The following is a 57671-nucleotide window of genomic DNA, read 5'->3' as shown; positions in this document are numbered from 1 at the left end:
CGCCAACGCCAGTTTTAACAGCAAGGTGGAGTTTGAATGCAAGGCCGATATTTTAATGATGGGCGATGAGGTCATTTGGTGCGAGAAATCCATTTGGTACAGGAAATCCATTTGGGGCGCATGAAAAAACCACCCGGCCGGGTGGCTTCTCGTCTGGCACGCGTGACACGGCATCGTGTTCGGCGGCCTTGGCTGATCCGGTGTGAACTCACCGGTCACGTGGCGGGTTACATGCCCATAATTTTGCCATGTAGCCAGTCTTTCAGCTCTGCTCGGTTGAGTTTCATCGAATTCATGGAGTGGTCGTCAATCGGCGCGCCTCTGAGCTCCAGTTTTCGAATTTCTCTGTCTAGTGAATTGTAGTTCGACGCATTTGCTGCAAATGCCTCATCGCTCGCGGTTAGCTGACTGATGGTATCCAAGTGCTCTGGATATTCGTTCGCTAAAGAGTGATTTTCGCCTAGCATAGAAACCTCGTGAGTTAATGGGTGACACAAACGCACTGCTCACTTTTTAAGCAGTGCTATCCCTAACTCTAGCACGCTCTACTCATGACTCAAGTTCATCAATCAAACTGTTCGCGCATCTGCGATCTTGCCCCAATGATCAAAAGAAAAAAGCCATCGAAGGGAACTTCGATGGCGACTTGTATTCAATGACTGAGTAAAAATGGCAGCGAAATGTAAAGAAAATGCCTAGAAAGCCGGTTCAATAGTGCCTTTGAAGGTTTCATCCAAGAAATCGCGAATCGGCTGTGATTGATAGATTTGCACAAATTTCTTGTACGCTTCGTTGTCTTTGTCTTTCTCACGCGTTGCAATCACCATCACCGCCAGCGGCGCTTGCTTCGACTCAAGGTAAATGCCCTGTTTTTTCGGATCCAGACCCGCAGACATCACATAGTTCATGGTGATCGCCGCAGCGTCGACGTCATCCAGTGTGCGTGGCAGTTGCGCCGCATCCACTTCGATAAACTGGAAGTGTTTTGGGTTGTCGACGATGTCGTTCAATGACGCTTTGAAACCCACGCCATCGCGCAGTTTGATTAAGTTTGCATCAGCAAACAGCAACAAGCCGCGGCCGCCGTTGGTGGGATCGTTTGGAATCGCGATGCGCGCGCCGTCTGGCAGATCTTCAATCGCGTGGTATTTGTTTGAGTACACACCCATACGCATCAGAATCGATTCACCAATCGACACCAAATGCGAATCGTGGCTGCTGTTGTAGTTGGTCAAAAACGGTTGATGTTGGTAGCTGTTGATATCGATGCTGCCATCTTCCAATGCCGCGTTCGGCGTAATGTAGTCGGAAAACTCCACCACTTTGACCTTTAAGCCTTGCTTCGCTGCTTCTTTGGCAACCGCTTCCACCACTTGGGCATGCGGACCAACTGTGGCACCGACTTTGATCTCCGCTTGATCCTGTTGACCACACGCGGTTAACCCGGCAAACAGGGTTGCCACCAATGCCCACTGACCGACTTTCTTCAATCCTTTCATTTTCTTCTCCGTGTTCTGTGCGAGCGTTTACGTCAACAGACGTTTAGCCATCTAAACTGCTATACTACTCTCGCAAAATTTTTGTGCAACTCAATTTTTTACGCCTTAGACCATGCGAGCGATGACACGCAATGGCGACCACTCGTCCACAACAGTGTCTCTTGCGTGCCCACAACGATGACGGTGAGCACAGCACCAGCCGATGAATTTGTGAACCCATCAAGTGGCATCTAGAAAAAACCGCCCAACGTGGTTTTGATTCGGCCTTTTTTTCAAGTTAATTTCCCCCAGCACGCGATTTAATGCTTTCAGACGAATCCCTTTATTTCAGTTTTTATTTCATTAGATGAGGCAGTGATGACTGTATTTAAACTCGCATTTCCCAAAATCAATTTATCCGGTGTGGGCGCGATTGAAGCGCTCGTTGAGCGTTTACAACAAACCCATGACAACGCGCCCGGCCTGCTGATTTGCGACCCGACCATGGTTGAGTTGGGCTTTGCCAAGAAGCTGACTGATTCCAACTTAAACCTCACCCTGTTCAGCCAAGTTCGTCCCAACCCAGATACCCACACCGTCGCCAGCGCACTGGACGCATTTGAACAGTGCGGCGCGCAATACATCATTGGTTTTGGCGGCGGCAGCGCGATTGACACCGCCAAAGCAATTCGCATTTTATCGGCCAACCCAACCCCAATTTCGGCCTACAACGGCATCGAAAAAGTGGCCCAACTTGGCGCGCCGCTCTACGCCATCAACACCACCGCAGGCACAGCAGCCGAAGTCACCAGCAACGCAGTGATTACCGACACCGCCACGCACGTCAAACACGTCATCATTTCCGACAAAATCATTCCCGATGTGTCGGTGAACGATCCAAGCGTGATGCTGGGCATTCCGAGTGCCGTCACCGCGGCGACTGGCATTGATGCGCTCACGCACGCGATTGAATCTTACGTTTCCGTGGGCGCGCATACGCTCACCGATTACATCTCTCTGGAATCGATTAAATTGATCGCGCAGCATCTGCCCAGCGCGGTGGATGATGGCAGCAACCTTGAAGCGCGCGAGATGATGGCGTACGGCCAATTTGTCGCGGGGCTGTCGTTCAACAGCGCGGGCTTGGGCATGGTGCACGCGATGGCGCACCCTGCTGGCGCGCAAAAAGATCTGCCGCACGGCGTGTGCAACGCTATTTTGCTGCCGATTGTGTGTGAATTTAACCGCCCGGCGCGTGTGGAAAAGTTTGCCAATATCGCTCGCGCAATGGGCGTCGATACGTCTGCCATGAGTGAGGAAGAAGCAAGCTTCGCCGCGATTGACGCCATCAAAGCGCTCAATCAACGTGTTGGGATTCCCGCTGGTTTTGGCGAATTGGGCATCACAGAAACCGACACACTGGCGTGGGTCAACGATGCCATGGCCGACCCATGCGCAGGCGGCAACCCTATCGCGATGACCAAAGAGCAAGTCATCGAACTGTACGCTCAATCGGTGTAACCACCACACAAATCCGAAGCACAACCAAAGCTGAAAGGACACTTTCAGCTTTTTTTGTTTACCAAACGCCTCTGTTCCCACCTTCCCCATGTCGTCAAATTACAATACGCCAACGCTTCGACATGATATGGTGAGTCGTATTCATTGACCTGAGTGGACTTCATCGTCGACTCAGCGCATCAAATTCAGCCGTGTTCAACGGCACAGGTAGAAACATCCATCGTAAGGAAGCGTATGAAAACACTACTCATCGTCAATGTCGGTCAGGCGCCGCAAGCTCAATTGGAAAAGTTCGGGGATTTTGAAGAGTGGGCGCTGCGCGCAATTCGTTCGCAGGGCGTCGAGCAGCACGACATTCACATCGAATTCCATGACGGCGTGCAGCACGCACTGCCAAATTTCGACACCTTAGCGGGTGTCATCATCATGGGTTCGCTGGCGATGGCTTCCGAGAAAAAGCCGTGGATGCTGCGGTTATCCGACGAAATTGTTCAATTGGTTGAGCGCCAAATTCCCCTGCTGGGTATCTGCTTTGGCCATCAGTTGATTGCGCAAGCGCTCGGTGGCGTTGTCGGTTATCACCCGCAAGGCTTGGAAATCGGCACCGTGCAGATCGCCAAAGAACCTGCGGCGAACGACGATGCGATTTTCGCGCATTTGCCTGAGCAATTTGGCGCGCAAGCGGTTCATTACCAATCGGTGCTGACGCTGCCAGAGAGCGCCGTTCATCTCGCGCGCAGCGATTTTGAACCGCATCATGCGTACCGTGTCGGCCCTGCGTGTTGGGGCGTGCAGTTCCACCCGGAATTCACACCCGAGATCATGCAGATGTCGCTGGATGGTCTGAAACACGAGTTTGAAGACGACTACCCAGCGAAAAGCGCTCAGGTCGCCGAAACCAAGCAAGCCAAACAGGTCCTGCTACAATTTGCCCGCGTCTGCTGTCAGGCGCAGTAAGTTAACTTCCACGCGCATGCTCACTTCCGCGCGCAGTCTCACTTCCGCGCACACCGTCACGCACTCCTCTGCGCACGATCCGCGCGTTAAGGCGCGGCATGCACAGCACGCTTTGGGTCAGCGTCATGCGCTGGCCCTTGTTTTTGCAACGCTTCCACCCGCTCAAGCAGGTAACGTTTAAAACTGGCGCAACGCTCTGGCATCGGGTGCCGTGGCCGATAGTAAAGAAAGATGTCAAAGCTCGCGCAGCGATACTGCGGCATCACATGATGCAATTCGCCGCTGCGTAAACACGGTTCCACCAGCGAATGTGGCAGATAAGCAATGCCCGCACTTTGCTGCGCAAGATGGAGCAGCATTTCGCTGTTGTCGCACTCCAGCGCATCACGAATGGTGACGATCTCCGGCTGCTCGTCGCGCTCAAAACACCAGCGATTGCCGCCCAACAAAGTGCGTGCATACAAGCAGCGATGCGCTTTCAGTGCCTGCGGCGTGGTCGGTATGCCCGCTTCGGCCAGATAGCGTTCCGAGGCGCACAAATACAACGGCTCACTGAGCAGGCGTTTGCGGATCAGCAGCGAATCTTCCACCGGTTCACCGTCATACGTGGCGAGGGCGCGAAAGGCAAAATCGATGGTGAGCGGGTCAAACTCCCCCGCTTCAATAAAGATTTTGAAATGCACTTTTGGATGCAGCGCCATGTATTCGGCCACGATTTTGGTCAGATACTGGCGTGCAAACAGCGGCGTTGACGAGAGGCGGATTTCGCCCTGCTGCTGCTCGCTGAGGTTTTGCACCGCTTCGCACAACGTATCGATCTCGCCAATCATCGGCGCAAAGCGTTCGTACAACAGTTGCCCCGCTTGGGTCGCGGCCAGCTGGCGCGTGCTGCGTTTGATGAGTTCAACCGACAACGTCTCTTCCAGCTCTTTGACCCAGCGGCTGCCTGCGGCGGCGGAAATGCCCTGTCGTTGCGCGGCGGCTTTGAACGATCCGGTTTGCATCACCACGCAAAAGAACAGGATCTTATCCAGAATCGGCTGGCGACTGGAAAGCAGTGGCCCCGCCATCAGTTCACCAAGCCTTTTTCCAGCGCCAGTTTCACCAGCGCGGCGGTCGATGACGCGCCGAGTTTCTTTTTGATGCGCAAGCGATGCGTTTCCACCGTGCGCACACTGATGTGCAACGTATCGGCGATGTCTTTGTTGCCACAACCGCTGACGATGGCTTTCAGCACATCCGATTCGCGTTTCGACAGCGTTTCATCGCGCTCGGCGGGCTTTTCGTTGAACTGCGCCAGCAGCTTATCCGACGCCTGCGGGCAGAGGTACGAGCGCCCCTGCGCGACCTGATTGATCGCGAGCACCAGTTCATCCGAACTGACATCTTTGAGCACGTACCCTTTCGCGCCCGCTTTCACGGCGCGAATCACGTAATCTTTGCTGTCGTGCATCGACAGCATGATCACCGAGGTACTGAGATTCGACTGCTGAATACGCTCCAAGACCTCCAAACCGTTCATGCGCGGCATGTTGATATCAAGCAGCAGCACATCCGGCTTGAGCTTGCGCGTCATGTCCAGTGCGTCGTCTCCCGTGCCGACACAGGCCAGAATGCTGAGGTTATCTTCCCGTTCCAGACGCGATTTCAGACCATCCTGCATTAAGCGGTGATCATCGGCCAATACTAGCTTTATCATACAAACTCCATGTCTAAACTGACGCGAATTTCGGTGCCTTCACCCACCTCACTCGACACCGAAAACTGGCCTCCAATGGCCTGTACCCGTTCCTTCATATTTTGCAGCCCCATGTGATCCTGCGGCGCTGTTTTCTGTTTCAATCGCTCTTTGGTGATGCCTTTGCCATCGTCGCTGATGGTGAGGATCAGCAGACGCCCTTCGCGCTGCATCACCACATCCACGCCACTGGCATCGGCATGTTTTTCCACGTTATGCAGCGACTCCTGCACCACGCGATACAAGGTGGTTTCCACTTCGGCCACCATCTCGACGCCGTCGATATCGTGTTCAAACACCAGTTCCAAATCGGTGCGGCGGCGCAGATCATTGAGATACGCTTCAATGCCCGCCACCAACCCCAAATCGTCCAGCTGCGGTGGGCGCAAATCACGCGAGATACGCCGCAGCTCGACAATCGCGTGCTCCATCACCGCTTTGCTCGCTTCCAGCTCGGTTTGCTTACGCTGCTCATCCTGCTCGCGCTGCACGTTATCAATCCGGTATTTGGCGGCCACCAACAACTGGTTCACGCCATCGTGCAATTCTCGCGACACGCGCTGGCGCTCATTTTCCTGCGAATTGATGATCTGCTGGTTCAACTGGCTCAGTTGCTCGTTCGCCATACGGCGCACATTGAGGTTGAGCGATGCGCCCAGCCCGGCAATCACCGACACCGCAATAAACACTACGCCAAACAAAGCGCTGCTGCTTTTGCCTATGTTCTGGTCAAAGCCGCTTTGCATGTGCTGAATCTGACGCTCGATATCATCCAGATAGACGCCGGTGCCGAGCATCCAGCCCCATTTTTCCAGCGCGATGGCGTAACTCAGTTTAGGCAGCGGCTCCTGCGTCGACGGTTTGTGCCAGTAGTATTCGACAAATCCACCGCCCTGTTTGGACACTTCAATCAGCGCCTGCAGCAGTTTTTTGCCGTGAAAGTCTTCCACGTCCCACCAATTACGCCCGACACGTTCCGGCTGATACGGCAGCACCAGCGCTTCGCCGCCCCAAGTGTAGACAAAGAAATAGCCGTCGCGTCCATAGGTGAGCTGACTGAGCTTTTCCGACACCAAACGCTTGGCCTCGGCCTCTTCCAGCTGCGCATCGCGGTAGTAGGGTTCAATACTTTTCAGCGCCAGTTCGACGTACTGTTGCAACTCCTGACGTTTTGCCGCCAGCACGTTGTTGCGCGTGAGCTGCACCTGATCTGCCACCAGCGTTCTGGCCTGACTGAACAGAATGCTGGCCACAATGCCGACCACCACAATCAGCGGCACAATCGACAGCAGCAAGATATTCACCGTCAGCTTACGGTTACTGATCAATCCCATGGAAACTCTGGCCTCATCCTTGGCTGTGTACGTAGTTTTACGGACAAAACTCGCCATTTTCTGCACATATTACTGACAAAATTTGCGCAGTTTTCCCAATAGAGGCGATGCGTTTCGCCCTCTACACTTGAGACTAAATGTAACATCCCATTAACATCAATGAGCTTGGGATGTTCACATTTTTAAACTCAAAACAAGGAACTTACCCCACAGGAGTTAGCAATGGCTTTCACTCAAGTTGCACTTGCCACCAGCCTTTCGATTGCGGCGACAGCACTCACATTTCATGTTCAGGCGGCGGAAAAGATTCTGCTCAAAACCCCGGTCGCGTTCGGGACGCATCTGCCTGCGCTCGGCACCCCGATTCAATGGTACGCCGACCACATCACCGACACCTCCGGCGGCACCATCAAAATGAAAATTTATGAACCCGGCAAACTGGTGAATCCGGCGGAAATTCTCGATGCCGTTTCAACCGGTAAAGTGAACTCCGGTTACGCCACCGCCGGTTACTGGCAAGGCACCCTTCCGGCCGCCGCCCTCTTTTCTTCAGTTCCCTTTGGCCCGGAAGCCGGTGAATACATGGCGTGGCTCTACTTCGGTAACGGCCTGAAACTCTATCAAGAGATGTACGACCAAGGCGGTTACAACGTCAAAGTGTTGCCGTGTGCCATCATCTCTCCGGAAACGTCCGGCTGGTTTAAAAAGCCGATTGAAAAACCAGAGGATCTGAAAGGCCTCAACATGCGCTTCTTTGGCCTTGGCGCGTCGGTGATGGAAAAACTGGGTGTGGGCACGGTGCAGATGCCGGGCGGCGAGATCTTTGGCGCACTGGAAAAAGGCGCGATTGATGCGTCTGAATTCTCTCAGCCAGCCATCGATGAACGTCTCGGCTTTTACAAGATCGTGAAATACAATTACTTCCCGGGCTGGCACCAACAGTCGACGGTGTTTGAATTGCTGATCAACAAAGACACCTGGAAGAAGATGGACAAAGCGCAGCAAAGCGCCGTGGAAACCACCTGTATGGCGACCATGACCTACTCAATCGCGGAAGGCGAAGCGATTCAATACTCCGCGATGCAAAAAGCGCAGCAGAATGGCGTGGAGATCCGCTACTGGAACGACACCATGCTCAACCTGTTTGAAACCACCTGGATGGAAGTGGTCGACGAGAAGAAAAAAGCCGATCCATTCTTTGCCAAAGTGTGGGACGACCTGAGCAAGTTCCGCCACGATTACGCCCTGTGGGAAGCGAACGCCTTCCTGCCACGTCAATCACACACAAAATAATCACTCTCGCCGGCTCTCGGGCCGGCCTTTTTTCTAAGGACGCACGAATGAGCAAGGTTCTCGCATCTACGCCTGCTGTGCCTCTCTACCTGCATATTGAACGTGGCGTTTCGTCCGTGAGCAAAGTCTTTGCCTGGGCCAACCTGCTGTTGGTTGGCATCATCATCCTTCAGGTCGTGTTGCGCAAAGTCTTCTCCAACGGTCAGGTCACGCTGGAAGAGTTACAGTGGCACCTGTACGCAACCGCCGTGATGTTTGGTACGGCGTATGCGCAAATCACCAATCTGCATGTTCGGGTCGACCTGTTCTACCACAAGTTCAGCACCCGAAAAAAAGCCATCATCGACATTCTCGGCACCCTGTTTCTGGCGATGCCGTTTGTGGTGGTGGTAATCCTGCACTCGTACGATTTCGCCTATGAGTCGTGGCGAATGAATGAAAGCTCCTCGTCCCCCTCCGGCCTGCCTTATCGCTGGCTGATCAAAAGCGTGATACCCCTCAGTTTCTCGCTGCTGCTGATGGCAATGCTGGCGGGCGTGCTAAGAAACGTCGATACCCTGATGAAAGGAGGGCCGCATGGAACCGAATGAATGGATTGTGATTGCCATGTTTGGCTCCTTCATCCTGCTGCTGTTTACCGGCATTCCGGTGGCGTACGTACTCGGCGGCATTGGCATTGTGTTTGGGGCGGTCGGCTACTTCGCGGATTTGTATCTCGACACCTTTACCGGGCTTGATTACACCAGCATGGGACTGGTGGTGAACCGCATCTACAAAATCATGGATAACTGGATTCTGGTCGCACTGCCAATGTTTATCTTTATGGGCAATATGCTCGATAAATCCGGTATCGCCGAAAAGCTGATGGCCTCCATGCAGCAACTGTTCGGTAAAGTGCACGGCGGCCTTGCGGTGACGGTGATGGCGATCGGGATTATTCTCGCGGCCTCGACGGGCATTATCGGCGCATCGGTCGTGCTGCTGACCGTGATGTCGCTGCCGACCATGATGCGTCAGGGCTATCACATGCCACTCGCACTTGGCACGGTCGCGTCCGCCGGAACGCTCGGCATTCTGCTGCCACCGTCCATCATGCTGGTGATCATGGCTGATCAGCTGGGGCTTTCGGTCGGCGACCTGTTTATGGGCGCTCTCCTGCCGGGGCTGCTGCTTGGCGCGCTCTACATCGCCTACATTCTGGTGGTCGGTAAACTGTCGCCAACCCGCGCGCCGATTCCGGAAGATGTACAGCCCGTCGACTGGCGCCTGATCTTGCAGGTGTTTAAAGACATCACGCCAACTGTGATTCTGATTGTGGTGGTGTTAGGCTCCATCTTCGCGGGCATTGCCACGCCTACCGAGGCCTCCGGCATTGGTGCTTTGGGCGCGACGTTGCTGGCCGCGTACAACCGCAAACTCAACCTCAAGGTGCTCAAAGAAGTCGTGCTGACCTCATACGGCACCACCGCCTACATCTTTATGATTTTCCTTGGCGCGTCGTGCTTTGCTTTGGTGCTGCGCGAACTCGGCGGTGACGAGCTGATCGAATCCTTCCTCACCGGATTGCCGTTCGGCCCCTACGGCGTGATCGCGTTTATTCTGATGATCGTGTTCTTCCTTGGCTTCTTTCTCGACTGGATTGAAATCACGCTGATCGCCCTGCCGCTGCTCGCACCAGTTGTCGCCAGCCTAGGGTTTGAATTGGATGGTCATGGCGTGGTGGATAACCCGAGCCTGGTATGGTTTGTGATGTTGGTGGCGATGGCGCTGCAAACCAGCTTCCTCACCCCACCTGTCGGCTTTGCGCTGTTCTATCTGAAAGGCGTCTGTCCGGAAGGCATTACGCTCAAAGAGATTTACCGCGGCGTCGTCCCGTTTATCGTGATTCAGTTGCTGGCGTTGGTGTGCTTGGTGATCTGGCCACAGCTCGTCTTGTGGGTACCCAGCGTAGCGTATGGGTAAGAGGCAGGCCATGTATTAACACGATATTCATCCAACCTGATTCACCAAAACAGAAAAGGGACTGAAAACGCCATGCGTTGACAGTCCCTTTTAACATGTTGTGATGCAGGAATCCGATGCCCATCGTAGGAACTGCTTTATCAATTGCCATAGTTCCGTATAATCGCCGCCCAATTACACCCCACCATCATCAGTGAGTTTCAAATGTCCAAACTATTTTTTAAAGGTCGAATCGATGCGAGGCAAAACCACGTCATTTCAGGCTACAACGTCAAACGTGATGTGAAAGCCGGCACGGAAGAAGCTCCAATCAACGTTGTCGTACCAACTGAAGCTCGTAAAGCCGAGATCGAAGCATTGCTTTCTGAGCACGCTCTGGTCGTTAATATTGTCGTCGACGCAAATCAACCAGAGAACACGGTTGAACTTGATACGGTATTAAACAAGCCTAAAACAATTACCTTTGACAAAACACCAAACCGCAACGAACCATGCATTTGCGGCAGTGGCAAAAAGTACAAAAAGTGCTGTGCTTAAGCCCTCGACAATGACCTCAAAAGCCGTCTTCTGACGGTTTTTTTGTAGACTGAAATCTACCGATTCGGTTGTGCGCCTAGGTTAGGTCACGACCAGTTGAACTGAGTTAAGGGGCATTACGCCCCTTTCTTTGTATTGCTGGGTGAACTATTTGTCGTATCCAACGATTACACCGCACGACCTGTGACCGATTACTTTCGCAACGATGTCACCACCACGGTCGCGGCGCTAACGACTATAAGCACTTTACCTAAATGTTGAACTTCGCCAACCAGAGCCAATCCGCCACCAATCAATAAGTAATACAATAGCCCGAACAGTGCACCAGCGCTTCCCGCTTGCGGCTTATAGTCAACCAAAGCAACGCTCAGCACGTTGGGAATCGCGATACCAAAAGACATCACCACCAACATCATCGATGCCACAAACCAGATAGAATCTAACGTGATGTAAACCCCTATCGCACCTGCCGTTAACAGCATTGCCGACACCCAAAGTAGCGAACGTTGTAACACTTGTTTGGAAAGTAACGTTTTGTTTAAGTAACTGCCTAATAGCGTGCCAAATCCCAATACCACACCGCTGTAGCCAAACTGTTCAGAACCATAACCTAATTCTGCAAAAGTAAATGCGCCAAGCTGGTAATAGGAAAATAGAGCAATGTTGTACAACGCAACTAACAACGCTGAGAACCATATGTGTGAATCCTTCCACATACGCATACTTAAACAACCCAGTCGAAGCGGCTGACGCTCAATTTGCGTTTCTGGAAGCTTAAAGAGGTTGTACAAAAATAGGACTAGAGCCATGACAAACAGTGCCAAGAATACATAGTGATGGCCCCCCATTGCTGTCAGTTGGCCACCTAAGAGCATGCCTAATACAGGGCTAATGGAGATCCCAATTCCCATGACGCTAAAAACTTTACCTAACTCTTCGCGGCTAAACGCATCACGAAGCATCGTCTGTGTCACAACGGAACCAACCGCGATGCCGAACGCACTCAATGCCCGTGCGACCATAATGATGGCAAAGCTTTCCGTATACATCGCTACCAAAGCCGAAATACCGTAAATAAACAAGCCAATCATCATTGTTGGGCGTCTACCCAACTTGTCTGCCAATATTCCCCAGACCACGACGCCAACAGCGAACGCCAAGAAGTATACCGATAACGTTTGGGCAGCTTGGGAATAGCTGACGGAGAATGATTGAGCAATAGACCCCAAAGCTGGGCTGTAAGTGGTTTCCACGATTTGCGGAAACATCAGCAGTACAACCATCAACCCTAATGAAGGTTTTATATTCATCTTGTGTCCTCATGTATGAACTTGGCACGCAGTATAGATGAGGCTATCCTTTACCCATTAACAACATTCATACCAAAAACAACAAGATTCGGACAAATGGCAATTATCGATGAACAAACCCTGTTTGATGCAGATAAATTAACCGCTTGCGTGATAGGGATTGCAGCCGATATCGGTAAGCACGACTCAGGTATGCACCAGCACAAGAAAGGACAACTGCTCTATGCGCCCCAAGGATGTATGAGCTTTGTTTTAAATGACTTACTCTGCATTTTGCCGCCGACAAAAGCGGTATGGATTCCACCATACACTCAACATCGAGTGGTGATGACTAACGTGGTGGCTTATCGCTCACTGTATTTCGATTGTGACATGTTCGACTGTCCAACGAGCATGACCATGGTAGAGGTAGATACTTTGCTAAAGGCTTTGATTGATAAAATGGCACTGTGGGCATGGGACAAACCAGAAAATGAAATGCAAAATACGACGGCTCTGTTTTGGGAAGAGTTTTATGCGGCTAAACGTCATGCGTTCCAATTGCCTTTGCCGTCAAATCGACGACTTCAAAAATTCCGAGCACAATTGATGCAAGAATCTTTTTTAGTGCCAGACCTGACTTCGATTGCCGATTCCGTTGGTGCAAGCACTAAAACCGTGAGTCGACTATTCAAAACTGAAACGGGGATGTCCTACCAAGACTGGAGGCAGCAATGGCGTTTATTGAAAGCCATTGAATTACTGTCTAGAGAAAAGCAAGTCAACGATGTCTCTGATTGGCTAGGTTTCTCTTCTGACAGTGCGTTTATCGCATTCTTTAAAAAACAAACTGGGCACACACCTCTGAGCTTTATGAAAAGTAAGTAAGTCAGTCACCGCATAGTGAGATGAGTGCTCAACTCCCCCAAAAAGTTGGGGGAGCTGTAGAAAATCAGAGCAAACCCTGACCAGATATTTCGTTACCGTATCAGCTTGCCAATTCGCCCAAACACTTACAACACCAACCCACCATCGATTTTCAGCACCTGTCCGGTGATAAAGCGACTTTTGTCTGAGGCGAGGAAGGACACGCCGTCGGCGATATCTTGCACGGAGCCCATGCGCCCGAGGGGTGTTTTTGAGGTCATGTAGCCAATCACTTTTTCGGGTAGGTCTTTGGTCATGTCGGTTTCGATAAAGCCCGGCGCAACACAGTTCACGCGAATTTGCGCGCCTTTGCGGGCCAGTTCTTTGGCCCAGCCTTTACTCATTGCAATCACGCCGCCTTTACTGGCGCCGTAGTTGCTTTGGCCGATGTTGCCGTCGGTGCCGACGATGGATGAGATATTCACAATGCTGCCACTGCCCTGCACCAACATCAGCGGTGCGATCTTCTGGGTTAACAGGAAAACGGCTTTGAGATTCACATCCAGCACGCTGTTCCAGTCACTTTCGAGCATGTCGGTCAGCATCGCATCTCGTGTGATGCCAGCGTTGTTCACCAACACATCCACCCGTTGATGTTGTTCGGCGATACAGGCGACGGTTTGCGCCACGGCTTGGGCATCACACAAGTTCACCTGATAACTGCTGACCCGTTCGTAGCGGGTCTGCTCAAGGCTAGCCCATTCAACCGGTGAAATGTCGAGCCCGACAACCTTGAAGCCATCTTCAAGTAACTGCTCACTGATCGCGCGACCAATCCCGCGCGCGGCACCGGTGACGACCGCCACTTTTTGCTGATTATTCATGATCAATCCTTAACGTAAATTGAGGCTTAAAAATCTGCTCATCCATCAGTTTCAGCGCTGGGCTGATATAAGGTTCAAAGCCCATCTGTGCGAGCACATCGCGCTTGAGATCCATCCCCGGTGCAATTTCCGTCAGCGTTAAGCCACGTTCGGTCAGAGTAAAAACCGCACGCTCGGTAATATACAACACGGGTTTGTTGATTTTACGCGCCTGCGCTGCGCTGAATGTGATCTGCTCAACAGCGGGAAGGAATTTGACTTGCTGGCCTTCTGCCACGATGCGCAGTTTGCCGTTCACCACTTCGGTTTGCAGTCCTTGCGCGGTAAAGGTGCCGCAGAAAAATACCTCCTTGGCGTTCTGGGTGATATTGATGAAGCCGCCGCATCCTGCGATGCGCGAACCGAAACGCGACACGTTGATATCGCCGAGACGGTCGCACTGCGCTAAGCCCAGAAACGCTTGATCGATGCCGCCGCCGTCGTAGAAATCGAACATCTGATCCTGGCTGATGATCGCCTGCGGGTAGCGCGACGCGCCAAAATCAAGCCCTGCTGCAGGTTCGCCGCCGACCGCGCCCGGTTCGACCGTCAGCGTGAATTGATCCAAAATGCCTGCTTCGCGCGCCACTGCCGCGACGTATTCCGGTGCACCGATGCCCAGATTGAGAATCGCGCCAGAGCGCAGTTCCATCGCAGCGCGGCGAGCGATAATGGTTTTGGCGTCCAGCGCCTCATCCACCGCTTGCGGTTTCACCGATTCGCCCCCCAGGCGGCCGACAAACGCCGGATTCATCTGCGTGGCGAAGGTTTGCATGTGGTCGGCGAGGTTGTCACACACCACCACCGCATCAACAAAAATCCCCGGAATTTTGACCGCGTGCGGGTCGAGCATGCCCGCTTCCACCACACGTTTCACCTGCACAATCACTTTACCGCCTTGGTTCTTCGCCGCCTGCGCGGCGGCTAAACTTTCAACGATCAAACACTCATCTTCCATGGTGATGTTGCCGTTTTGGTCGGCGGTGGTGCCGCGCAAAATCGCCACGTTCACTGGCAGACGGCGATAAAACAGAAACTCTTCACCGCGAAAATCGACCACTTCGACCCAATCGGTTTGCGTGCGACTGTTGATTCGTCCGCCTTCGATGCGCGGGTCCACAAAAGTGCCTAGGCCGACTTTGCTCAGCGTGCCCGGTTTTCCGGCGGCGGTGTCGCGCAGCAAATGAGAAATCACCCCTTGTGGCAGGTTGTAACCTTCGATCTGGTTGTTGACTGCCAACGCTTGCAGCTTGGGCACCAAGCCCCAATGACCGCCAATCACGCGGCTGACCAACCCTTCCTGCGCAAGATGATTCACCGCGCGGCTTTTACCATCGCCCTGCCCGGCGGCAAACAACAGGGTGAGATCCTGCGGCTTGCCACTGCGCTCAAAGCGTTCGCCAATTGCGCGTTCAATCGCTTCGGGAACTACGCTGCCAATAAAGCCGCCAAGCATGACGGCATCGCCGTCGGCGATCCATTCTGCTGCCTGCGCAGCGGTTAACGTCTTGACCACATTCACCTTCCTTGTTATTCGCCCTTTGAGAATAGCCAAGCGTTAACCGGATGTTAATTACAGTATTGGCAAGTCTGAATTGCAGATATGAAATAATTCAAGCGAGTACCACCGCAGCGAAGCGCAGGCACAAAAAAGCCCGCATAAAGCGGGCTTGCTGAATTGCGGTAAACACGCCGCGTTACATACGCATCCCGCCGTCAATTTCCAGCACTCGGCCAGTGAAGTAGTCGTTTTCCAGAATGTATTTCGCCGCATGCGCGATTTCGCCCGGTTCACCCATGCGCCCGACGGGCACCATCTGTTTCAGCCGTTCAATCGCTTCCGGTTTCATTTGATCGGCCATCGCGGTGTGCACAATCCCCGGCGCAATCGCCGCCGCACGAATACCATACCGCGCCAGCTCTCGCGCCCAACTGGTGGCCATAGTCGCCACCGCCGCTTTAGATGCCGAATAGTTGGTTTGGCCGATATTGCCTGCGCGCGCCACGCTGGAGATGTTGATGATCACCCCTTTGCGTTTGGTTTCGATCATCTTCACTGCCGCTTCGCGTCCGCACAGGAAGGTGCCGGTCACGTTGACATTCATCACGGTATCAAACTGCTCAAGGGACATTTTGCTCACTTGGCCGTCTTTGACTTTCACCAGCAGACCATCACGCAGAATACCCGCGTTGTTGATCAGTCCATCGACATGACCAAAATCGGTGACGATGTCTTCGAAGGTGGTCACCACCTGCGCCTCGTTGGTCACATCCATGACGTAATAAATGGCTTTAGCGCTCAGCATGTGGCACTGCTTCTGAGTATCGAGCAGCCCCTGCTCGTTCATGTCCAGCAGTGCTAAATCGGCTCCGGCTTGGGCCAGCGTCACCGCCATCATCTGCCCCAGTCCTTGTCCGGCACCGGTAATCACAATCACACTGTCTCTAAGATTCATGTTTTTTCTCCCTGCCAGCGGCTTAGCCCCGTGAGCGATAGAACTCAAACAGGCTGGAGAAATCGAGTTCTTCGTTGCCGTTTGCGTTGTGAAAAGCGTACAGATTGCGCGCCAGCGAGCCCATCGGAATCGAGGATTGACTTTTCAGCGCCGCATCAATGCCCAGCCCGAGGTCTTTTTGCATCAGTTTGCTCATAAACCCCGGTTGATACTGGTTGCTGGCAGGTGCGTTTTCCATCACGCCCGGGCACGGGTTGTACAGCTCCAGTGCCCAGTTGCGCCCTGAACTTTGCAGCATGATGTTCGACAGCACTGTGGGGTCGAGGCCGTTATCCATGCCAAGATTGAGCGCTTCACACGTGCCGGACATCAGAATGCCGAGCATCAGGTTGTTGCAGATCTTGGCCATTTGGCCGTCACCGGCATTGCCCGCATGGAAGATGTTTTTGCCCATGTGTTTGAGCACATCGTGCGCCTTTTTAAACGCCGAATCGGTGCCGCCGACGATAAAGGTTAATGTGCCCGCCTTTGCGCCCGCCACGCCGCCGGAAACCGGAGAATCGACAAACTCGAAGCCTTTTTTCTCGGCTTCAGCCGCCACCAACCGCGCAGATTCCGGATCAATCGTTGAGCAGTCGATGAGAAAGGTGCCGCTTTCGATCATATTGAGCAGCCCCACACCGCCGCTGTGATCGCCCAAGTAAACCGCGCGAACATGCGCACCCGCGGGCAACATGGTGATCACGGTGTCGGCGCCTTCCACCGCTGCGGGCAGAGACTCGGCAACCACGCCACCCAGCGGTTCCAGTTTTTTGGCCGCCTGCGTGTTGAGGTCAAACACCCGCACCGGCAATCCAGCCTTGAGCAGATTCTCAGCCATTGGGCCGCCCATGTTACCCAGTCCTATAAACGCGATGGTGCTCATGTTCTGTCTCCTTGAAATGGTGTGGTTAGTGGGCTTGTCCCAGCGATGCCAGCGGATGCGCAGCGTCGTTCCACAATGAGGTAAAGAGTTCATCAATCACGGTGGTATCCACTTCGGCCACCGAGCCATAACGCCAGGTCGGCGCGCCATCTTTATCAATCAAGCGCGCGCGCACCCCTTCCTGAAATTCGCCCAGTAAGGCGCTGCGAACCGACAGTGTCAGCTCCAAACGAAAACACTCAGCCAGCGTTAACTGGCTGCACTCGGTGAGTTGGCGATAGGTGATGTGCGCCGAAATCGGGCTGCCCGCGGCGAGGTTGTTTCGCGCACTGGCGATCCATTTATCGTCGCCACGAATGCCAAGAATGTTGTCGCAGATATCAGCGAGGGTATTGGCGCGGCAAGCCGACTGAATGTTGGCCAGATACGGCAGCAATTGGCTGTCTGGTTCGGCGTCATCCACCATCAGCGCCAGTTCGCTCAAGACATTGCCTACCACGGTAAAACCGTTGCCTTCCCAGCGCTGCGCTTGCAAGCGTTCCAGCATGGCCGAATGGTGTTCGTGCAGCAGCAGGTAATCGGCCATGCGAATATCAATCGCATCGGTGGCATTGATAGACGCGCCCGTCAGGCCCAAAAACAGCCCGATGCCTTTGGGTAAGCGGTTTAAAAACCAGGTGCCGCCCACATCAGGATAGAGTCCGATGCTGATTTCAGGCATCGCCATGCGCGAGCGCGGCGTGACCACTTTGTGGCTGCATCCCATAAACAGGCCCATGCCACCACCCATCACAATGCCGTCGCCCCAGGCGATGATCGGCTTACTGTAGGTGTGAATCAGGTAGTCGCACTCATATTCAAGTGAGAAGTATTCGGTGCAAAACGCCTGCACTTCGGCTTTGCATTTGTCACGCATGACGTTGTGCATAGTGCGTACATCGCCGCCGGCGCAAAACGCTTTTTCGCCGCCGCCTTCGAGAATGACACACATCAGTTGTTCGTCGTCCTGCCACTGTTTGAGTTGGTCAAACAGCAGCGCCAGCATGTTGTAGCTGAGCGCATTGAGCGACGCCGGATTGTCCAAAGTAGCAATTCCAATTTTATGTGTTTGGTCCCGGCACCAAAGCTCCTGAAAACTGACCCGGTCCGTCATATTGCCTCCTGATAATTTGCAACTTGTGTGGCGAACGTTCTGCCTTATGACTGACTGCATACCGCTTACTGGTTTTTCCATTGCGGCGCACGTTTTTGCAAAAAGGCCTGCACGCCTTCGGTCTGATCCTCGGTATCGAACAGATCGAGAAAGTATTCACGCTCTTTGATCAGCCCATGCTGACGTGGCGCAAAGCGGGTTTGCTGAATCAGCTTTTTGCACGCCGCCACCGATGAGGGCGATTGCTGCGCGACCGATTCCGCCATCGCAATTGCGCGATTAAGCGCTTCGCCGTGGGCGACCACCTCTTCCACTAAACCAATCTCGTGCGCTTTGGCAGCAGTCAGTTGCTCGCCGCATAAGATCACCCGCTTGGCCCAACCTTCTCCCACCAACGCGGTGAGATTTTGTGTGCCGCCCGCGCACGGCAGTAGGCCGACTTTGGCTTCCGGCAGCGCCATCACCGCTTGCTCTTCGGCAATGCGAATGTCGCACGCCAGCGCCGCTTCCAGACCACCGCCCATCGCGTAGCCGTTGATCGCCGCGATCGAAACGCCGCGAAATTCCGACAACGCTTCAAACGCTTCACCAAACACGCGCGCCATTTTGAGCGCACGCGCTTTGTCGCCATCGGCAAACAGTTTGAGATCCGCCCCGGCCGAGAAGAACTTCTCGCCTGCGCCCGTCAGCACCAAGGCGTACACGGCTTTGTTGAGATTGAGCGACTGCACCAGCGTTTTAAGCTGTTCTAAACTTTGCGCCGTCCAGGTATTGGCGGGCGGATTGTTCATGGTGACCACGGCCACATGATGATGCAGATGAAAACCGATCAGCGCATGGGATTCGCCATCCGTGGCCGGGTGTTGTGGTGAGTAACTGTTGGACGTCATAACCACTCCTTAATTTTTTTGTGCTGACTTCCGTTTTGGGGCGCTGGCTTACAGCAGTTCCCCGCCGTCAGACAACAGCCGACGCGCCACAATCAGGCGCATGATTTCATTGGTGCCTTCGAGGATCTGGTGCACCCGCACATCGCGGAAATGGCGCTCCAGCGGATACTCTTTGATGTAACCATAGCCGCCATACAGTTGCAGCGCGGCATCACACACCTGAAAACCGACATCGGTAGCAAAGCGTTTCGCCATCGCGCAGTATGCCGTCGCTTGCGGATCGCCGCGATCCAGTTTGCTGGCGGCGTAACGCACCAATTGACGCGCCGCGACCAGTTCGGTCGCCATGTCCGCCAGCTTGAATTGCAACCCCTGAAACTGCGCCAGCGATTGACCGAACTGTTTGCGCTCTTGCAGGTATTGCGTCGCCTGATTGAGCGCCTGTTGCGCCGTACCGACCGAGCAGGTGGCGATGTTGATTCGCCCACCATCCAGCCCTTTCATCGCAAAGGTAAACCCTTGGCCCTCTTCGCCCAGCAAAGCATTGGCTGGCACGTGCACTTTATCGAAGGTAACCGAACGGGTCGGCTGACTGTTCCAGCCCATTTTCGGCTCTTTGCGCCCGTAGGTAATACCATCGGCTTGGGCGGGCACCACAAAAGCGGAAATGCCTTTCGGGCCAGCCTCGCCAGTACGCGCCATCACCACCAGCACGTCGGTATCCCCAGCGCCGGAAATAAAGGTTTTGCTGCCGCTCAGCAGATAGCCATCGCCCACTTTGGTCGCTGACGTGGTGAGCGAGGCGGCATCGGAGCCGGCATTGGGTTCAGTCAAACAATAAGATCCGAGCCATTCGCCGGTGACCAGTTTGGGGCAAAACTGCGCTTTGGCTTCCGCCGTTGCAAAGCTCGCGACCATCCACGTCACCATGTTATGAATGGTCATAAACGCGGTGGTGGAGGTGCACCCCATCGCCAGTTGCTCAAAAATCAGTGAGGCATCAAGGCGACTGAGACCAAGCCCGCCCTCGTCTTCCGGCGTGTAGAGCGAGAGAAAACCCAGCTCGCCCGCTTCACGCAGCACATCCTTCGGAAAGATGTGTTCTTCGTCCCACGTGGCCGCCATCGGTGCCAGCCGTTCACTGGCAAACTGGCGAGCGGTATCAGCAAACGCACGTTGATCTTCGTTGAATTCAAAATCCATAATGAGCTCCGAATCGTCGTGTCGTGAAAACTAAACCTGCGGATTAGCGCAGATGAATCGTCAAGTTCGGACCACTGGGAATATCGTCGTCAAACCAGCGCGCCGTGACGGTTTTGGTTTCGGTGTAAAAACGCACCGCCTGCTTGCCGTAAGCGTGCAAATCGCCGTAGAAACTGCCGCGCCAGCCGGTAAACGAGAAGAACGGCAGCGGCACCGGAATGGGCACGTTGATCCCGACCTGACCCACCTGAATCTCATGCTGGAACTTGCGCGCCGCCGCGCCGCTGGCGGTGAAAATTGAGGTGCCGTTGCCATACGGATTGCTGTTGATGATGTCGATGGCTTCTTCCAGAGAATCGGCTTCCAGACACACCAACACCGGGCCAAAAATTTCTTCGCGGTAAATGCTCATGTCGGTACTGACGCCACTAAACAGCGTCGGCCCAACCCAATTGCCATTGGGCAGTCCGTCGACTTCGCATTGGCGGCCATCCAGTTCGCACACGGCACCTTCGTCGATCCCTTGTTGGATTAGGCGTTGTACCCGCTCTTTGGCTTGTGGGCTGATGAGCGGCCCGTACGCCGCATTGCTGTCGTCCCAGCGACCCGGATGCATTTTCGACATCGCGGCTTTCAGTTCCGGCAGCCATTTCTTCGCGCCATCCACCAGCACCGCCACCGAGATCGCCATGCAGCGCTGACCCGCCGCGCCTACCGACGCCCCGACTAGGTTGTTGATCACCTGTTCTTTATTGGCATCCGGCATCACCACCATGTGGTTTTTCGCCCCGGCAAATGCCTGCACGCGCTTAAAATGCTGTGTCCCTTGCTGATAAATGTATTGCGCCACTTTCACCGAACCGACAAAAGAGATGGCTTTGATTTCAGGGTGTTCGAGCAGAAAATCGACCTGTTCTTTGCGCCCGTGAACAATCTGCAACACGCCTTTCGGCGCGCCCGCTTGTTCAAACAGTTGCGCGAGGCGAACGGACGTCAGCGGCACCTGTTCGGACGGTTTCAAGATGAAGGTGTTACCAGCAGCAATCGCCAGCGGGAACATCCACAACGGGATCATGGCGGGGAAGTTAAATGGCGTAATGCCGCAGCACACCCCCAGCGGCTGAATCATGGAGTAGGTGTCGATGTCGCTGGCGACGTTTTCGACCATCTCCCCCATCATATTGCTGGCAATGTTGCCCGCCTGCTCCACCACTTCGATGCCGCGCCAGATATCGCCTTTCGCATCCGCCAGTGTTTTACCAGTTTCCTGCGACAGCGTTTGCGCCAGCTCGTCATGATGTTCTTTCAGCAGATGTTGGTAACGCAGCATCAGACGAGCGCGCTCTGGCACCGCAACCTGCTTCCAGGTTTGAAAAGCAATCAGCGCACTGGTGATGGCTTCGCTCATTTCGAGATCCGTTGCGCAGGGCAGCGAGGCGATGACGTCATTGGTCGCCGGATTGGTGACGTCAACCCACGCTTTGGTGGCCGACTGACGAAATTCGCCATCAATGAATAAAGGAACCGGGTTTAGCATAACGTTGTCCTTGTCGATCATGGGTTCAATGTTGTGTTCCATGGTGAGCGCCGCACGCAAGTTGTGCACTGTCTGTTGTCGTTGTCCGCGCGGCTCTCGCGTATTCAAAAAACGCTTTTAGTTTCAGTCTGTTAGTTTCAGGCCGTTATTTCAGGCGATTGCCTTCAGGCTTCCGACAACGGAATCTCAATCGCGATGGCCGTGGCTTCACCGCCGCCGATACAGAGCGATGCCACGCCGCGCATCACTTTCTGCTGCGATTTATCGCCGTTGACACCCAGCGCCTGCAACTGACGCAGGCTGTGGATCAACGTGACCAGAATGCGCGCGCCACTGGCCCCGATCGGGTGACCCAGCGCGCAGGCACCGCCTTTGACATTCACTTTGTCGACATCCAACCCGAGCTGCTGCACGGCGATTTGGGTGACCACCGCAAACGCTTCATTAATCTCCCACAGATCGATTTCATCCACCGTCCAGTCAAGCTGCGACAGCAGTTGTTCGATGGCGTACACCGGCGCTAAGGTAAATTCTGCTGGTAATCTGGCGTGCGTGGCGTGGCCGCGAATCACAGCTAAAGGCTCCAAACCTTGCGAACGCGCAGAATCTTCATCCATCAACATCAAGGCAGCAGCACCATCGGCGATGGCACTGGAGTTGGCCGCCGTGACGCTGCCATCCTCGGCAAAGGCGGGTTTAAGCTGTGGAATTTTGTCGAGCTTGATGGCGCGCGGATGTTCGTCGTAATCAAGCAATTCGGCCTGTTTACCAAACGTCAGCGGCGTCATTTCAGCGACAAAGAGTTGCTGCGCTTGCGCTTCCCAAGCACGTTGCGCAGACAGCGCTGCCCATTCGTCCATCGCTTCGCGACTGAACTCAAGTTTGTCGGCGATCTGCTGGGCAAATACGCCCATCAGGTGCCCGTCGTAGGCATCCTGCAATCCATCGAGAAATAGGTGATCAAAGGTCGTTTGGTGGCCCATTCGCATGCCACTGCGAGCGTTGCTCAGCAGGTACGGCGCATTGGTCATGCTCTCCATCCCGCCCGCAATCATGCATTGCGCGCTGCCCGCTTTGATGAGGTCATGTGCCAGCATCACGGCTTTCATGCCAGAGCCACACACTTTATTGATGGTGGTTGCCCCCACCGAGAGCGGCAGGCCCGCATTCAGCGCCGCTTGCCTTGCAGGCGCTTGGCCGCACCCGGCAGGCAGAACACAGCCCATGAGCACTTCATCGACTTGCTCAATGGGGGCCGATGTGTCGTTCAATGCCGCTTTGATGGCCGCTCCGCCCAGTTGCGGCGCGGTGTACTCTTTCAATGCGCCCTGAAAACGTCCTTGTGGCGTTCGTTTGGCAGATACAATCCAGATGGCTTTTTCCATACCCCGTCCTCGTTGACGAAAGTGATGACCACAGATTGGCGCAAAGTCAGGGACTGCTGAATACGGCGACAAACGGTGCACAGGCATCGTTTGGTCATTTCACCCCGGCGATTTTTCGCCCTGCGGTTTCTTGACGTTTACGTAAGCATAGCACTAACATTTACGTAAACGTAAAGAAACAAAATAACAACAATTATATTTTCTCATCGGCCTCTGTAACCGATTTTGAACAGCACAAACGATCCTCAACCACAATGAGCAGTTGGAGGACATCATCCGGTGGAAACTTTTAAAATCAGTGAACTCGCAAAAGAGTTCGACATTACGACAAGAAGCATTCGTTTTTACGAAGACATGGGATTAATCGAGCCAGAGCGCAAAGGCACGGTGCGAATCTATCACCGCAGAGACAAGATTCGTCTTAAGCTGATTATGCGCGGTAAACGCCTTGGGTTTTCTCTGGCCGAGATTCGCGAATTGTTTGAGCTTTACGATGCTCATCAAGGCGAGACACAGTTGATGAAAATGCTCAACATTATCGATGAAAAGAAAGCAGTGCTTCAGCGCCAGCTTGATGACATCGGTGTGGTGATGGGCGAACTGGAAGCAGCCCGCCAACGATGCGAGCTGGCGCTGAAAGCCCAATAACCTGAGCCGTTTCATCGTTCTCATCCGCTTGCGTTCCACTGCCTGAATGCAAGCTTATGGAGGTGTTATGAACAGCCAGTACCCGTCGCTTAATTTCGGTCTCGGTGAAACACTGGATCTGCTCAAAGAGCAGGTTCATGCGTTTGCCAGCGAACACATCGCCCCACTTGCGGCGCAAATCGACCACGATAATCAATTTCCTGTCCATCTCTGGCCCCTATTTGGCGACATGGGGCTGCTCGGCGTGACGGTCGATGAAGCCTGCGGCGGCGCAGAAATGGGCTACCTCGCTCATGTGCTGGCGATGGAGGAGATCAGCCGCGCGTCGGCGTCCGTCGGCCTCAGCTATGGCGCCCATTCCAACCTGTGCGTCAATCAACTGTTTCGTAACGGCAATGCCAAGCAGCGCGAAACATACCTGCCCAAACTGCTGGATGGGTCATGGGTGGGCGCGCTGGCGATGAGTGAGCCCAATGCAGGCTCGGATGTGGTCAGCATGCAGCTCAAAGCCGAGTGTCAAGGCGATCACTTTGTGCTCAACGGCAGCAAAATGTGGATCACCAACGGCCCGGATGCGCAGGTGGTCATTGTCTACGCCAAGACCGATCCCAATGCCAAATCGCGTGGCATCACCGCGTTTATCGTCGAACGCGATTTCCCCGGTTTTTCCTCAGCACAGAAGCTCGACAAACTCGGCATGCGCGGCTCCAACACCTGTGAATTGGTGTTTGAAAACTGTCCCGTGCCGGCTGAGAACATCCTGGGCGAACTCAACCAAGGCATCGAAGTGCTGATGAGCGGGCTGGATTACGAACGCGTGGTACTGGCCGCCGGCCCGCTGGGCATTATGCAGGCGTGCCTTGATCTGGTGCTGCCGTATGTGCACGACCGCAAACAGTTTGGTCATGCGATTGGCGAGTTCCAGTTGGTGCAGGCCAAAGTCGCTGATATGTACACTCGCCTGAATGCTGCACGAGCCTATGTTTACGCGGTCGCTAATGCCTGCGATCGCGGCGAAGTGACGCGCAAAGATTCCGCAGGCGTCATTCTTTACGCCGCCGAACTGGCGACCCAAATGGCGTTGGACGCGATTCAGCTACTCGGTGGCAACGGATATATCAATGAGTTTCCGGCCGGACGCCTGCTACGCGATGCCAAACTGTATGAAATTGGCGCGGGCACCTCGGAAATCCGCCGCATTCTGATTGGTCGTGAACTGTTTGAAGAGTCGCGCTAAGGCGTGTAACGGAGACGCAATGGCTGTGATAAAAACGAAAGCAAAACCTGAATCGGACCTATTTCAGGCCAACTTCACCCACATGAGTGAACTAGTGAAGCAACTGCACATACATCGCCAGACACTCCTACTGGGCGCCGGAGAAAAGGCGATTGAACGCCAGCGACAAAAAGGCAAGCTGCCCGTGCGCGAACGGGTGCAGCGCCTGCTTGACGACAATTCGTTCTTTCTTGAAGTCGGTCAGTTTGCAGCCTGGCAAGTGTATGAAGAATCGGTGCCGTGCGCTGGCGTGGTCGCAGGCATTGGTAAAATTCACGGCATTGAGTGCATGGTGATTGCCAACGATCCCGCCGTCAAAGGCGGTACCTATTATCCGTTAACGGTCAAAAAACATCTGCGCGCGCAGCAGATTGCGCAGCGCTGCCAATTGCCTTGCGTCTATCTGGTCGACTCTGGCGGGGCGAACCTGCCTCATCAGGCGGACGTGTTTCCCGACCGCGACCATTTCGGGCGCATTTTCTACAATCAGGCGCGCATGTCGGCGCAAGGCATTCCCCAGATTGCGGTGGTGATGGGGTTGTGCACCGCAGGCGGCGCTTACATTCCGGCCATGGCAGACGTCGCCATCATCGTCAAACAGCAAGGCACCATCTTTCTCGCCGGCCCGCCATTGGTAAAAGCCGCAACCGGAGAAGTGGTGACCGATGAAGAACTGGGCGGCGCGGATGTGCACTGTAAAAAGTCCGGCGTGGCCGACTACTACGCGGACGACGATGCGCACGCACTGGATCTGGCTCGCCAAGCCATCGCCAGCACCAACCAATCCCCGACGCTCGCGCCAAAAGAATACTTGCCGCCACGCTATGACGCGCAGGAAATGTACGGCATCGTCAATGCCGATCTCCGGTTGTCGTTTGACGTGCGCGAAATCATTGCCCGCTTAGTGGACGATTCCGAGTTTGACGAATTCAAAGCGTTGTATGGCAGCACGCTGGTGTGCGGCTTTGCCCAGTTGCATGGCCATCGCATTGGCATAGTCGCCAACAACGGCATTCTGTTTTCCGAATCGGCGCAAAAAGGCGCGCACTTCATCGAGCTGTGCGCCAAACGCAAAATCCCACTGCTGTTTTTGCAAAACATCACCGGATTTATGGTGGGCAAAAAAGTGGAAGCGGAAGGCATCGCCAAGCACGGCGCCAAGCTGGTGATGGCAGTGGCGTGTGCCGATGTGCCCAAATTCACCGTAATCATCGGCGGTTCTTATGGCGCAGGAAACTACGGCATGTGCGGGCGGGCGTACGATCCCACCATGATGTGGATGTGGCCCAACGCACGAATTTCAGTCATGGGCGGCGAACAGGCGGCAGGCGTACTGACGCAGGTACGGTACGAGGTGAAAGCGCGCCAGCAGGAAGCGTGGCCGGATGACGAAGCCAAAGCGTTTCGCGACTCGATTGTTGAGTTATACGACACGCAAGGCAGCCCCTATTACGCCAGCGCGAGGCTTTGGGACGACGGGATTTTGGATCCGCTCGAAACCCGCGATGTTCTGGGCCAAGCGCTCAATGCCGCGTTGCGAGCGCCAATTGCCGACAGCCAGTTTGGTATTTTCCGAATGTAAGCGGGAGGAGAACAATGAACCCTCGTCAAAGCGATGTGTTGTGTGACGTGTCCGCTAACGGCATCGCCACGTTAACCCTCAACCGCGTCGAGAAGCACAACGCGTTTGATGATGTGATGATTTCGCAATTGCTGGACAAGCTCACTCAGTTGCAATCCAACCCGGCCGTGCGCATTCTGTTGCTACAAGCCAACGGGCAACACTTTTCGGCGGGCGCAGATCTGCAATGGATGCGTTCGATGGCTGGAAAATCCCATTCCGACAATCACAGCGACGCGGCGCAATTGGCGCTGCTGATGCAGACGCTGGACACGTTCCCACACCCAACCTTGGCCATTGTGCAAGGCAGCGCCTTTGGTGGGGCCTTGGGTTTGATTTGTTGCTGCGACATTGCGCTGGCCGCGCCGAATGCGCGCTTTTGCCTGAGCGAAGTGCGCCTCGGGCTGATTCCCGCCACCATCGGCCCTTATGTGTGCCGCGCCATGGGGAATCGCCAAGCGCGGCGCTACATGCTGAGCGCAGAAACAATTGACGCCGCTACCGCGCTCCACCTCGGTTTGGTGCATCAGGTGGTCGGCTATCAGCCGGATGCTCTCGAACACACGGTCAACCAGTTCACCACGCAGCTCTTAGCCAATAGCCCAGCCGCCCTCACGCAGGCCAAAGCCTTGTGCGCCCGCTGCGACGCCGAGCCGATTGATCAAAAGCTGATCGCGCACACCAGCCAGGTGATCGCCGAACTGCGGATTTCAGCGCAAGGACAGGAAGGACTCAACGCGTTTTTTGACAAACGCATGCCTGACTGGCGCGCCGCAGACATTCAAACCGAAGACACACAAGCTGCAGACAAACAAGACGGAGGCCGATGATGTCGCTGCCCTCAAAAGTGACGATTGTAGAAGTTGGCGCGCGCGATGGGCTGCAAAACGAAGATTTTGTCAGCACCGATGCCAAAGTGTCGCTGATCAATCAACTGTCGCAGACCGGACTCACCCACATTGAAGCGGGCTCGTTTGTGTCACCCAAATGGGTGCCGCAGATGGCCGACTCCAGCGATGTGTTCGCACGCATTGAGCGAGCAGATGACGTCATTTACGCCGCCCTCACCCCCAACCTAAAAGGTTTTGAACAGGCCATGGCCTGCGGCGCCAATCAGGTGGCCATCTTTACCTCATCATCCGAAGGCTTTTGCCAGCGCAACATTAACTGTTCGATTGCCGAAAGCCTGAAGCGCTTTGAACCGCTGATGCAGGCGGCGAAAGCGCAGCATATCCCGGTGCGCGGCTATCTCTCTTGCGTCGCCGACTGCCCTTATGATGGCCCGACCCAACCCGAGCAAGTCGCCAGCGTGGCGGCGGATTTACTCGCGCTGGGCTGCTATGAAATTTCACTTGGCGATACCATCGGCACCGGCACACCGCTGCGCATCGCGCAGATGCTGGACGCGGTGCAACACCATGTTCCCACCGAGCAACTGGCCGTTCATTTTCACGATACGTGGGGACAAGCGCTGGCCAATCTCTATCAGGCCTTGTCGATGGGCATTGCGACGCTGGACAGCAGCGTGGCTGGGCTCGGTGGCTGCCCATACGCTTTTGGCGCCGCAGGCAATGTGGCGACAGAAGATGTGCTCTATTTGTGTCACGGGTTGGGGATTGAAACTGGCGTCGATTTACCTGCTGTGGCGCGTGCAGGCTGGGCGATCAGCGCCGAACTGGCACGAATGCCGACCTCGAAAGTCTCGCTCGCGCTGCATCAGCAGGCAATCGCAGCGACAAAAACAAAGCAGCACTGATTGCGCTGCTTTGCTGAAAACCTGAAGTTGGGAACCAAGATCGGGATGAATAGACAAAAAACCAGCTCAATTCAAAGCCGTTAACCCTTATGCGCATATACCCAAACAACTTGGAGTTGCAGGTAGGCGGCAAATGAGTGAGTCCCCATGAGCATAGATACGCTATGTGATTGGGTGAATGAATGCAGCCAACACCGCTGCAACTTCAAGTAGGAAGGGTATAGATGTGGTCGTCATAGCGTTTGCCACCAATCTCATACGCCAGCGGTTCGATACGCGCTAAGGTAAAGCCGCACTTTTCCAGCACCCGCTCAGAGCCAACGTTCCCTTGCGTCACAACGCCGCGATACTGCTGAATATCGTGCTCTTGCTGCGCCCACGCAATCACCGCGCGCAGCGATTCGGTGCCGTAGCCTTTGCCATGATGCTCAGCCAGCAGCAAATAGCCGACTTCGGCAACGCCCTCGTGATCGATGAAACCCGTGATGCCAATCCACGCGCCAGTGGTGCGCTCTTGAATGGTCAAACAGAGCCAACGGTTCTGATTCATTTGCCATGGCATCAACCTCTGCGCGAACTTCGCTTTCAATTCTGCCTCGCTTGGTGGGTCAAAACAGAGTGCGATCACCTGCGGGTCTTGATGCAACGCTTGAAACAGCGGCCACGCCTGTGCAGTGATCGGTTTCATGACCAGATTCGGGCTTAAAATGAGACTTTCACCAAACTTTTCTTGTAAGCTTTCGCCTATCGTAGACATCTTCACCCCTCCTTGAGCACGCCATTATCCTTATTTAATGAAAGGATATTAAAACCCGCGACAAACTGTAACCAAATGTACTCAAGCTATTGAAACAAATAAACATAACATGATATTCAAGTAGTTAAAGGCGACCATGATCACGAATCATGCGCCGTTCAAGTGATAGGGTAAACATCGGTATTGCCTATCAATACAATAGCTACAAGCAATTTTCGTAAGACGAAGGATTATGTGACTATACATCCCGAAGACAAGACATTCCAAACCCAATAACTTAAAGGAAACTCGGAATATGATTAATACTAAAATCAAACCATTTAGCGCAACAGCATTCAAAAACGGTGAATTCGTTGACATCACAGAACAGGATGTTCTAGGCAAATGGGCAGTATTTTTCTTCTATCCAGCGGACTTCACTTTCGTATGTCCAACTGAACTTGGCGACCTTGCGGATCACTATGCAGAGCTTCAATCTCGTGGCGTAGAAGTGTACTCAGTATCAACTGACACCCACTTCACTCACAAAGCATGGCACGACAGCTCTGACACTATCGGTAAAATCAACTACTACATGGTTGGCGACCAAACTGGCAACATCACCAACAACTTCGGCGTAATGCGTGAAGGCCAAGGTCTGGCAGACCGTGCAACATTCCTGATTGACCCAGAAGGCGTTATCCAGGCAATGGAAATCACTGCAGAAGGCATCGGCCGTGACGCAGAAGACCTACTTCGTAAAGTGAAAGCGGCACAATACGTAGCTTCTCACCCAGGCGAAGTATGCCCAGCGAAATGGAAAGAAGGCGAGCAAACACTGGCTCCTTCACTTGACCTAGTTGGTAAAATCTAAGGCAAGTTTGTCATCCCCAAAGATGACTGACCCAATCGTTTGAAGCTGTGCACAGCGCCGTGAATAAGACCACCAGCATGAGTAAAACCCACAGATGGGTCTCGGCTGAGGCGCACAATCGCTGACACGACGCAGCTTCCAATGAGATGAGTCACAATTAAGAGTGGGCCGGGTGTTTTACCTGACGACCTAAATGCCCGGTTCGCTCTCCCCTTTTATCTAGAGTGACCACTCTAAATTCAAAATAATAAAGAAGAAGGTATTTCGGTATGCTAGACCAAGCGATCAAGCAACAGTTACAACAGTATCTGACCAATTTAAAAGAAGACGTCCGTTTAGTGGTCAGCCTAGATGAAAGCAAAGGCTCACAAGACATTTTGGCATTGGCGAATGAAATCGCTGAACTCAGCCCACTGATCACCGTTGAGCGTGATGATGCGGCAAGCGATCGCACGCCTGTCATGACGGTCCAAAATCCAAATAAAGGCACACAACTGCGTTTTGCAGGCGTGCCCATGGGACACGAATTTACATCTCTGGTTCTGGCGTTGCTGCACTCAGGCGGCCACCCCATCAAACTAGAGCAAGAAACCATTGAGCAAATCGCAAAACTCGGCAAAAAGCTCGATGTTGAAGTGTTCATTTCTCTGTCTTGCCAAAACTGTCCTGACGTCGTGCAAGCGTTCAACATGATGGCAGCGATCAACCCAGACATTCGCGCCACCATGATCGACGGTGCGCTGTTCCAAGATGAACTGAAAAACCGCGACATCATGGCCGTTCCAAGTGTGTTCATTAACGGCGAACTGTTTGGTCAAGGCCGCATGACCCTGACTGAAATCCTGAACAAACTCGATGATGGCGCCGCAGAAAAAGCAGCAGCCAGCCTGAACGAAAAAGACCCATACGATGTACTCGTGGTCGGCGGTGGCCCTGCAGGTGCTGCGGCAGCCATTTACGCAGCGCGTAAAGGCATTCGCACCGGTATCGTGGCGCAGCGTTTGGGTGGTCAGGTGATGGACACCATGGCGATCGAAAACTTCATCTCTGTGAAACACACAGAAGGTCCAAAACTGGCGGCGAACTTGGGTGAACACCTGAAAGAGTACGGCGTAGACATCATCACAGAGCAACAAGCTGAAAAACTGATGGGCGCTGAATTCACCGCAGATGGCAAAATTCACGTGAACCTGCAAAGCGGTGCGACACTGAAAAGTAACAGTGTCATCTTAAGCCCGGGTGCGCGCTGGCGTGAAATGAACGTGCCTGGCGAACAAGAATACCGCAACAAAGGCGTGGCGTACTGCCCGCACTGTGACGGCCCACTGTTCAAAGGCAAGAAAACCGCAGTGATCGGGGGTGGTAACTCAGGCATCGAAGCGGCGATTGACTTAGCGGGTATCGTTGAGCACGTGACCGTCCTGGAATTTGCTGATGTTCTGCGCGCAGACCAAGTGCTGATTAACAAAGCGAATTCAATGCCAAACATCGACATCATCACGATGGCTCAAACCACCGAAGTGGTGGGTGATGGGACTCGTGTGACTGGCTTGAAATACAAAGACCGCAACACCGATGAAATTAAGCAGATTGACCTGTCTGGTATCTTCGTCCAAATCGGTCTGGTGCCTAACACCGAATGGCTGAAAGATTCAGCGGTGGAACTGTCTGCTCGTGGCGAGATTGAAATCGGCAGCCGCGGCGAAACGAGCATGGATGGTGTGTTTGCTGCAGGTGACGCAACGACCGTCCCTTACAAACAGATCATCATTGCGATGGGTGAAGGTGCGAAAGCGAGCTTAGGCGCGTTTGACTACCTCATCCGCAAACAAAGTTAAGAGTCCGAACATAACTTTGAGTCCTAAAAAAGGCGAACCGCAAGGTTCGCCTTTTCTTTTGCTTCGACTTTTCTGCGTCAATGGACTTCTTCGTCAATCTCATCGCTGCGTTGATAACACCCGACTAAGCGCTGGCCACCAGCTTCGCGGCCAAAGCTTTGTGTTCAGCCATCAGCGCTTGAATATCAAGCCCGGCGATGATGCCGTTTTTCACTCGCCATTGTCCGCCGATCATCACATGCTCCGCTTTTTCTGCGCCGCACAGTAACAAAGCGGCAATCGGATCGTGACTGCCGGAAAAACGCAGCTCATCGAGTTTGAACATCGCCAGATCGGCTTGTTTCCCAACGGCAATTTCACCAATGTCCGAACGCCCCAGCAGTGCAGCCGAGCCGCGAGTCGCCCAGCCCAACACCTCTTCCGGCGTGATGCGTTCGGCACCATATTTCAGCCGCTGCAGATACAGTGCCTGACGCGCTTCATACATCATGTTGGAAGCGTCGTTCGATGCAGAACCATCAACGCCCAACCCCACTGGCGCGCCAGCAGCTTGCAGATCCAGCGTCGGACACATACCCGAGGCCAAACGCATATTCGACACCGGACAATGACACACGCCAGTTCCTGCGCGCCCAAGGCGTTCGATCTCTTCTTGGTTGAAATGAATGCCGTGCGCCAGCCAAGTGCGATCGCTCAGCCAGCCGACGCTGTCGAGGTAATCGACCGTACGCATGCCAAACATCTTGAGGCAAAAGGCTTCTTCATCGAGGGTTTCGGCAAGATGCGTGTGCAAACGCACATCCAGCGCTTTGGCGAGCATGGCGCTGTCGGCCATGATGTTCTGCGTGACCGAAAAGGGTGAGCACGGCGCAAGTGCAATTTGGATCTGCGCGCCCTCACCCCGTTCATGATAACGCTTCACTAAGCGCTCGCTGTCTTTAAGGATCACATCACCGCTTTGCACGGTATGCCGTGGCGGTAAACCGCCTTCATCTTCCCCAAGGCTCATCGAACCTCGGGTCAACATGGCGCGCATGCCCATGTCACGAACGGCGGCCACTTGAATGTCGATCGCCTCATCCATTCCGGTCGGAAACAGATAATGGTGATCGGCCGCGGTGGTACAGCCGGATAACAGTAATTCAGCCAGCGCCACTTTGCTGGCCAACTCCAGTGCTTTTGGTGTCAGCTTCGCCCAAACCGGATATAAGGTTTTTAACCACGGGAACAGCGGCACGCTCACAACGGGCGCCCACGCTCGGGTTAAGGTTTGATAAAAATGATGGTGAGTATTAATCAATCCCGGAATGATCACCAGCTCACGGGCATCAAACACCTCATCGACGGGCGTCGATGGCATTTGTCCTTGAGCTAACAGTTCAACAATGCGGTTGTTGTCAATGACCAGACCGCCACTGGCATCGCAGGGGTTGGCGGTGAAACAGGCCAGCGGGGATTGTATCCATAGGCGTTGTGCAGACATAAGCAGGCTCCTTGATTGCTATGAGTTCAACGATCAATTACCCAGCTCAGTTATTACCCTGTCTGCTGATCCAGGGGCAATTTGAAATGCGCGACTACCTTAGCGGAAAAGCGCCGGCGGATAAAGTCCGTCGCGCCTCTTGTGGCCTTAAAATGCCGAAGTGATCATGAAGTTGCGTTCGTTTCATCGCGGGTTCGACTCATGAGCCACTCCGGTCGTAGCTCAGTGTCTCAACTCCTGAGACAGCTTGTACTGTTTTGGCGTGACACCAAACTCGGTCTTAAACAGGCGAATAAAGTGGGAAATGTTTTCATACCCCAGTTCTAATGCGGTGTCTGTCACCGATAGCTGACTTAAATACCGTTTTGACTGATTGAGTTTCAGCCGAGTGAAATACTCTTTTGGGGTTTGATTGGTGACCAGTTTGAATTTTTGGCTGAAGTTTGGCAGCGACATGCGCACCTCTTCCGCCAACTCTGAAATCGACAAACCATCGCCAAGATGCGCTTTCATCATTTGAATCGCGCGATTGATCGGATGGTGATGGTGCTGAGACAAAATTTCGTATGCCCCTTGACGCTTGAGCAGCTCATACACCATTTCTTGCGTGACTAAATCGAGTAGAAACGGAATGTTGGTGTCGTTGCTGTGCAGAATTTCCTGCGCGCGGTCGTGCAGTGCAAAGATGCGGTCTTGGGCATTATCCATCTGAAAATGGCTGTAATCATGGTCAAGTGACGCTTCGATTTCAAGTTGGTCACCCACTCTCGCACTGACATCATCCAGCACATCTTCGCTGAATTCGTACACCAAAGCTTTGGTAAATTCCGACATCGACATGTGCACATTGGCATGAGGCGGCAACAGGACGCACTGCTCTTTTCGATAGGTAAACTGCTGCGACTGGTTGATGCGTACATCTTTGCTGCCTTGCAAAATCGTACACAGACGCGGCGTTTCGTAAGACCGGTATTCGCCCTGAAAGTGTTTTGGCAGATGATAGTACAGCACATTGACTTTGTCGGTTGATAGCGCGTATTCGGTTTCATCAACCCGACGGAAACTGTTGAGTGTTTTCATTCAGCCCAAGTGATCATAATTTTCAGAAGGGGCAGTGTAAGATAATTGATTGGATATGAACACAATCTCATTATAAAAAATTGTGGATTTTACGTGTAACAATCAGAGGACAGCGCCTGAAGGCGCGTATTCAGAAAGGTGTCAGGCCCCATGACAGCGGGTCATGAGGCCTGATGGTCAATTACATTGCCGATTTCAGAATGGCAACGATTTCTTCATGAGTCGCTTGTTTAGGGTTGGTGAAACCACAAGCGTCTTTCAGTGCGTTTTCAGCCAGCACGTCGAAGTCTTCTTCTTTCACGCCAAGCTCGGTCAGGCCTGCAGGAATTTTCACGTCAGACGACAGTTTGCAGATCGCGCGAATCGCGGCTGCAGCGCCATCACTTGGTGTCATGCCTTCAGTATCCACACCCATTGCGCGTGCCACGTCAGTCAAACGCTCAGCGGCAACATCGCTGTTGTATTGCTGTACATGTGGCAGCAGTACCGCATTGCAAACACCGTGTGGCAGGTCGTAGAAACCGCCGAGTTGGTGTGCGATGGCGTGAACGTAACCCAGTGACGCGTTGTTAAATGCCATGCCCGCCATGAATTGTGCGTATGCCATGTTGTCACGAGCGGTGATGTCATCACCGTGTTCTACGGCTTGACGCAGGTTCGCTTGAATCATCTCAATCGCTTTGATAGCAACTGCATCTGTAATCGGTGTGGCCGCGATAGACACGTACGCTTCAATCGCGTGAGTCAATGCGTCCATACCAGTCGCTGCAGTCAGAGACGCAGGTTTAGCCAGCATCAGTTCAGGATCGTTCACAGACATCAGCGGTGTGACGTGCTTGTCGACAATCGCCATTTTGATGTGACGTTTTTCGTCAGTGATGATGCAGAAACGGGTCATTTCTGATGCGGTACCCGCTGTGGTGTTCACAGAGAATAGTGGCAGTTGCGGTTTTGGTGATTTATCAACGCCTTCGTAATCTTTGATTTCGCCGCCGTTTGCTGCCAGCAGCGCGATACCTTTTGCACAGTCGTGTGGTGAACCACCGCCGAGAGACATCACACAGTCACATTCGCTGGCTTTCAGTTTTGCTAGGCCTGCTTCAACGTTATCCACGGTTGGGTTAGGTTTGGTTTCGTCAAACACAACGCTGTCCACACCCGCTTCTTTTAGCAGTGTTGCCACTTTGTCGACCACACCCATTTTGTTCAGGAAACGGTCAGTGACGATCAAAATGCGTTTAAAGCCATGAGAAGCGATCGCAGTCGCTGCATCGGCCAGACAGCCTGGTCCCATCAGGTTAGAAGAAGGAATGTAAAACATGTTAGACATAATTGTGCTCCTCGGCTTCAGCCAGTGCAGCCTGTGCTGCACCGTGCAGTAACCTTGTTTTAATTTACGGGTTACGTTTGATGGGCTGTAGGCTAGCAGGGACAAAAAATCAGAACTAACACGTTTTTCCACAAAATAGCTCTAATTTTCAAAACCAGCATTTTCCATTAGATCTAAATCAAGAAACAGAAATTGCCGCTGAAAATTTGGCCATTCGACGAGCGTTTCTCTCAAGCTGTCATGAGGTTGAGGTAAGCTTGGTTGTGATTGGGGTCGGCGCCTTTCGCAATGGCGTACAAGGTTTCCGCGTGTTGAATCACTAAATCAACGAGACGGCGATCCAACTTGCCAGCATCCGCCATGCCATCAATTAGCGCCAGTGCGATCGGTTGGCTCATCCCCTTGCGATACGGCCGATGCTGAACCAACGCTTGAAACACATCGGCCACCGCAATCATACGCGCTTCAATGCTGAGTTCATGTTCTTGGGGATGAAACGGATAACCAACACCATTCACACCTTCATGGTGGAACGCCGCCCAGCGGGCCATCTCGCCCAGCCCTTCAATGCTGCGCAGAATGTCGTAGGTTTCGTAGCTGTGGCGCATCATCACGGAACGTTCGTAGTCCGTCAGCGGGCCGGGTTTATCCAGAATGTCATCCGGCACATTCAACTTACCGAGATCATGCAGTAATCCCGCGATCTCAATTTTGTCGCATCGGGATTCAGACAAGCCGTACAATACGCCGATACTGCGCGCCACATCAGCGACCCGCATCGAGTGTTTTGCGGTATAACGGCTTTTTTGATCGACGACATAAGACAGGATCATCGACAACTGTTTCACTTGCGCCAAAGAGAGCATCTGCGGGTTCTGCGACTGCCCCATCTCCCACGCTAAACGCGTCACGTAGCGATCTTCTAACGCCATCCAAAACGCTTCCGTACGCTGCACGCGTTCAAAGGCTTGCACCCACTGAGGGGAAAAATAATGGTCGGCATAGCCGCGAATCGATTGCACGATCTGTTCGTTGATCAGCAGAATGTCCGTTTCATAATGGCCGACGCCCAGCACATCAATCCGATCGGCCAAAAATATCAAGTTAGCCATGCGCACGTCGCGCTCATTGATACCGGAATGTTCTAGCTCACGCCACGGCGTGTGATGATAGAGAATGGGCACGGCATATTTGGCTAACGGTGCAAAGTTTCGCAGCAAGCGATAACCAATATCGCAATGAATGTGGGCATCTTCACTGTCAAAGTGGTTCACCAATGTCGAATGCATCTGAGCGGTTGAAACGCCACAATCGTGCAGCATGCCAAGCTCAAAGGCAGACTGAACATCTTCGTCGTCGCATCCCGCTTCACGCGCGATCTGGTAAGCGATGGCACCCACGCGCTTGCCATGATTGGTGTCGTTCATGCCCACCAATGAGACGGTCTTTTCAATCGCCATGATCATCTGGCGTAAATCAATGTTCAGTGCCTTCTCATCGTTCATTCGCTCTCCATGCCGTCCGCCATTCTGTATCAGAAATATAAGCGGTAACCCCCAAGGAAAGATACGAAGGAAGCAGCGAAATCAGACCGTTGGCGCGATTTGCAAAGCTCGTGTTTGACTTCTCTATCCACAATCACAAATTGAGCACACCAATGCGAACGACATATTGTTAACACTATCATTTTAGGGCACACTTTGGGGTTCCGTCGCCGTGAAATTGCCCCAAAAATCACAGCTAAATGAATGATTTATCTTGAAAACAATTCACTCGTTCTATGATTCCATTTTGAATGATAAAAAAGGCGTCTTGCGGTAAATCTTGCGCCCATACTTGATCGTAACTCAGCCCCAGCAGCATCCCGCGTAACACGATTCCCGTCAGGCCGTGGCTCACCACGACAATGTCTTCCTGCTCAGGGATCTCGGCTAACCAATCGTTGAGGCGCGTTTGCACGTCTTGGTATGTTTCTGCCTTCGGTGCCTTAAGATACCAATCGCGGCGATCCAACAACGCCGGATCCTCATCGAGCAACTCAAACAGCGGTTTTTCTTCCCATGTGCCGAGTGAAAATTCTTTCAAGCGATCATCTTGATGTACGTTGGCTTTCTCAAAACCAATTTCGTCACAAATGATATGCGCGGTTTGAATGGCTCGCCCAAGTGAACTGGCATACACGCGATACGCGCGCTGCGTGAGATGGGATTTAAGATGCGTGCCAACAGCCAATGCTTGCGCTTTGCCTTTGCTGGTCAGCGGCGAGTTGCAGTGTCCTTGTAACTTACGTTCAGCGTTGAACTGCGTTTGCCCGTGCCGGATAACGATGATCTTTCTGGTCATGCCTTCCCCCTAATGACGTCGAATCATCACGTTAGCCGATTCCATCACTGACTGCAAAGGGCAATGCGGGGAAGGCTGACCGCACTGTCGCTGAGAAAATGCCTAGCGTCGCCGCTCATCCCTCAACTTCACGGCTCCGGAAACTTCGCGACTCGCGGCGCTTCCAGCCCAGCTTTATGCCATTCGGTCTGTTCACTGCAAAATATGCGGGCATCGGGTGATTTACTGGGTTCTTCGTTGAGGCTGCCAGCGGGCACAATCAAAAATTTGCCGTTGGATGACACATACGGCAACCCGGAACCACACTTTTTGCAAAACACCTGCGTCAACGATCGATGCGGGTGATCGTAGCGCTGAGTCATCGACTCCCCCGTCAACCAGCGAATGTTGTCAGGCGCCGTAAAAAGATTAGACGCATGCGCTGATCCGGTCATCTTGCGGCACTGCTCACAATGGCAGAAATAGAAATGTTTGAAATGATCTTCCACGGCAAACGTCACTTCTCCGCAGCAGCATCCACCGCTGATTTTATGACTCATAGAACCTCCTTGTTCCTTTCATCGTATCGGCTAAGCGCCGAACTTAGATGCCTGCACACCATCGTGCACTCTCTTTGACTATAATGGCGAATCTGGCGGGCGACAAATGCCGGCATTCACGCCGTATCTGTGTGGTCCTAAAATGAGTTGCTTAGAATCGAGTGCCACGACAAGCCTTGTGACACAACATTGGAATGCCTACGGAAGTTAAATCCAAAGGCGAGATATTCTCTCGCCTTTGGATTTAAGCACACAACACTGCCACACGACGGCCGTCACGCGTTGGGGCACACGTTCGGCTGGCGTTTCAACAGGCGAAGACGTGGCAACAACAAACCTGCGATCACCACCGCAATCCCGACCAGCTGAAGCTGAGTCACCGCTTGCCCAAGTAGAAACGAGGTCAACACCGAGAAAATCGGCACAAAGTTGAAAAACAGCGCAGCATTGGCCGAACCGAGGTGACGCACGCCGTTCAACCACAACAGATACCCCGCCACCGTACCAAACACGCCGATATACACCACTTCCGTCATGCCCAGTGCGCTGCTGTTCCACAGCTCAACAAAAGGCTGCACGTCAGGCGATAGCAAACACATCGCGCCGATCACCGCAGCACCGCTGACCATGCCGACAAAGGTATAAGGAATCACCGGCATCCAACGGCTGATGCCTTGGCTGAAGTAGGTGTAAAGGCTCCAAGCCAACATACCGCAGAAAATCAGCTTATCGCCATGGTTAATCTCCATCGAAAACAGCGTTTCCAAGTGACCGTTGGTGATCACCATCAGCACGCCGGTCAAACTCACCAGCAGGCTAAAACATTGAGCAAACGATGGCAGCGTGCGCAGCGCAATACAGGCAATCAGCGATGTCATCAGCGGGCTAAGCGCCATAATCAAGGAGCCATTGGTGGCATTGGTGTACGTCAGGCCGGTAAACAGCCCAAGGTTCAACCCGCCTACCCCAACGGCACTGACCGCAATCACCCACAACCACTGACGCGAACTGAGGTGAGGTTTGGGCATCCGCGCCGCTTTGATATAGATGCCTAAGCAGGCAGCCGCAATCACAAAGCGCCAAAACACCAGTGTCAGTGCATGCACTTCGCTGAGCGCGTGCTTGCCAATCGGAAAGCAACTGCCCCAAAAGAAGGTGCAGATAATGAGCAGAACAATCGCTTTCATGGTTGAATCAGATTTCATCGTCACTCCGAATGACTTGTCAAAACATATTCACTAGTGTATTGATTTCAATAATTGGATAAACAAGCAAAATTAAGACAGTAAATGCCAATAATGAAACCTAGCTATTCGTTGGATGATTTGCGTTGCTTTTGTGCTGTAGCACGTTGCGGCAGCTTCAAAGACGCGGCCCAATCGTTGGGCATGCCGCTTTCGACCTTAAGCCGCCGCATTCGCCAACTGGAAGCCGATTTGCAGCTTCGACTACTTAATCGCGATGCACATCGCGTGGTATTAACCAGCACGGGTGAGCAATATTTCCAACGCTCGGCGGCCCTGTTTGATGAACTCGATGATATCGACGAAGACCTGCATCGAGACAAGCATCAACCCCAAGGGAAAATTCGCATCTCGGCGCCGATCAATGCCGGTTCCCAGTTCTTGCGCACCATTTTTTATGATTTTCTGTTGCAGTATCCGGATATTCAGTTGGACCTGAGTTTTTCCAACTCTTTGATTGATATTGAAGCGGAAGGCATGGATGTGGTGTTTCGCGTGGGCAGTCCGGTGGTCGACAACTGGATCGCGCGGCCGCTAAAACACATTCACTTCATTTTATGCGCCCATCCCGATTACGATATTTCTGGCATCACCACCCCAGAGCAGTTGTGCGGGCATCCGACCATCATTTGTCGTCCGATGGTGCCGTGGCAATTGGTGAATCAGGAAAATGGCGAGGCATTTGACTATCACCCGCAAAAAGGGGTTCGTCTTGAAGTGGATGAAATCCTGATGCTGACCCATGCCGTAAAAACCGGGATTGGCATTGGTTATGTGCCCGATTATTTTGCATTGCCCATGATCGCCCAAGGGGAGATGACGCATGTGCTGCCCGGCTGGAGCAGCAAAGTCAGAACGCTGTTTATGCTCTATCGCGATCGAGACCACTTGCCGCTACGGGTGCGTTTGTTCGTTGAGTTCGTGATGCAGCACTTTACAGTGAGTTAGCCGCGCCAACCCACTGTTTTTCATCACTCAACAGGCTACTGCTGCGCGGTTTTATAGCCCAGCATGTAGCTCAGTTTGCTGTTTTGTTTGCTGAGCTTCTTAAACTTCTTCGCATCAAAATGATCAAACTGCCCCATCGCTTTCGCCGACAGGCCAGAGCCGCCAATGTCGAGACTCTGTTCAGCCAGAATCCGTTGAGACGCCGTTTCGATGGCATTTAAGTAACCATGTTCGGTATTGAGATCAAACTGAGCCAGCGGTAACTGGGGCTTCAGTTGCTTCGCCCAGTAAAATTCAAGAAATGGCACGGGCTGAGCAGGTTTGTCCCAGCTGACATCACGCGCAAAATACATCAGCGACCGGTACGGATCATCGGCAAAGTTGTCCATGCCAAGTTCCGTTGGCAACTGCTGGTAGGAAATCGGCTGATCGTTGACATCAAACAGCCAAGTATTTTTGTCGAGCGCCAACTGTTTCCAGAACGCCGCCATAGTGCTGAGCGCGCGATAATCTTTGTCCACCAGCACATGAATCGGGAATGCGCTGCCCCCACCGTCCATATGCCAGAAGGTGTTAAACGTGTGATGGCCATCGGTCAAATAGAGTTGATTGTTGGGCGCAATCACCACCGTTTTCATGTCTTGACGCTCCGTGCCGACCGGCGCCTTGCACTGAAAACTGGTTGCCACAGCCGGTTGAGATTGGGCATCAAACTCGCTGACCCCTTTCTGACCATTCGCTTCACAAATTTCATCAAACTGCTTTTCCGCATCATGCTGGTAGCGCCCCAACTTGTAATAAATCTGGTCATAACCCACCGACGGTTGCGTTGGTTTCAGTTCTGACAAGGTGACTGAAACCACCTCACCTTGGTGTACTTGGGTCAATTCCACCGCCCAAGTTGAGGTGCTTAACGTGGTCAACAGCGTCAACAGTAGTGCCGAGTAGTTCATTGCCTTTTTCCTTAAAGAATCACGATAGCTGAGGATAAAGTTTGGTTGTGACGGTTGTTTTACACCGTTATTTCAGTTGCTTATTTTCATCGCCCGGCCAAAAGACAGCCGCGTTTCGCCGCGGCCGTGCCCAAACTTCGCGACACACAAAAGCGCCACACCGCAGCAAAACCGCGATGAACTTTTTTCGTGTCTATCACATTTGCAGGTTCACCGGCGAACTACACTCAGTGCATTGGAGGTGACTCATGCGCGAATTTTCGTCTTTATCTCTCTCGAACCCCTTCATGCATTTCAACACGCAGACGGATCAACCCGCCTTTTGGCTGCTGAGTCAGTACCTGCTGAATGAGTTTCAACTGGCGCAAATGCATGAAACGGGCATGGCTCGCGACCGCGATGCCGAATACTTGCATCAATACCGCGTCAGCTTGCGCCGTTGCCGTTCCCTGCTTGCGATACTGCAAGCCTGTTATCGTAGCCGAAGTGTGGACTTGTTGCTTCAGCAGTTCAAGGCCTTGATGGAACCCACCGGCAAGTTGCGCGATCTGGATGTATTTCTTGATCCCAAATCGCACGATCCGATCCGCTTTGAGATGCTAAATCTCTTGCGCCCACAGGTGCAGCTTGAGCGCAACCAAGCGTTTGAATGGTTCTCTGTTTGGCTGAAAAGTAACGAGTATCGCGCGCTCAAGCAAGCCACGTTCACGAGTTTGATCGAATGCGCTCAGCACCCGACCCATCTCGGATTGGAAGATGTTCACGCGGTAACGACAGAAAAATGGACGCTGCAACAGAAAAAGCTGCGCAAAAGCATGGGGAACATTCATGCCGACAGTGCCGATGACGACATTCACACAGTGCGCATTGCGTGTAAAAAAATGCGCTACCTCACCGACTTCGCATTCGCGCTCAATATCGAGCTCAAACCCAATCTGCCGTTGAAAAAACTCAAACAGCTGCAAACGGAACTCGGCGCATTTAACGACAGTGCCTGCCAGATCGTGTTTTGTCGCGATCATTTGGCGCCGCTGCAATGCGACGGAGAGACCGCAGAGGCCATTCAGTCTTTCATCGACCATGCGATGGCATCCCATCAACACAACAAGCAGCGCATCATTCGCTTATTGAATCGGCTTAGTGGCTGAGAATACCCCATCGGCAAAAATAAAACCCACCGCTGCGACGGGCTGCGGTGGGTTGGGAGAAAAGCGTTAACTGTGTTTTTCAAGCGTGATGATTTCAACGCCCGTAGCTCAAGAACATCGACTCAAGAGCCGTGTTTCTCAAGAACCATATCGCTGATGCAATCCATCACATGGTTGCTCGCTTTCTCGGCGTCACTGATGGTCGAGACCAAGGCATGCAGGACGGCATCGTCATTGAGCCAGTCTTGTTTGACCAGATCCATCGCCGCGTGCATGTTGCTGTGCACCGCTTGGTGATGTTTCTCTAAACGATGATAGGCCGACAGATCTTTAAACGATTGGTATCCCTCGCCTTCGTAATACCATTTGCCCAGTCGACACCCGTGGTGATCAACCCCCACCATGTGCGCTTCTTGCCCTTCACCGTTGCTTTCCAGCCCGATGTATCCGTTTTGCATGTAGATGATGTGATCCAGCTTGACCAAGGTTGCAAACGAAATGTCTTTAGTTTGATTGATCAACGCGATGGTTTCCTGCGACGAGTTCGCGACCTGATCGAAGTTGGTGTGGAAGTGATTCACTTCATCCCCCACTTTCGCCGCCTGTTCACCCACCGCCATGGTTTGCGACACCATGTCCTCAATTTGCTGCGTCAGTGAGGTGACCACGTTGCTGATCTCCGACGTCGATGAACGCGTGCGATCCGCCAACATGCGAACTTCATCAGCCACCACCGCAAACCCGCGCCCCACTTCGCCGGCACGCGCAGCTTCAATGGCAGCATTGAGCGCCAACAAATTGGTTTGCTCAGCAATGTCGGTAATGATCTTGATCGTTTCAGAAATGCGCACGCTATTACTGCCAAGGCGCTGCGCGGTTGCTTCCATGCTGCTCATGCGTTGATTCATGTCTTCAAGCGCGACTTTCAAATCCTGCACCGTCTCTCGGCTCTCTTCCGCGCCATCGCGGTTTTGGGTCGCGATCGACAGCACATCATCCATTTTCTGCGACAGCGACACCAATTCCTGCTGGTTGTTTTTGAGGTTCACCAGCAGGTTCGATGTATTGATATGATGCAATTCGCTTTTCAAGCGGTTTTGCGTCGAGAACACATGCGCGTCATGCATCGATTGAATCGCGTGATTGATCTTGTCCATTGTCGCCGAAAATTCACCGGGCATCCCATCGGCCAAGCCTTGCCGATGAAACTGCTTTTGCGACGTGCGCTGAAAGCTGTTCGACAGCTCTTTGAAATTGGTTTCGACAATGTCGAGGAAATCATTCAGCGCCCACGCCACCTGCCCCACCTCGCCCAAGCCTTTGGTTTGTGTGATACGGACGTGAATGTTGCCGCGTTTGGCCTCTTCCAGCGCATCACAAATGCGCCCAAGCACCAAAATCGGCTGCTTCTGATCATGATAGGCATATAAGGCAAAACCAATCGCAAACGCCGGGCCAACTAGATTGAGCCAATTGAATCCATAGAGCGCAATATTGGCAATCGACAATCCGATCACCAAAGCCACAAAGACACCACACAGCAGTTGGAATTTTTGTCTGAGCAGCAGAATATTTTTACTGATATGACTAGAGTTCATGCGCCATCCTTCTTAACGAGACTGCTTGTACAAATCGAGAACATACCGCTCATAGCTGATGCCTTGCTCTCGCTCCACCTTGTCGACCATCCAGTTCCACGATAACTCGGGCGCTTGTTTTCGATCCGCGCCTTGTTCCATGGTGCACATCTGATGGTAGATGGTGCTGATAACATCGACAGACGCTTTAGAGGGCGTACGACGCACAGAGTAATACCCCACGGTTTTTCCGTTCATCACATCGGGGGTGATATTGGCGAATACCCAGTAGAAATTGCCATCGCCGGTACTGTTTTTGACGAAGCCAAAGAATTCCTGACCCGATTGCAGTGTTTTCCACAGGCCGTAGAACACCCCGCGTGGCATGGACGGATGACGAATGATGTTGTGATTGTGTCCCAGCAGTTGAATTTCAGAAAAATTGGCGACGCGCATAAATGTACGATTGGCGTACGTTAATCGGCCTTGAAGGTCTGTTTTACTGATAATCATCTCGTCGCGACCAAACGAGACTTCCTTTTCATTGCTCACGATGTCCCACCACTATTGATAAAACCCACACAAACTATAGCGGTAAATCGAGACAATCGTTGAGCGTTGCTGATGGGATCAGCGACAAAATTTAGACCAATGCTACATTTAGCACTGCAACATCACGCAACTTCATGCGATTCGACGCTGCGCTCTGCGCTTTTTTTGATGTGATTCGGGGAGAAACCAAACAACTTGCGAAATGCGGTGATGAAGTTGGCCGAGTGCGTGTAGCCAGCCAATTCTGCGGCTTCCTGCACCGTCACACTGCGCGCTTCAAGTTTGACCTTCACTTCCTGCAACTTACGCTCTCGCAGATACCGTTGCAGGCTCATACCCAACTCTTTCCTGGCTGCGCGCTGCAGCGTCGACACGCTCATCCCCAGCTCCTGCGCAATGGTCGTCAGTGGCATGTCATCCACTTTCTCTTCCATCAAAAACATCTTCAAGCGTGTGGACTGGGCGTGATGACGCTGCGTGGATACAAACGACAACTGCTTCATGTTGTTCATCAAGTTGTCCCAAACAGACAGCGCAAACGCCTGACGCATCAACGCTTCGGCGGGGCTTTGGCTGCTGGTGAGATTGAGCGCTTCAGCCATTTGGCTGATGTGCGGCGGTAACGACCAGTCAAAGCGGCTCAGGTGCTGATGAAACACGCGCTGAAAACTGTCGCGTTTTGCCTCGTTCATCGCCGACTGCAACCATTCGGTCGAGAGCGACAACACAATACTACGGCTACGCACGTAAGCTTTGGCTGCGCCGCGCACTATGTCGGGCTTGGCGTAGTAGATTGCAGTGGCCACCAGCGGATCAGACTTGTGGAACCGGCACCCTTTCAACTGGTGCGTATCGCCATAGGTCATCAACGCTTTGCTTTCCAATGGCAAAGCGATGATCAGTTGTGGCGGCAGTTCGCGCTGTGTCGAAAAGTCGGCTTTATGGACGATATCTTTGTTATGAAATAAGATGCCTTCCTCCACCATCAGGTTTTCCACCCGACCGGTAAATAAGCCGCGCTTTCTCACATTGGTGTCCCGAATTACTGATTCACTTCTCATGACTTTGACCATTTTGAAAAACTAAATGAACAGACCGCAAAATTTTCCCGTGGTTGGGGGTGCTATATTAACGCCCACAAAATCAAATGAAAATAATTATCATATAGATTTAAGGAGTTAATCAGTTATGGTGGTCTATCAACATAAAGCACTGAACCCAGTTGCATTGGCGATTGCGTTCGCACTGGGCGCGACGGCCGTGCAACCCGCCTTTGCCGAAGAATCCCAAGACAAAACCGATGAAACCGTAGTGGTGTATGGCAACCCATTGTATGGCATGGCGCCATCTGAAGAAACGGGCGGCTACAGCGTCGATTCCGCCACCGTAGGCACCAAAACGCCATCCGCGCTTAAAGACATTCCACAGTCCATCACCGTGCTCACCAACGATTACATTGAAGAACGTAACTTTGTCGCGGTCGATGACTTGGCGAAATACACCCCGGGGCTTCGCACTATGGTCAACGACAGTGGCCGCTCTTCCATTTTCTCCCGTGGTTATGAATACGATGAAGTGAACCTCAACGGTTTGCCATCACCAATGCAAAGCAAATACGGTAACTTGCCATCACTGGCAGCGGTCGATCGCGTTGAAATCATGCGCGGCCCATCAGGCCTGTTTAACAGTACCAGTGAACTGGGCGGCGTGATCAACATGGTGTTGAAACGCCCAACGGAAGAGTTCAGCGGCTCTGTCACGGCGCGTTACGGCAGTTGGAACCGCCATTACCTTGAAGCCGACATGGGCGGGTCGCTCAATGACGATGGCACCGTGCGTGGCCGCTTTGTGGTCGCTAATGCCGACATCAAAAACCAGGTGGATTACAACGACAACGACAATGGCAGCTACTACGGCACCATGGAGTTTGACTTAACTGACACCACACTGCTTTCGGTGTACGTACTGCATCAAACCAAAGACATCGTGCCGACCAATGGCCTGCCTGCATACAGCGATGGCTCGATGCTCAACATCAGCCGCAAAACCTATTTGGGGTCGGCAGACGATAACTTTAACGCCAAAACCACCGATGTGGGCGCGTCGCTGCAACACGCGTTCCCGAACGGCGGCGTGGGCCAAATTTCCGCCCGCTACATGGATCATGACGTCACCCTTGAGCAGACATACACCAATGGGGCAATTGATGACAACGGCAACACTGGCTTGATGTTCAGCGCGCAGGCAAACCAACAGAAGAACGCATCCTTGGATGCCAACTACAGCCAAATATTTGGCCTGTTCGGACATCAAAGCGAATTCGTACTCGGGACCGATTACAAGCGCTACGAGTCTGATACCCAGAGCTACACCAACCGCAGTATCGCCTCGATCAACGTGTTCGATTACGATCCAACCAGCGTGAGCACCCCGACGTATAGTTACACCAAAAACGTCCACGAAGTGCAGTCTGAACTGGGCTTGTACGGCAAAGTAACCTGGCGTTTGCTGGAGCCTTTGGCCGTGATCACCGGTGCGCGCGTGTCGTGGTACGATCTGAAAACCGTCAACACCACCCTTTCTACTGGCGCAGAAACAGAGCAAAAAGACAGCTTTAACGGCGAAATCACACCTTATGCGGGCGTGGTGTACGATCTAACGGATGAACATGCACTGTATGCCAGCTACTCGAAAGTGTTCAAACCACAAACCAGCCAAGATGAAAATGGCGACATGCTGAAAGCGCGTGAAGGGAACCAGTGGGAAACCGGCGTGAAATCGTCACTGCTGGACGGCCGCCTGAATACACGCGCCACCGTGTTCCTGATGAAAGACAGCAACATCGCCGCGCAAGCCTACGATGACAGCGGCATCGCCATCAGCAACACCTACTGGGCAACGGGCAAAGTGGAAACCAAAGGGGTGGAACTGGAAGCGACGGGTTATCTGACTCAAAACTGGATGACCATGACGGGCTATACCTACACCGATATCGATGAGAAATCAGGTGACCACAACTCGAAATTTGACGCCATTCCGCGCCACTCACTGTCATTGTGGACGGACTACCACTTGGCTGATTGGGTTCAAGGCTTGCACATTGGTGGCGGTATGACCGCCGTGAGTGATTACTCCTTTACCAAAAGCGGCGTGACCACTCACCAAGGCGGTTACGCGGTGTTTGACGCAGCGCTGCGTTACGACATCACCGAGAACATGCAAGCCACATTCAACGTCTACAACCTGTTTGACCGCGAATACTTCTACCGCGTTGGGACCACCACCACATTCAACATGTACGGTGAACCTGCAAACGTCATGGCCGGCTTCACCTATAAATTCAAATAAGGCCTGCCCGCAGGGCCAAGTGCCCTGCTTTGTTATTTTGCCAAACCCAATCGGAGAACCAGCCGGTTGGGTTTTTGCACTGAATTACACTGGAAGACACCGATCATGAAAAAAATTCTGACCACCATGGCCGCCCTGTGGAGCCTCTCTTCAGCTCAGGCGACGCCAGTCAACTACGCGCAGTTGTATCAACATCACTCGTCGCTGCTCAACGAAGAACGACAATACAGCGTCTATTTGCCACAAGAATACAGCGCGCACCCCGAGCAACATTTTCCGGTGCTGTACCTGCTCGATGGCGATCAGCGCCTGTTGCAAGTTGCTGGCATCGTGCATTCGTTTCGTTCCGGATTGAATCCCGCAATCCCCGCGATGATCATTGTGGCGATTCACAATACCGATCGCATGCGAGACTACACCCCAAGCCACACCGATCAACTGCCCAATGGGGATCCCGCAGGGCCGAGCTACGCGCACACCGGAGGCGGCGCTCGGTTTCTTCAATACTTAACGCAAGAGTTACGCCCAGAGATTGAGCGTCAGTTTCGCACGGCAGCGCCGAATCTATTAGTCGGTCACTCATTGGGAGGCTTGTTGGCGTTGGATGCCGTAGCGCGCGATCAAGGCGCATTTCAAGGCTACATTTCGATTGATGCCAGCTTATGGTTTGATTACCCCAAAAACTACCAACGCATTGAGCATGCCCTGATCACGCCGCTTGAACACCGCGCGTCACTCTACATCGCGGTTGCCAACAACCCGTATACACCGGGTTTTGGCCGCTCTTACGTTCATCGTGATCATTTAAATGCGTTCGCCGACAACGTGAGTGCGCACCATGCTGCCAATCTGGACGTGACCTCCCGCTATTACGAGCACGACGATCACCATTCGGTTTACCATGTCGCGGTGTATCAAGGCTTGCAGTGGCTTTTCCGCGGCTATGCGCTTGACTTAGCCCCGGGTGAACTCAAACAAGCGCACGTCGTGGCGAACTATCAGGCACTAAATCAACGCCTCAGTAGCCAGCTCACGCCGGATCTCGGCTATTTGGAGATGATCATCAAGAAAGCCAAACGCTGGCCACAGATGGCGATTGACGTGAAAGAAGCACAAGCGATTCAGCGCCACTTTACGCCACCTTCGGCGCAATAGCCCATCGAAGCACATGCGGTGATTGGCTCGCTCGCAAATCGCCGCATGGAGTGCGCTCTTAACAACGGGCGTTCTCGGCAAACCGTGTTTGAAACAAATCGTGTTTGAAGAAAGCGCAGTTCAAAACAAGCCATGTTCGAAACCATCGTACTCAGTCGACATAAGTCGATTAGAAACAAGTCGTGTTCAAAACAAACAAGGGTTCTCAAAATATCAGAGGAAAAGTGAACGCTGAATTTCAGGCATAAAAAAACCAGCATAAAGCTGGTGGATGATTGCTGTTCAAGGAGAGAATGGAGGCGCGTCCCGGAGTCGAACCGAGGTTCACGGATTTGCAATCCGCTGCATGGCCACTCTGCCAACGCGCCTTACCTTGAACCGCTGTCGGGGTGGTCCCCGTTGCGTTCGCTGCACACTTTACGGATTGAGCGACGAGAGTCAAACAAAAAAACACTTTTTTTGTTTACTTGCCGAGATTTAAACCAGATTGACCAGTTCTTCGACGCTCAACCGCGTGTTCTCGGTGAGATCACCATTTTTTCATTAGGCGTCCAACCAAGTTGGGATGGTAATGCCAACAATGGTCAAACAGACTCATCAGCTCCGGGTTGCCGTATTTCGACAAGCTGATGGCGTGAAAACGATTTTTCTTCTGTTTGAGTGCCGCCACTTGAGCCAGAATTGCGTCATCTTGCTTGGGCGCAATGAAATCAGAAATCACCACCATGTCGGCGTTTTTGTAGCGCCCACCAGCCATCAACTCAATCGACTTGAGCATCACCGGTTCGAGGTCTGTACCGCCGTGAAAGGCGTAGCTGAGAAAATCGCTCGCTTCACGCAACCCGTCCTGACGAGTCAGTTCATAGGTAATGTGTTCAGTCGAGAACAGCATCACAAAGCAATCGCGATCGCCGGCCAGTGCAATTTGCATCAAGGCGTACGCCATCGCTTTGGCACACTGCTCAGGAAAGCCATTCATGGAGCCTGACGCATCCACACAGACGATAAACGGGCCTTTTTCGATATCCGCTTGCTTGTTGTCGGGGCGATGTGCCCGCACACGACGCAGCGTGCGCGATTTACCCTGCATGCGATAGTTCATCAACCGTTTGTCGACCAAATGCTTGTAGAACACCACTTCCAGTTCGGGATAGGCCAAAAACATGGTTTCGTTGGGTAGCAGTTTGTTGAGGTCGTCACTTTCATGAATGCCGACAATGTCGTCGGTCGCTTCATCAGACTTCTCTTCCACCAATTGCAGCTCTTCGGCCGGTGCGCGGTTCAGATCCGGATCATCCACATCACTTGCCATGCGGCCCAGTTGCTCGGCGATGTCCTGCAAGCCCTGATTTTTCTTCAGAAACTCGGCGTGACGCTTCATGACCGAAATATCGCCCCGGCTGAGCTTCGCCGCAGCCATGTCCCACAAACGTCCAACACTGGCTTCATCACCCGATTCGGTGACTTTATCCATGTTGCGAATGGTTTCCATGCGCTGATACAGGTCCGACAGCAGCTTTTCTTTGTTGGCTTCCAGCTCCAACACCTGCGCTTGGCGAATCGCCTCGGAGAGCGATTTGTACCATTGATCGCAAAAGAAATGTGGGAACATCGGGTTGTGAATCCCTTTGTTCTTTTCCAGCAAACGACGGGCAGGCAAATAGAATGCAGAGTGCCATTCCAGCTTCTTCACCACATCGGGAATGCGTTCAAAAAACGTCTCTTCATCCCAATGGATCACGTCCTGATACAGCCCCAACTCTTGTTGAAAACGCTCGGTTTCGCACACGCGGGTGATGCGTGTTTTCACGTTGCCGCGCCATTTGAGCAGATGACGTTTCACCGACGACTTCACGCCACGGCTTTCGGCCATCATCATGACCTGAGAGCGTCCCATTAAATCGCTGACTGCAGTGTCAATGATACCGGAGTCAGCAATCATCAGCGCGAGGTTCAGTCCGTCTACACCGAGCATTCACATCCCCTACGCGAAGAATTGATCAAGATGACGGAAGCGCTGCACGCTCTTTTCACACTCCACCTGAGTGCTGTCGAGCTGCTGTTGCAGGTGTTGCAACGTTGCTTCCATCGCCGTGGGCAATTCGGGGTCGATAAAGTTATGAGGCAAGGCACCATGGAAACGCGAACGCACTTTGCGCAAATGGTGTTCAGCGTGTTGCAATTGGGTCACGGCTTGCTCAGCTTTCACCAACCAATCCTGATACACCGATTGATCCAGCCCTTGCTGCGTCACAAGCGCTACCAGCACTGCGCGATTGGCAATGTCTTTTATCACCAAATTGTTGCTGGCATCGATATCAAAGCGCAGGCGGCACAAATTGGTGTTTTGGTTGACGTAACCGTACACATCGCCATGCCCTTCTTTGATCACGCGCTCCAGTTCGTTCTTTGGTACATAGACCCAGCGACTGTCGCCTTTTTCCGATTCTGAGACGGACATGTTGCTTTGCAGTAGCACCAGTTTGACCAGATCGTACGCTGAGCCCACTTTGTACGCTTTGGCATGGCTGATGTCATATTGATGAATCTGCTTTTTGAGTAGCCCTGTGGAGGTTTCCATCGACAGCATCATGCCGAACTCCGACTCCAATTCATCTTGAATCGCCAGTAATTCCTCACGGCACAACTCGATTTGCTGTTCCACTTCCAATTGATCAAAGGCGTAGCGCAGCGCAAACTCGCGAATCACGTCGCGCACGACTTCACGCGATTCTGGGCTGTTCCATAAACAGTCTTGCAGCAGCAGCAAATCAAGCGGGTTAATGGCGTCGCGACCATTAAAGAACGCACTGGCTTTGAGCAGTTTGACAGCTTTTTTCCAGCGGCGATCCGACACATACATGTCGGCTTGCGGCAGATGGCTGCTCTCTACCGCGCTCTCAAGCATGTGCTTCAGCTGATAGAGCTTTTCAAACACATCGTCGCTTAAATCGAGTTTATCGAGCTGAGTTTGCCACTGATGATACTCTTCATCCGTGATGGCTAAGCCTTCAGGAATACGCGCTTCCTGCGGCGTGCCCACCGTCAGCATCGATTTAAAATTCTGTTTGTTTTGAATCCGGTTAACGAACACGCGCACCAACATTCGGTCATACAGCGCTTCAAGGCCACTGTCTTCATCCGGCAATTCGTTGGAGGCCGACACCAGCAGGCGCATTGGCACACGTTCGATATCGCTGCCGTTTTTAAAAGTTTTTTCGTTCACCACCGTCAGCAGGGTGTTGAGAATCGCAGGCCCGGCTTTCCAGATTTCATCCAGAAACACCACTTGCGCAGTCGGCAAGTAACCTTGCGTCAGGCGCACGTAGCGGCCATTGTCTTTCAGCTCTTGAATACTGAGCGGACCAAACACCTCTTCCGGGGTCGAAAATCGGGTCATCAAGTATTCAAAATAACTACTGTTATCAAAAGCTTGAATGAGTCGTTTGGCAATTAAACTTTTAGCAATCCCCGGGGGACCGAGTAGAAAGACGCTCTCGCCGGACAAGGCGGCAAGCAGACACAATTTGATGGTACCTTCACGTTCGTACACACCATCTGACAAGGCTTTGGCTAATTTATTGATACGTTCTGAGAGAAGCGCCTTTTGTGCGTGAGAAGCAGAAGACGGATTGATCATAGAATCGCTCCACGGCAGGCTTGGACATAATAAGAATAGTAGAGGGCTTTATACATTTGTTATCACTTTGTTACAAGTGTATTTTTATGGGGACGCCTCCTTATATCAGATCTCCTTTGCATGAAACCACACGCAATCAATGATTGCAAATTTGTGAGTCACTTCACCAATTAACCCTAAATTAAACAAGGACTAACCCGAATCGCGTGTGCCAGTTGGCCACGGCATGACGAAGCGACCAATCATCGCACAGATGCCATCGTCAGCTCAGATAGTGTTTGGGTTATGAAACCAAATTAAGGTAAGGTGACCAACAGCCTCCTCCATTGAGCCATGATAGTCACACGCAGTCATTCTTTAGCCTGACCCAATAATGCGATTACCCACGGATGACGACTATCACCAACCTGAAAGAAAGATTCGCATGAGCAAAACCATACATCGCTGGAAAACCATCGCCTTGATTGAAGAAGATGTGCGCTTGCCCAACGGCCGCACTGTGGCGCACACCACGATTGAGCATCCGGGCGCGGCGGTGATCCTGCCGATCACCACTGACCACAAAATTGTGGTCATTCACCAATTTCGCCCATCGTTGAAAAAATGGTTGCTGGAATTGCCAGCAGGCACCATCGAAGACAATGAAGCCCCGCTCGACTGCGCTGCACGGGAACTGGAAGAAGAGACCGGTTACAGCGCGCAAGAATGGATTGAATTGGGCCAAGTGACACCACTGGCCGGATTCTGCGACGAAATTCAGTACCTTTATGTCGCCAAACAATTGAGTAAAACCGCGCGTTACGCCTGCGATGATGATGAAGTCATCGAAGTGCTGGAACTGACCATCGAAGAACTGGAACAGAAGATCATCGAAGGCGAAATTAGTGATTCAAAAACCATCGCGTGTTTAAGCAAAGCCAAGCTATGTGGCTATTTGTAACCCCATCCTTTAGTAAGCCATTTAATATTGTCAGCATCTAAACAAGGAGAAAAAATGGATTTTCGTTCTGATACAGTGACTCGTCCGACCCAAGCCATGCGCGATGCGATGGCACAAGCCCTTGTTGGTGATGATGTCTACGGCGATGACCCGACCGTCAATGCGCTGGAACAATGGGCCGCAGAGCGTCATGGGTTTGAAGCGGCGCTGTTTACCACCTCGGGTACCCAAGCCAACTTGTTGGGATTGATGTCTCACTGCGAACGCGGTGACGAATACTTATGTGGCCAGCAAGCCCACAACTACAAATATGAAGCGGGCGGCGCCGCGGTTCTTGGTTCCATTCAGCCACAGCCGATCGAAAACAACCCCGACGGTACGTTGGATTTCGACAAGCTCAAAGCAGCCATCAAACCGGATGATTTTCACTTCGCTCGCACACGTTTGCTGAGCCTTGAAAACACCATTAACGGGAAAGTGTTGCCGCTCGACTACCTCAAGCAAGCGCGTGAGTTCGTCAACGCGAATCACCTCAAACTGCACTTGGATGGCGCGCGCGTCTACAACGCGGCCGTGGCATTGAATGTGGACATTCGCGACATCGCTCAATATTTTGATTCGATGACCATCTGTTTGTCGAAAGGCCTCAGCGCGCCGATTGGTTCGTTGTTGCTCGGCGATGCAGCCTTCATTCAAAAAGCCCGGCGCATTCGTAAAATGCTGGGCGGCGGCATGCGTCAAGCCGGCATCTTGGCTGCCGCAGGTCAACTCGCGCTCACTGAACAGGTCGCGCAACTGGCGACCGACCACGACAATGCGCAGTATCTGGCGCATGGCCTTGCGGCACTGCCAGGGTTTAACGTCAACCCAGACCATGTACAAACCAATATCGTGTTTGCCAAACTCGATCACCACCTCGATATTGAGCACATTTGCCAACAGTTGAAACAGAAAGACATTTTGGTTTCCGCTGGAAATCCGGTGCGATTTGTCACTCATAAAGACGTAACTCGCAGCGATATTGACCAATTACTCGCAGAACTGGCCAAATTGCTGTAGAACCTGCTTGCGTCGCCCCTAGGATGACGCTTTACAATAGGCGCACTTTTTCCATGGAGAATCAGATGCGCCTGTTATCCCTTTTTTCCTTGTTATGTCTCTCCCTCAATGCACAAGCCTTTGAAGGTGATCCCGTTCTTGGCCAACAAAAGGCACCCAGTTGCGTCTTTTGTCATGGCGCTGATGGAAAAGCGGTCAACGACAGCTACCCTAATCTCAAAGGTCAGCATGAGGCTTACCTTTTTTCATCCATGAAAGCTTACCAGCAGGGCGATCGCAAAGGACCGCTTGCGCTGATGATGCAAGCTCAATTGCAACAATTAAATGATAATGATTTGCGAGACATTGCTGCGTTTTATGCTTCGCAGAACGAGAATTGAGCATTCAATCATACGTGCAGCACGTTTTTCCGTGAAACTCCGTATCAGATCTGGTAAAACAACGGCCGACAAGGTGGACATAGAACAGCAATGACAGAAAAAAGACAGGGGCGCCGCAGCGCTCAAGACGCACAAAAAACCCGGTATCACATTCTCAAAGTGGCAGCAGCGATGTTTTGCGAGCTCGGCTATGCCCGTGTATCACTGCGCTCAATTAGTGAGAAGGCCGGTGTGTCGCACAGTCTGATTCGTCATCACTTTGGCAGCAAAGAGAAGATCTGGCACAGCATCAGTGATGGTCTGCATCTGTACATGCAGCATTACATTCGTGAAGTGTTGGATCATATTCCCGATTCCACCCCGGCCAACATCAAACTCTATTCTTTCATCATGCGCCTGCTGGCACACGGGTTGATCATCAAGCAGCCCATGCAGTTAATTGCCGATGCCGTGCGCCAAGAAGATGCGCTATTTGACTACTTCATCGACACCGCCGGTGAACTCGAGTGCATGATTGAAGGTGTGGCAGCGCAATACAACCAAGAGTTTCCAGACACGCCCGTGCAAATTTGGGAGTTCAAATGGCAGATGATCATGTATACCCACAGTGCGGCGAGCTTAACCCCATTCTTGAAAGAGACATGGTCGCGAGAAACCGACAGCTTGGATGAATGTTTGCTGCGCCACTGGCAGTTGTTTAACGAGATCATGGTGCACAAATTCAATGTCCCGGATGACCAAGTAATGCGCCCGAAAGCCGTGAAAGATTTGGTGTACTCGCTCAACTACAACTGGGAAAAACATTGCGCCCAGATGTGCGAACTCAACGACGAAGAGGAATAGTGCGTCACGCACCGTGACAACACGATATTCTCGATATAGAAAAGGCTGCTCACGCAGCCTTTTTAGCATTTGAATGTCTTTGCGAACGCTTGCTCTCGTCTATGCATGCATTCGTAAATCAATCGCGGCTTAGCTTTTCTTACCGCGATTGGCGTGAATTTTCAACTTCGCTTTCATTTTGCGTTTTTCCGCTGAACGGCTGTTGCGGCGCGGCGCTTGACTTTCTTCGCTGACCACCACCGGTGAAGGCTCATACCCTTTCAGCCATTCTTGCGGCAGGCGTTTATCCAACAGGCGTTCAATCGCTTCCAGCAACGGCTGCTCATCGTGGCTCATCAACGATACCGCAAAACCCGCTTTGCCAGCGCGCCCAGTTCGGCCGATACGGTGCACGTAATCTTCCGCCTTAAACGGCATATCAAAGTTCACCACTTGCTCTAACTGGGCAATATCGATACCGCGCGCCGCCACGTCGGTGGCGATCAATGCGCGAACTTTGCCGGATTTAAAATCATCCAACGCTTTTTGGCGCGCGCCTTGGCTCTTATCCCCATTGATCGATGCCGCTTTAATGCCATCCAATTTCAATTCTTGCGCCAACGCATCACTGCCCTGCTTGGTGCGCGTAAACACCAACACCTGTTGCCAGTTGCGAGACCCGATCAGATAGGCCAGCAGTTCACGTTTACGCTTTTTATCGACCGGATACACCATTTGTTCCACCGTGTCGGCGGTAGAGTTGCTCGGCGCCACTTGAACTTCCACGGGGTTTTGCATCATGCGATGCGCGAATGCTTTGATCTTGCTATCAAAGGTCGCCGAGAAGAACAGCGTTTGACGCTCGTGCTGCATCTTGCGCAGCACACGTTGAATGTCAGGCATAAACCCCATGTCGAGCATGCGGTCGGCTTC

General features: G+C 52.8%; 53 protein-coding genes and 1 tRNA gene (2 of these 54 cut by a window edge). 23 read left to right on the top strand and 31 right to left on the bottom strand.

Annotation, left to right across the window (positions count from 1 at the left end; genetic code table 11):
• A protein-coding gene (locus ACF8PK_RS17200; protein ID WP_392442647.1) for an AraC family transcriptional regulator crosses the window boundary here: on the top strand, nt 1-18 show its end. The gene continues 720 nt to the left of window position 1, outside the view; 18 of the gene's 738 nt are visible here — the last part of the coding sequence; its start codon lies off the left edge, out of view; the stop codon is at nt 16-18.
• A 209-nt stretch (nt 19-227) separates the two neighbouring features.
• On the opposite strand, the gene ACF8PK_RS17195 is transcribed toward ACF8PK_RS17200, so the two are convergent.
• Nucleotides 228-467 carry a YdcH family protein gene (locus ACF8PK_RS17195; RefSeq protein ID WP_004727865.1) on the bottom strand — a complete coding sequence of 80 codons (240 nt, stop codon included), beginning with the start codon at nt 465-467 and terminating at the stop codon, nt 228-230.
• 228 nt (nt 468-695) lie between these two features.
• Nucleotides 696-1499 (bottom strand): MetQ/NlpA family ABC transporter substrate-binding protein, encoded by an 804-nt coding sequence (locus ACF8PK_RS17190; RefSeq protein ID WP_392442643.1) that lies wholly within the window; start codon nt 1497-1499, stop codon nt 696-698.
• Nucleotides 1500-1856: 357 nt separating this feature from the next.
• Here ACF8PK_RS17190 and ACF8PK_RS17185 point away from each other — a divergent pair, with 357 nt between their 5' ends.
• Both ACF8PK_RS17185 and ACF8PK_RS17180 read left to right on the top strand, forming a co-directional pair.
• Nucleotides 1857-2999 (top strand): iron-containing alcohol dehydrogenase, encoded by a 1143-nt coding sequence (locus ACF8PK_RS17185; RefSeq protein WP_392442640.1) that lies wholly within the window; start codon nt 1857-1859, stop codon nt 2997-2999.
• Between the two features lie 234 nt (nt 3000-3233).
• Nucleotides 3234-3956, top strand: coding sequence for a glutamine amidotransferase (locus ACF8PK_RS17180; protein ID WP_392442638.1), 723 nt, complete (start codon nt 3234-3236; stop codon nt 3954-3956).
• An 86-nt stretch (nt 3957-4042) separates the two neighbouring features.
• Here the strand turns inward: ACF8PK_RS17180 and ACF8PK_RS17175 are convergent, their stop codons facing one another.
• The 3 genes from ACF8PK_RS17175 to ACF8PK_RS17165 are packed head-to-tail and all read right to left on the bottom strand — an operon-like array spanning nt 4043 to nt 7028.
• On the bottom strand, nt 4043-5026 hold the full coding sequence (locus ACF8PK_RS17175; RefSeq protein WP_014258176.1) for a LysR family transcriptional regulator: 984 nt from the start codon (nt 5024-5026) through the stop codon (nt 4043-4045).
• Nucleotides 5026-5655, bottom strand: a complete 630-nt coding sequence (locus tag ACF8PK_RS17170) for a response regulator transcription factor (RefSeq protein ID WP_032082041.1) — start codon at nt 5653-5655, stop codon at nt 5026-5028. The genes ACF8PK_RS17175 and ACF8PK_RS17170 overlap by 1 nt, the downstream gene beginning before the upstream one ends.
• Nucleotides 5652-7028 (bottom strand): cache domain-containing protein, encoded by a 1377-nt coding sequence (locus tag ACF8PK_RS17165; protein ID WP_158164218.1) that lies wholly within the window; start codon nt 7026-7028, stop codon nt 5652-5654. The genes ACF8PK_RS17170 and ACF8PK_RS17165 overlap by 4 nt, the downstream gene beginning before the upstream one ends.
• A gap of 222 nt (nt 7029-7250) precedes the next feature.
• On the opposite strand from ACF8PK_RS17165, the gene ACF8PK_RS17160 reads away from it, so the two are divergent.
• The 4 genes from ACF8PK_RS17160 to ACF8PK_RS17145 all read left to right on the top strand — a co-directional run bounded on the left by ACF8PK_RS17160 (nt 7251) and on the right by ACF8PK_RS17145 (nt 10820).
• Entirely contained in the window at nt 7251-8321 is a 1071-nt protein-coding gene (locus ACF8PK_RS17160) for a TRAP transporter substrate-binding protein (RefSeq protein WP_238809238.1), read from the top strand.
• A gap of 47 nt (nt 8322-8368) precedes the next feature.
• Nucleotides 8369-8911, top strand: coding sequence for a TRAP transporter small permease subunit (locus ACF8PK_RS17155; protein ID WP_392442634.1), 543 nt, complete (start codon nt 8369-8371; stop codon nt 8909-8911).
• Complete coding sequence (locus ACF8PK_RS17150; protein ID WP_392442631.1) at nt 8898-10283, top strand: TRAP transporter large permease subunit; 1386 nt, start codon at nt 8898-8900, stop codon at nt 10281-10283. The genes ACF8PK_RS17155 and ACF8PK_RS17150 overlap by 14 nt, the downstream gene beginning before the upstream one ends.
• A 204-nt stretch (nt 10284-10487) precedes the next feature.
• Nucleotides 10488-10820 (top strand): PBPRA1643 family SWIM/SEC-C metal-binding motif protein, encoded by a 333-nt coding sequence (locus tag ACF8PK_RS17145; protein WP_020328247.1) that lies wholly within the window; start codon nt 10488-10490, stop codon nt 10818-10820.
• 191 nt (nt 10821-11011) lie between these two features.
• Here the strand turns inward: ACF8PK_RS17145 and ACF8PK_RS17140 are convergent, their stop codons facing one another.
• Nucleotides 11012-12130, bottom strand: coding sequence for a multidrug effflux MFS transporter (locus tag ACF8PK_RS17140; protein WP_392442629.1), 1119 nt, complete (start codon nt 12128-12130; stop codon nt 11012-11014).
• A 96-nt stretch (nt 12131-12226) separates the two neighbouring features.
• On the opposite strand from ACF8PK_RS17140, the gene ACF8PK_RS17135 reads away from it, so the two are divergent.
• A complete protein-coding gene (locus ACF8PK_RS17135) occupies nt 12227-12997 on the top strand; it encodes an AraC family transcriptional regulator (RefSeq protein ID WP_392442627.1) in 771 nt (256 codons plus the stop codon).
• A 125-nt stretch (nt 12998-13122) separates the two neighbouring features.
• Here the strand turns inward: ACF8PK_RS17135 and fabG are convergent, their stop codons facing one another.
• The 9 genes from fabG to ACF8PK_RS17090 all read right to left on the bottom strand — a co-directional run bounded on the left by fabG (nt 13123) and on the right by ACF8PK_RS17090 (nt 23448).
• Nucleotides 13123-13860 carry a 3-oxoacyl-ACP reductase FabG gene (gene fabG, locus ACF8PK_RS17130; protein WP_392442624.1) on the bottom strand — a complete coding sequence of 246 codons (738 nt, stop codon included), beginning with the start codon at nt 13858-13860 and terminating at the stop codon, nt 13123-13125.
• On the bottom strand, nt 13853-15415 hold the full coding sequence (locus ACF8PK_RS17125; RefSeq protein WP_392442622.1) for an acyl CoA:acetate/3-ketoacid CoA transferase: 1563 nt from the start codon (nt 15413-15415) through the stop codon (nt 13853-13855). Before ACF8PK_RS17125 ends, fabG begins: the two co-directional genes overlap by 8 nt.
• A 181-nt stretch (nt 15416-15596) precedes the next feature.
• A complete protein-coding gene (locus tag ACF8PK_RS17120) occupies nt 15597-16355 on the bottom strand; it encodes an SDR family oxidoreductase (RefSeq protein ID WP_392442619.1) in 759 nt (252 codons plus the stop codon).
• A 22-nt stretch (nt 16356-16377) separates the two neighbouring features.
• Nucleotides 16378-17280 (bottom strand): 3-hydroxyisobutyrate dehydrogenase, encoded by a 903-nt coding sequence (mmsB, locus tag ACF8PK_RS17115; RefSeq protein WP_392442616.1) that lies wholly within the window; start codon nt 17278-17280, stop codon nt 16378-16380.
• A 25-nt stretch (nt 17281-17305) separates the two neighbouring features.
• Nucleotides 17306-18433 (bottom strand): enoyl-CoA hydratase/isomerase family protein, encoded by a 1128-nt coding sequence (locus ACF8PK_RS17110; protein WP_392442613.1) that lies wholly within the window; start codon nt 18431-18433, stop codon nt 17306-17308.
• A 65-nt stretch (nt 18434-18498) separates the two neighbouring features.
• Entirely contained in the window at nt 18499-19323 is an 825-nt protein-coding gene (locus tag ACF8PK_RS17105; protein WP_158164210.1) for an enoyl-CoA hydratase, read from the bottom strand.
• A 48-nt stretch (nt 19324-19371) separates the two neighbouring features.
• Nucleotides 19372-20526: an acyl-CoA dehydrogenase family protein gene (locus tag ACF8PK_RS17100; RefSeq protein ID WP_238820499.1), complete on the bottom strand. Its 1155-nt coding sequence runs from the start codon at nt 20524-20526 to the stop codon at nt 19372-19374.
• A gap of 43 nt (nt 20527-20569) precedes the next feature.
• Nucleotides 20570-22063, bottom strand: a complete 1494-nt coding sequence (locus ACF8PK_RS17095; RefSeq protein ID WP_392442608.1) for a CoA-acylating methylmalonate-semialdehyde dehydrogenase — start codon at nt 22061-22063, stop codon at nt 20570-20572.
• Between the two features lie 164 nt (nt 22064-22227).
• On the bottom strand, nt 22228-23448 hold the full coding sequence (locus ACF8PK_RS17090; protein WP_158142051.1) for a thiolase family protein: 1221 nt from the start codon (nt 23446-23448) through the stop codon (nt 22228-22230).
• Between the two features lie 279 nt (nt 23449-23727).
• On the opposite strand from ACF8PK_RS17090, the gene ACF8PK_RS17085 reads away from it, so the two are divergent.
• The 5 genes from ACF8PK_RS17085 (at nt 23728) to ACF8PK_RS17065 (ending at nt 28749) form a co-directional block, all read left to right on the top strand.
• Nucleotides 23728-24096, top strand: coding sequence for a MerR family DNA-binding transcriptional regulator (locus tag ACF8PK_RS17085; protein ID WP_004727839.1), 369 nt, complete (start codon nt 23728-23730; stop codon nt 24094-24096).
• A gap of 67 nt (nt 24097-24163) precedes the next feature.
• A complete protein-coding gene (locus ACF8PK_RS17080; protein WP_392442606.1) occupies nt 24164-25333 on the top strand; it encodes an isovaleryl-CoA dehydrogenase in 1170 nt (389 codons plus the stop codon).
• 19 nt (nt 25334-25352) lie between these two features.
• Nucleotides 25353-26954: a carboxyl transferase domain-containing protein gene (locus ACF8PK_RS17075; RefSeq protein WP_392442603.1), complete on the top strand. Its 1602-nt coding sequence runs from the start codon at nt 25353-25355 to the stop codon at nt 26952-26954.
• Nucleotides 26955-26968: 14 nt separating this feature from the next.
• Complete coding sequence (locus tag ACF8PK_RS17070) at nt 26969-27823, top strand: enoyl-CoA hydratase-related protein (RefSeq protein WP_392442602.1); 855 nt, start codon at nt 26969-26971, stop codon at nt 27821-27823.
• Entirely contained in the window at nt 27823-28749 is a 927-nt protein-coding gene (locus tag ACF8PK_RS17065) for a hydroxymethylglutaryl-CoA lyase (protein ID WP_392442766.1), read from the top strand. The genes ACF8PK_RS17070 and ACF8PK_RS17065 overlap by 1 nt, the downstream gene beginning before the upstream one ends.
• A 205-nt stretch (nt 28750-28954) precedes the next feature.
• Here the strand turns inward: ACF8PK_RS17065 and ACF8PK_RS17060 are convergent, their stop codons facing one another.
• On the bottom strand, nt 28955-29506 hold the full coding sequence (locus ACF8PK_RS17060; protein ID WP_392442600.1) for a GNAT family N-acetyltransferase: 552 nt from the start codon (nt 29504-29506) through the stop codon (nt 28955-28957).
• Nucleotides 29507-29801: 295 nt separating this feature from the next.
• Here ACF8PK_RS17060 and ahpC point away from each other — a divergent pair, with 295 nt between their 5' ends.
• A complete protein-coding gene (gene ahpC / locus ACF8PK_RS17055) occupies nt 29802-30359 on the top strand; it encodes an alkyl hydroperoxide reductase subunit C (protein ID WP_004727833.1) in 558 nt (185 codons plus the stop codon).
• Nucleotides 30360-30628: 269 nt separating this feature from the next.
• Nucleotides 30629-32197, top strand: a complete 1569-nt coding sequence (ahpF, locus tag ACF8PK_RS17050) for an alkyl hydroperoxide reductase subunit F (protein ID WP_392442596.1) — start codon at nt 30629-30631, stop codon at nt 32195-32197.
• 124 nt (nt 32198-32321) lie between these two features.
• On the opposite strand, the gene ACF8PK_RS17045 is transcribed toward ahpF, so the two are convergent.
• The 7 genes from ACF8PK_RS17045 to ACF8PK_RS17015 form a co-directional block, all read right to left on the bottom strand.
• Nucleotides 32322-33680, bottom strand: a complete 1359-nt coding sequence (locus ACF8PK_RS17045; RefSeq protein ID WP_392442593.1) for an 8-oxoguanine deaminase — start codon at nt 33678-33680, stop codon at nt 32322-32324.
• 222 nt (nt 33681-33902) lie between these two features.
• Entirely contained in the window at nt 33903-34760 is an 858-nt protein-coding gene (locus ACF8PK_RS17040; RefSeq protein ID WP_392442591.1) for an AraC family transcriptional regulator, read from the bottom strand.
• Nucleotides 34761-34941: 181 nt separating this feature from the next.
• On the bottom strand, nt 34942-36090 hold the full coding sequence (gene yiaY / locus ACF8PK_RS17035) for an L-threonine dehydrogenase (protein WP_004727828.1): 1149 nt from the start codon (nt 36088-36090) through the stop codon (nt 34942-34944).
• A 230-nt stretch (nt 36091-36320) separates the two neighbouring features.
• On the bottom strand, nt 36321-37595 hold the full coding sequence (locus ACF8PK_RS17030; protein ID WP_004727827.1) for an HD-GYP domain-containing protein: 1275 nt from the start codon (nt 37593-37595) through the stop codon (nt 36321-36323).
• Between the two features lie 235 nt (nt 37596-37830).
• On the bottom strand, nt 37831-38433 hold the full coding sequence (locus ACF8PK_RS17025) for a histidine phosphatase family protein (RefSeq protein WP_158142058.1): 603 nt from the start codon (nt 38431-38433) through the stop codon (nt 37831-37833).
• A gap of 128 nt (nt 38434-38561) precedes the next feature.
• Nucleotides 38562-38972, bottom strand: a complete 411-nt coding sequence (locus ACF8PK_RS17020) for a GFA family protein (protein ID WP_004727825.1) — start codon at nt 38970-38972, stop codon at nt 38562-38564.
• A gap of 275 nt (nt 38973-39247) precedes the next feature.
• A complete protein-coding gene (locus tag ACF8PK_RS17015) occupies nt 39248-40177 on the bottom strand; it encodes a DMT family transporter (RefSeq protein ID WP_286213269.1) in 930 nt (309 codons plus the stop codon).
• A gap of 93 nt (nt 40178-40270) precedes the next feature.
• Between ACF8PK_RS17015 and ACF8PK_RS17010 the strand changes: the two genes are divergently transcribed.
• Nucleotides 40271-41164: a LysR family transcriptional regulator gene (locus ACF8PK_RS17010; RefSeq protein WP_143679457.1), complete on the top strand. Its 894-nt coding sequence runs from the start codon at nt 40271-40273 to the stop codon at nt 41162-41164.
• Nucleotides 41165-41199: 35 nt separating this feature from the next.
• Here the strand turns inward: ACF8PK_RS17010 and ACF8PK_RS17005 are convergent, their stop codons facing one another.
• Complete coding sequence (locus ACF8PK_RS17005) at nt 41200-42117, bottom strand: ParB/Srx family N-terminal domain-containing protein (RefSeq protein WP_392442586.1); 918 nt, start codon at nt 42115-42117, stop codon at nt 41200-41202.
• 248 nt (nt 42118-42365) lie between these two features.
• Here ACF8PK_RS17005 and ACF8PK_RS17000 point away from each other — a divergent pair, with 248 nt between their 5' ends.
• Nucleotides 42366-43265, top strand: coding sequence for a CHAD domain-containing protein (locus ACF8PK_RS17000; protein ID WP_392442583.1), 900 nt, complete (start codon nt 42366-42368; stop codon nt 43263-43265).
• A 122-nt stretch (nt 43266-43387) separates the two neighbouring features.
• Here ACF8PK_RS17000 and ACF8PK_RS16995 read toward each other — a convergent pair whose 3' ends face one another.
• The 3 genes from ACF8PK_RS16995 to ACF8PK_RS16985 all read right to left on the bottom strand — a co-directional run bounded on the left by ACF8PK_RS16995 (nt 43388) and on the right by ACF8PK_RS16985 (nt 46455).
• Nucleotides 43388-44863 (bottom strand): methyl-accepting chemotaxis protein, encoded by a 1476-nt coding sequence (locus ACF8PK_RS16995; protein WP_286282457.1) that lies wholly within the window; start codon nt 44861-44863, stop codon nt 43388-43390.
• 12 nt (nt 44864-44875) lie between these two features.
• Nucleotides 44876-45394 carry an aerotaxis receptor Aer gene (locus tag ACF8PK_RS16990; RefSeq protein ID WP_392442580.1) on the bottom strand — a complete coding sequence of 173 codons (519 nt, stop codon included), beginning with the start codon at nt 45392-45394 and terminating at the stop codon, nt 44876-44878.
• Between the two features lie 122 nt (nt 45395-45516).
• Entirely contained in the window at nt 45517-46455 is a 939-nt protein-coding gene (locus ACF8PK_RS16985; RefSeq protein ID WP_238529611.1) for an AraC family transcriptional regulator, read from the bottom strand.
• A gap of 127 nt (nt 46456-46582) precedes the next feature.
• Here ACF8PK_RS16985 and ACF8PK_RS16980 point away from each other — a divergent pair, with 127 nt between their 5' ends.
• Nucleotides 46583-48742 (top strand): TonB-dependent siderophore receptor, encoded by a 2160-nt coding sequence (locus ACF8PK_RS16980; protein ID WP_392442578.1) that lies wholly within the window; start codon nt 46583-46585, stop codon nt 48740-48742.
• Nucleotides 48743-48847: 105 nt separating this feature from the next.
• Nucleotides 48848-49897, top strand: a complete 1050-nt coding sequence (locus ACF8PK_RS16975) for an alpha/beta hydrolase (RefSeq protein WP_158108800.1) — start codon at nt 48848-48850, stop codon at nt 49895-49897.
• 294 nt (nt 49898-50191) lie between these two features.
• Here the strand turns inward: ACF8PK_RS16975 and ACF8PK_RS16970 are convergent.
• The 3 genes from ACF8PK_RS16970 to ACF8PK_RS16960 all read right to left on the bottom strand — a co-directional run bounded on the left by ACF8PK_RS16970 (nt 50192) and on the right by ACF8PK_RS16960 (nt 53537).
• Nucleotides 50192-50265: transfer RNA gene (locus ACF8PK_RS16970), tRNA-Cys, on the bottom strand.
• A gap of 161 nt (nt 50266-50426) precedes the next feature.
• Complete coding sequence (gene viaA / locus ACF8PK_RS16965) at nt 50427-51872, bottom strand: ATPase RavA stimulator ViaA (RefSeq protein ID WP_004727809.1); 1446 nt, start codon at nt 51870-51872, stop codon at nt 50427-50429.
• Nucleotides 51873-51881: 9 nt separating this feature from the next.
• On the bottom strand, nt 51882-53537 hold the full coding sequence (locus ACF8PK_RS16960; protein ID WP_004727808.1) for an ATPase RavA domain-containing protein: 1656 nt from the start codon (nt 53535-53537) through the stop codon (nt 51882-51884).
• A gap of 424 nt (nt 53538-53961) precedes the next feature.
• Between ACF8PK_RS16960 and ACF8PK_RS16955 the strand changes: the two genes are divergently transcribed.
• The 4 genes from ACF8PK_RS16955 (at nt 53962) to ACF8PK_RS16940 (ending at nt 56759) form a co-directional block, all read left to right on the top strand.
• The gene (locus ACF8PK_RS16955) at nt 53962-54477 is read left to right on the top strand and encodes an NUDIX hydrolase (RefSeq protein ID WP_004727807.1); all 516 of its coding nucleotides are present in this window, start codon (nt 53962-53964) and stop codon (nt 54475-54477) included.
• 54 nt (nt 54478-54531) lie between these two features.
• Nucleotides 54532-55536, top strand: a complete 1005-nt coding sequence (gene ltaE, locus ACF8PK_RS16950) for a low-specificity L-threonine aldolase (RefSeq protein WP_392442573.1) — start codon at nt 54532-54534, stop codon at nt 55534-55536.
• Nucleotides 55537-55601: 65 nt separating this feature from the next.
• Complete coding sequence (locus ACF8PK_RS16945) at nt 55602-55916, top strand: c-type cytochrome (protein WP_392442570.1); 315 nt, start codon at nt 55602-55604, stop codon at nt 55914-55916.
• A 90-nt stretch (nt 55917-56006) separates the two neighbouring features.
• Nucleotides 56007-56759, top strand: a complete 753-nt coding sequence (locus tag ACF8PK_RS16940; protein WP_041943346.1) for a TetR/AcrR family transcriptional regulator — start codon at nt 56007-56009, stop codon at nt 56757-56759.
• 129 nt (nt 56760-56888) lie between these two features.
• Here the strand turns inward: ACF8PK_RS16940 and ACF8PK_RS16935 are convergent, their stop codons facing one another.
• On the bottom strand, nt 56889-57671 hold the 3' portion of the coding sequence (locus tag ACF8PK_RS16935; RefSeq protein WP_004727803.1) for a DEAD/DEAH box helicase. Its footprint extends 486 nt past the window's final position; 783 of the gene's 1269 nt are visible here — the last part of the coding sequence; the start codon falls outside the window, past its right edge; it ends in the stop codon at nt 56889-56891.

It is taken from the genome of Vibrio sp. CJQ_6 (assembly GCF_043106745.1).
GTDB classification, from domain to species: domain Bacteria; phylum Pseudomonadota; class Gammaproteobacteria; order Enterobacterales; family Vibrionaceae; genus Vibrio; species Vibrio furnissii.
Note: the sequence above shows the minus strand (reverse complement) of the source record. Positions and strands in the feature narration are given on the sequence as shown.

What these genes read in the sequence shown, in the direction of transcription:
- ACF8PK_RS17135 (WP_392442627.1), top strand. Translation starts at nt 12,227, where the DNA reads ATGGCAATTATCGATGAACAAACCCTGTTTGATGCAGATAAATTAACC.
- ACF8PK_RS16985 (WP_238529611.1), bottom strand. Translation starts at nt 46,455, where the DNA reads ATGAGAAGTGAATCAGTAATTCGGGACACCAATGTGAGAAAGCGCGGC.
- ACF8PK_RS17140 (WP_392442629.1), bottom strand. Translation starts at nt 12,130, where the DNA reads ATGAATATAAAACCTTCATTAGGGTTGATGGTTGTACTGCTGATGTTT.
- ahpC (WP_004727833.1), top strand. Translation starts at nt 29,802, where the DNA reads ATGATTAATACTAAAATCAAACCATTTAGCGCAACAGCATTCAAAAAC.
- mmsB (WP_392442616.1), bottom strand. Translation starts at nt 17,280, where the DNA reads ATGAGCACCATCGCGTTTATAGGACTGGGTAACATGGGCGGCCCAATG.
- ACF8PK_RS17185 (WP_392442640.1), top strand. Translation starts at nt 1,857, where the DNA reads ATGACTGTATTTAAACTCGCATTTCCCAAAATCAATTTATCCGGTGTG.
- ACF8PK_RS17070 (WP_392442602.1), top strand. Translation starts at nt 26,969, where the DNA reads ATGAACCCTCGTCAAAGCGATGTGTTGTGTGACGTGTCCGCTAACGGC.
- ACF8PK_RS17160 (WP_238809238.1), top strand. Translation starts at nt 7,251, where the DNA reads ATGGCTTTCACTCAAGTTGCACTTGCCACCAGCCTTTCGATTGCGGCG.
- ACF8PK_RS17040 (WP_392442591.1), bottom strand. Translation starts at nt 34,760, where the DNA reads ATGAAAACACTCAACAGTTTCCGTCGGGTTGATGAAACCGAATACGCG.
- ACF8PK_RS17025 (WP_158142058.1), bottom strand. Translation starts at nt 38,433, where the DNA reads ATGACCAGAAAGATCATCGTTATCCGGCACGGGCAAACGCAGTTCAAC.
- ACF8PK_RS17145 (WP_020328247.1), top strand. Translation starts at nt 10,488, where the DNA reads ATGTCCAAACTATTTTTTAAAGGTCGAATCGATGCGAGGCAAAACCAC.
- ACF8PK_RS17045 (WP_392442593.1), bottom strand. Translation starts at nt 33,680, where the DNA reads ATGTCTGCACAACGCCTATGGATACAATCCCCGCTGGCCTGTTTCACC.
- ACF8PK_RS16955 (WP_004727807.1), top strand. Translation starts at nt 53,962, where the DNA reads ATGAGCAAAACCATACATCGCTGGAAAACCATCGCCTTGATTGAAGAA.
- ACF8PK_RS17020 (WP_004727825.1), bottom strand. Translation starts at nt 38,972, where the DNA reads ATGAGTCATAAAATCAGCGGTGGATGCTGCTGCGGAGAAGTGACGTTT.
- ahpF (WP_392442596.1), top strand. Translation starts at nt 30,629, where the DNA reads ATGCTAGACCAAGCGATCAAGCAACAGTTACAACAGTATCTGACCAAT.
- ACF8PK_RS17175 (WP_014258176.1), bottom strand. Translation starts at nt 5,026, where the DNA reads ATGGCGGGGCCACTGCTTTCCAGTCGCCAGCCGATTCTGGATAAGATC.
- ACF8PK_RS17190 (WP_392442643.1), bottom strand. Translation starts at nt 1,499, where the DNA reads ATGAAAGGATTGAAGAAAGTCGGTCAGTGGGCATTGGTGGCAACCCTG.
- ACF8PK_RS16980 (WP_392442578.1), top strand. Translation starts at nt 46,583, where the DNA reads ATGGTGGTCTATCAACATAAAGCACTGAACCCAGTTGCATTGGCGATT.
- ACF8PK_RS17000 (WP_392442583.1), top strand. Translation starts at nt 42,366, where the DNA reads ATGCGCGAATTTTCGTCTTTATCTCTCTCGAACCCCTTCATGCATTTC.
- yiaY (WP_004727828.1), bottom strand. Translation starts at nt 36,090, where the DNA reads ATGTCTAACATGTTTTACATTCCTTCTTCTAACCTGATGGGACCAGGC.
- ACF8PK_RS17120 (WP_392442619.1), bottom strand. Translation starts at nt 16,355, where the DNA reads ATGAATCTTAGAGACAGTGTGATTGTGATTACCGGTGCCGGACAAGGA.
- ACF8PK_RS17075 (WP_392442603.1), top strand. Translation starts at nt 25,353, where the DNA reads ATGGCTGTGATAAAAACGAAAGCAAAACCTGAATCGGACCTATTTCAG.
- ltaE (WP_392442573.1), top strand. Translation starts at nt 54,532, where the DNA reads ATGGATTTTCGTTCTGATACAGTGACTCGTCCGACCCAAGCCATGCGC.
- ACF8PK_RS17015 (WP_286213269.1), bottom strand. Translation starts at nt 40,177, where the DNA reads ATGAAATCTGATTCAACCATGAAAGCGATTGTTCTGCTCATTATCTGC.
- ACF8PK_RS17065 (WP_392442766.1), top strand. Translation starts at nt 27,823, where the DNA reads ATGTCGCTGCCCTCAAAAGTGACGATTGTAGAAGTTGGCGCGCGCGAT.
- ACF8PK_RS17100 (WP_238820499.1), bottom strand. Translation starts at nt 20,526, where the DNA reads ATGGATTTTGAATTCAACGAAGATCAACGTGCGTTTGCTGATACCGCT.
- ACF8PK_RS17080 (WP_392442606.1), top strand. Translation starts at nt 24,164, where the DNA reads ATGAACAGCCAGTACCCGTCGCTTAATTTCGGTCTCGGTGAAACACTG.
- ACF8PK_RS16960 (WP_004727808.1), bottom strand. Translation starts at nt 53,537, where the DNA reads ATGATCAATCCGTCTTCTGCTTCTCACGCACAAAAGGCGCTTCTCTCA.
- ACF8PK_RS17155 (WP_392442634.1), top strand. Translation starts at nt 8,369, where the DNA reads ATGAGCAAGGTTCTCGCATCTACGCCTGCTGTGCCTCTCTACCTGCAT.
- ACF8PK_RS16975 (WP_158108800.1), top strand. Translation starts at nt 48,848, where the DNA reads ATGAAAAAAATTCTGACCACCATGGCCGCCCTGTGGAGCCTCTCTTCA.
- ACF8PK_RS16940 (WP_041943346.1), top strand. Translation starts at nt 56,007, where the DNA reads ATGACAGAAAAAAGACAGGGGCGCCGCAGCGCTCAAGACGCACAAAAA.
- ACF8PK_RS17165 (WP_158164218.1), bottom strand. Translation starts at nt 7,028, where the DNA reads ATGGGATTGATCAGTAACCGTAAGCTGACGGTGAATATCTTGCTGCTG.
- viaA (WP_004727809.1), bottom strand. Translation starts at nt 51,872, where the DNA reads ATGCTCGGTGTAGACGGACTGAACCTCGCGCTGATGATTGCTGACTCC.
- ACF8PK_RS17095 (WP_392442608.1), bottom strand. Translation starts at nt 22,063, where the DNA reads ATGCTAAACCCGGTTCCTTTATTCATTGATGGCGAATTTCGTCAGTCG.
- ACF8PK_RS17060 (WP_392442600.1), bottom strand. Translation starts at nt 29,506, where the DNA reads ATGTCTACGATAGGCGAAAGCTTACAAGAAAAGTTTGGTGAAAGTCTC.
- ACF8PK_RS16945 (WP_392442570.1), top strand. Translation starts at nt 55,602, where the DNA reads ATGCGCCTGTTATCCCTTTTTTCCTTGTTATGTCTCTCCCTCAATGCA.
- ACF8PK_RS17170 (WP_032082041.1), bottom strand. Translation starts at nt 5,655, where the DNA reads ATGATAAAGCTAGTATTGGCCGATGATCACCGCTTAATGCAGGATGGT.
- ACF8PK_RS17030 (WP_004727827.1), bottom strand. Translation starts at nt 37,595, where the DNA reads ATGAACGATGAGAAGGCACTGAACATTGATTTACGCCAGATGATCATG.
- ACF8PK_RS17195 (WP_004727865.1), bottom strand. Translation starts at nt 467, where the DNA reads ATGCTAGGCGAAAATCACTCTTTAGCGAACGAATATCCAGAGCACTTG.
- fabG (WP_392442624.1), bottom strand. Translation starts at nt 13,860, where the DNA reads ATGAATAATCAGCAAAAAGTGGCGGTCGTCACCGGTGCCGCGCGCGGG.
- ACF8PK_RS17090 (WP_158142051.1), bottom strand. Translation starts at nt 23,448, where the DNA reads ATGGAAAAAGCCATCTGGATTGTATCTGCCAAACGAACGCCACAAGGA.
- ACF8PK_RS16995 (WP_286282457.1), bottom strand. Translation starts at nt 44,863, where the DNA reads ATGAACTCTAGTCATATCAGTAAAAATATTCTGCTGCTCAGACAAAAA.
- ACF8PK_RS17180 (WP_392442638.1), top strand. Translation starts at nt 3,234, where the DNA reads ATGAAAACACTACTCATCGTCAATGTCGGTCAGGCGCCGCAAGCTCAA.
- ACF8PK_RS17010 (WP_143679457.1), top strand. Translation starts at nt 40,271, where the DNA reads ATGAAACCTAGCTATTCGTTGGATGATTTGCGTTGCTTTTGTGCTGTA.
- ACF8PK_RS17110 (WP_392442613.1), bottom strand. Translation starts at nt 18,433, where the DNA reads ATGACGGACCGGGTCAGTTTTCAGGAGCTTTGGTGCCGGGACCAAACA.
- ACF8PK_RS17105 (WP_158164210.1), bottom strand. Translation starts at nt 19,323, where the DNA reads ATGACGTCCAACAGTTACTCACCACAACACCCGGCCACGGATGGCGAA.
- ACF8PK_RS17005 (WP_392442586.1), bottom strand. Translation starts at nt 42,117, where the DNA reads ATGAACTACTCGGCACTACTGTTGACGCTGTTGACCACGTTAAGCACC.
- ACF8PK_RS17150 (WP_392442631.1), top strand. Translation starts at nt 8,898, where the DNA reads ATGGAACCGAATGAATGGATTGTGATTGCCATGTTTGGCTCCTTCATC.